32 protein-coding genes (1 of these 32 running past the window's edge) are annotated in these 44531 nt (G+C 71.5%); 21 read left to right on the forward strand and 11 right to left on the reverse strand.

What is annotated here, in order from left to right; all coding sequences use genetic code 11:
* The 5 genes in view from ACNTMW_RS15030 to ACNTMW_RS15050 are tightly spaced (at most 11 nt apart) and all read right to left on the reverse strand, a layout consistent with a single transcriptional unit that may run on beyond the window.
* Nucleotides 1–635, reverse strand: the 5' portion of a protein-coding gene (locus ACNTMW_RS15030; protein WP_426634160.1) for a branched-chain amino acid ABC transporter permease. 355 nt of this gene lie to the left of the window's left edge; 635 of the gene's 990 nt are visible here — the first part of the coding sequence; its start codon is at nt 633–635; its stop codon lies off the left edge, out of view.
* Nucleotides 632–1504 (reverse strand): branched-chain amino acid ABC transporter permease, encoded by an 873-nt coding sequence (locus ACNTMW_RS15035; RefSeq protein ID WP_426634161.1) that lies wholly within the window; start codon nt 1502–1504, stop codon nt 632–634. Before ACNTMW_RS15035 ends, ACNTMW_RS15030 begins: the two co-directional genes overlap by 4 nt.
* 5 nt (nt 1505–1509) lie before the next feature.
* Nucleotides 1510–2757, reverse strand: a complete 1248-nt coding sequence (locus ACNTMW_RS15040) for an ABC transporter substrate-binding protein (protein WP_426634162.1) — start codon at nt 2755–2757, stop codon at nt 1510–1512.
* Between the two features lie 11 nt (nt 2758–2768).
* The gene (locus ACNTMW_RS15045) at nt 2769–3461 is read right to left on the reverse strand and encodes an ABC transporter ATP-binding protein (protein WP_426634163.1); all 693 of its coding nucleotides are present in this window, start codon (nt 3459–3461) and stop codon (nt 2769–2771) included.
* Nucleotides 3445–4218: an ABC transporter ATP-binding protein gene (locus tag ACNTMW_RS15050; protein ID WP_426634164.1), complete on the reverse strand. Its 774-nt coding sequence runs from the start codon at nt 4216–4218 to the stop codon at nt 3445–3447. Before ACNTMW_RS15050 ends, ACNTMW_RS15045 begins: the two co-directional genes overlap by 17 nt.
* A gap of 407 nt (nt 4219–4625) precedes the next feature.
* Here ACNTMW_RS15050 and ACNTMW_RS15055 point away from each other — a divergent pair, with 407 nt between their 5' ends.
* The 3 genes from ACNTMW_RS15055 to ACNTMW_RS15065 all read left to right on the forward strand — a co-directional run bounded on the left by ACNTMW_RS15055 (nt 4626) and on the right by ACNTMW_RS15065 (nt 8222).
* The gene (locus ACNTMW_RS15055; protein WP_426634166.1) at nt 4626–5456 is read left to right on the forward strand and encodes an SCO4651 family lipoprotein; all 831 of its coding nucleotides are present in this window, start codon (nt 4626–4628) and stop codon (nt 5454–5456) included.
* Between the two features lie 73 nt (nt 5457–5529).
* The gene (locus tag ACNTMW_RS15060) at nt 5530–6276 is read left to right on the forward strand and encodes an MmyB family transcriptional regulator (RefSeq protein ID WP_426634167.1); all 747 of its coding nucleotides are present in this window, start codon (nt 5530–5532) and stop codon (nt 6274–6276) included.
* Nucleotides 6277–6422: 146 nt separating this feature from the next.
* Nucleotides 6423–8222: a bifunctional metallophosphatase/5'-nucleotidase gene (locus ACNTMW_RS15065; RefSeq protein ID WP_426634168.1), complete on the forward strand. Its 1800-nt coding sequence runs from the start codon at nt 6423–6425 to the stop codon at nt 8220–8222.
* 62 nt (nt 8223–8284) lie between these two features.
* On the opposite strand, the gene pgi is transcribed toward ACNTMW_RS15065, so the two are convergent.
* Both pgi and ACNTMW_RS15075 read right to left on the reverse strand, forming a co-directional pair.
* Complete coding sequence (pgi, locus tag ACNTMW_RS15070) at nt 8285–9919, reverse strand: glucose-6-phosphate isomerase (RefSeq protein WP_426634169.1); 1635 nt, start codon at nt 9917–9919, stop codon at nt 8285–8287.
* A gap of 122 nt (nt 9920–10041) precedes the next feature.
* On the reverse strand, nt 10042–10806 hold the full coding sequence (locus ACNTMW_RS15075; protein WP_426634171.1) for a crotonase/enoyl-CoA hydratase family protein: 765 nt from the start codon (nt 10804–10806) through the stop codon (nt 10042–10044).
* Nucleotides 10807–11525: 719 nt separating this feature from the next.
* Between ACNTMW_RS15075 and ACNTMW_RS15080 the strand changes: the two genes are divergently transcribed.
* Nucleotides 11526–12434 carry a hypothetical protein gene (locus tag ACNTMW_RS15080; RefSeq protein WP_426634172.1) on the forward strand — a complete coding sequence of 303 codons (909 nt, stop codon included), beginning with the start codon at nt 11526–11528 and terminating at the stop codon, nt 12432–12434.
* A 63-nt stretch (nt 12435–12497) separates the two neighbouring features.
* Here ACNTMW_RS15080 and ACNTMW_RS15085 read toward each other — a convergent pair whose 3' ends face one another.
* Nucleotides 12498–12791, reverse strand: coding sequence for a hypothetical protein (locus tag ACNTMW_RS15085; protein WP_426634173.1), 294 nt, complete (start codon nt 12789–12791; stop codon nt 12498–12500).
* A gap of 537 nt (nt 12792–13328) precedes the next feature.
* Between ACNTMW_RS15085 and ACNTMW_RS15090 the strand changes: the two genes are divergently transcribed.
* The 13 genes from ACNTMW_RS15090 to ACNTMW_RS15150 all read left to right on the forward strand — a co-directional run bounded on the left by ACNTMW_RS15090 (nt 13329) and on the right by ACNTMW_RS15150 (nt 37749).
* On the forward strand, nt 13329–14624 hold the full coding sequence (locus tag ACNTMW_RS15090) for an ABC transporter substrate-binding protein (RefSeq protein ID WP_426634174.1): 1296 nt from the start codon (nt 13329–13331) through the stop codon (nt 14622–14624).
* The gene (locus ACNTMW_RS15095) at nt 14621–15532 is read left to right on the forward strand and encodes a carbohydrate ABC transporter permease (protein ID WP_426634175.1); all 912 of its coding nucleotides are present in this window, start codon (nt 14621–14623) and stop codon (nt 15530–15532) included. The genes ACNTMW_RS15090 and ACNTMW_RS15095 overlap by 4 nt, the downstream gene beginning before the upstream one ends.
* Complete coding sequence (locus tag ACNTMW_RS15100; protein WP_426634176.1) at nt 15533–16381, forward strand: carbohydrate ABC transporter permease; 849 nt, start codon at nt 15533–15535, stop codon at nt 16379–16381.
* Between the two features lie 10 nt (nt 16382–16391).
* A complete protein-coding gene (yicI, locus tag ACNTMW_RS15105; protein ID WP_426634177.1) occupies nt 16392–18767 on the forward strand; it encodes an alpha-xylosidase in 2376 nt (791 codons plus the stop codon).
* 868 nt (nt 18768–19635) lie between these two features.
* Complete coding sequence (locus ACNTMW_RS15110) at nt 19636–23622, forward strand: Pls/PosA family non-ribosomal peptide synthetase (protein WP_426634178.1); 3987 nt, start codon at nt 19636–19638, stop codon at nt 23620–23622.
* 94 nt (nt 23623–23716) lie between these two features.
* Nucleotides 23717–24529 carry a dimethylarginine dimethylaminohydrolase family protein gene (locus ACNTMW_RS15115; RefSeq protein WP_426634179.1) on the forward strand — a complete coding sequence of 271 codons (813 nt, stop codon included), beginning with the start codon at nt 23717–23719 and terminating at the stop codon, nt 24527–24529.
* Nucleotides 24529–25281 carry a BPL-N domain-containing protein gene (locus tag ACNTMW_RS15120; RefSeq protein WP_426634202.1) on the forward strand — a complete coding sequence of 251 codons (753 nt, stop codon included), beginning with the start codon at nt 24529–24531 and terminating at the stop codon, nt 25279–25281. The genes ACNTMW_RS15115 and ACNTMW_RS15120 overlap by 1 nt, the downstream gene beginning before the upstream one ends.
* Complete coding sequence (locus ACNTMW_RS15125) at nt 25278–26756, forward strand: heparan-alpha-glucosaminide N-acetyltransferase domain-containing protein (RefSeq protein WP_426634180.1); 1479 nt, start codon at nt 25278–25280, stop codon at nt 26754–26756. The genes ACNTMW_RS15120 and ACNTMW_RS15125 overlap by 4 nt, the downstream gene beginning before the upstream one ends.
* Entirely contained in the window at nt 26756–27529 is a 774-nt protein-coding gene (locus ACNTMW_RS15130) for a BPL-N domain-containing protein (protein ID WP_426634181.1), read from the forward strand. The genes ACNTMW_RS15125 and ACNTMW_RS15130 overlap by 1 nt, the downstream gene beginning before the upstream one ends.
* 54 nt (nt 27530–27583) lie before the next feature.
* Complete coding sequence (locus ACNTMW_RS15135) at nt 27584–28915, forward strand: M23 family metallopeptidase (RefSeq protein ID WP_426634182.1); 1332 nt, start codon at nt 27584–27586, stop codon at nt 28913–28915.
* Nucleotides 28916–29123: 208 nt separating this feature from the next.
* Nucleotides 29124–32165, forward strand: coding sequence for a glycoside hydrolase family 3 protein (locus ACNTMW_RS15140; protein ID WP_426634183.1), 3042 nt, complete (start codon nt 29124–29126; stop codon nt 32163–32165).
* 92 nt (nt 32166–32257) lie between these two features.
* Complete coding sequence (locus tag ACNTMW_RS15145; protein WP_426634184.1) at nt 32258–35338, forward strand: beta-galactosidase; 3081 nt, start codon at nt 32258–32260, stop codon at nt 35336–35338.
* A gap of 11 nt (nt 35339–35349) precedes the next feature.
* Complete coding sequence (locus ACNTMW_RS15150) at nt 35350–37749, forward strand: glycoside hydrolase family 95 protein (RefSeq protein WP_426634185.1); 2400 nt, start codon at nt 35350–35352, stop codon at nt 37747–37749.
* Between the two features lie 506 nt (nt 37750–38255).
* Here the strand turns inward: ACNTMW_RS15150 and ACNTMW_RS15155 are convergent.
* Entirely contained in the window at nt 38256–39242 is a 987-nt protein-coding gene (locus ACNTMW_RS15155) for a LacI family DNA-binding transcriptional regulator (RefSeq protein WP_426634186.1), read from the reverse strand.
* A gap of 72 nt (nt 39243–39314) precedes the next feature.
* Nucleotides 39315–39737 (reverse strand): TIGR03618 family F420-dependent PPOX class oxidoreductase, encoded by a 423-nt coding sequence (locus ACNTMW_RS15160; protein ID WP_426634187.1) that lies wholly within the window; start codon nt 39735–39737, stop codon nt 39315–39317.
* Nucleotides 39738–39882: 145 nt separating this feature from the next.
* On the opposite strand from ACNTMW_RS15160, the gene ACNTMW_RS15165 reads away from it, so the two are divergent.
* Both ACNTMW_RS15165 and ACNTMW_RS15170 read left to right on the forward strand, forming a co-directional pair.
* Nucleotides 39883–40422: a hypothetical protein gene (locus ACNTMW_RS15165; RefSeq protein ID WP_426634188.1), complete on the forward strand. Its 540-nt coding sequence runs from the start codon at nt 39883–39885 to the stop codon at nt 40420–40422.
* Nucleotides 40423–40435: 13 nt separating this feature from the next.
* Nucleotides 40436–42001, forward strand: coding sequence for a flotillin family protein (locus ACNTMW_RS15170; protein ID WP_426634189.1), 1566 nt, complete (start codon nt 40436–40438; stop codon nt 41999–42001).
* 119 nt (nt 42002–42120) lie between these two features.
* Here the strand turns inward: ACNTMW_RS15170 and ACNTMW_RS15175 are convergent, their stop codons facing one another.
* Nucleotides 42121–42942 (reverse strand): NAD(P)H-binding protein, encoded by an 822-nt coding sequence (locus ACNTMW_RS15175; RefSeq protein ID WP_426634190.1) that lies wholly within the window; start codon nt 42940–42942, stop codon nt 42121–42123.
* A 377-nt stretch (nt 42943–43319) separates the two neighbouring features.
* Here ACNTMW_RS15175 and ACNTMW_RS15180 point away from each other — a divergent pair, with 377 nt between their 5' ends.
* Both ACNTMW_RS15180 and ACNTMW_RS15185 read left to right on the forward strand, forming a co-directional pair.
* Nucleotides 43320–43712 carry a ribonuclease domain-containing protein gene (locus tag ACNTMW_RS15180; protein ID WP_426634203.1) on the forward strand — a complete coding sequence of 131 codons (393 nt, stop codon included), beginning with the start codon at nt 43320–43322 and terminating at the stop codon, nt 43710–43712.
* A gap of 221 nt (nt 43713–43933) precedes the next feature.
* Entirely contained in the window at nt 43934–44320 is a 387-nt protein-coding gene (locus tag ACNTMW_RS15185) for a barstar family protein (RefSeq protein WP_426634191.1), read from the forward strand.
* Nucleotides 44321–44531 lie beyond the last annotated feature (211 nt).

Raw genomic sequence — 44531 nt, forward strand, 5'->3', positions numbered from 1 at the left:
AGCCCGGCCAGGACCGCGGAGAGCACGAAGGCGAGCAGTTTGTACCGCTCGACCGGATAGCCGAGCGCGCGGGCGCGGGCCGGGTTGTCCCGGATCGCCACGAGGACCCGCCCGAACGGCGAGCGCACGATCCGCCACGCCGCGAAAAGCCCGGCGAGGACCAGCGGCAGCGCCGCGTAGTAGAAGAAGAACGGGTCGGACAGGTCCATCCCGAACAGTTCTCTCGGGATGCCCTGGAGCCCGTTCTCCCCACCGGTCACCGACCGCCACTGGTTGGCGACGAAGTAGACCATCTGGGCGAACGCCAGGGTCACCATCGCGAAGTAGATGCCGGTCCGCTTCACCGACAGGTACCCGATCGGCGCGGCGAGCACGCCGGCCGCCGCGGCACCGGCGAGGACCGCCACCGGGAACGGCGCACCGGTGTGCAGCGCGACCAGTCCGGAGGCGTACGCGGCCGTGCCCCAGAACGCGGCGTGCCCGAACGACAGCAGGCCGGTGAAGCCGAGTAGCAGGTCGACCGCGATCGCCAGCAGCGCCCACGCGGCGATGTCCAGGGCGACCGGCGGGTAGATCAGCCACGGCAGGGCCAGCGCGACGACCAGGCCGACGACGAGGAGGAGATACCGCCTCATGCGCGCACCTCCTCGCGGCCGAACAGGCCCGCCGGGCGCAGGAGTAGGACCGCCGCCATGAGCAGGAAGACCAGGGTCTGCGACAGCGCCGGCAGGTACAGGTTGCACAGCGCCGACGCGACCCCGATGCCGAAGCCGGCCAGCACCGAGCCAAAGATCGACCCCAGGCCGCCGATCACCACGACGGCGAACACCGTGATGATCAGATCGGCGCCCATCAGCGGGTTGACCGCCCGCATCGGCGCGGCCAGCACCCCGGCCAGGCCGGCGAGGGCCACCCCGAACCCGAACACCGGCGTGACCCAGGCGCCGACGTTGACGCCCAGCGCCCGGGTCAGCTCCGGCCGCTCGGTCGCCGCCCGTACCACCATGCCGACCCGGGTACGCGTCAGCACGTACCACACCGCGGCGCACACGACCGCCGAGGCGACCAGCACGAACACCTGGTAGCCCGGGTAGTCGAACAGTCCGAGGTGGACCGGACGGTTCAGCGCCGCCGGCGGCGGGTACGGCCGCGACGCCACCCCGTACCCCCGCTTGAGCAGGTCCTGGAGCACCAGCGCGAGACCGAACGTGAGCAGGAAGTTGTACAGCGGGTCGAGGGCGGCCAGCCGGTGCACGACCAGCCGCTCCAGCACCGCGCCGAGCACCGCCAGCGCGACCGGCACGATCACCAGCGCCAGCCAGAAGCTCACGCCGGCGTCGGTCAGGAGGATGTACGCGCCGAACGCGCCGAGCATGTAGAACGCCCCGTGGGCGAAGTTGACCACGCCGAGCATGCCGAAGATGACCGACAGGCCGAGCGCCAGCAGCGCGAGGAACGCGCCGCTGACGAGACCGTTGAAACACTGCTGGACGACGTTGACCACGTCGGTCAGCCCAGCTTGCAGCCGGCGGCGGCGCTGTCGGCCACCGGCCGGAACGCCTCGGCCGCCGGGATGGTCCGCAGGATCTTCTCGTAGTCCCAGGGCTCGGAGACCTCGCTCGACGCCTTCACCTCGGCCAGGTACACGTCGTGCACGACCCGGTGGTCCTCGCCCCGGATCTTCGCGTTGCGGGCGAAGGCGTCGTCGAAGGTGTGCCCGTCGAGCTGCTTGACCACGGCGTCCGAGGCGTCGGTACCGGCCCGCTGCACCGCCTCCAGGTACTGCATGGCGGCGGAGTAGTTGGCGGCGTGGGCGAACGACGGGCGGGAGTTGGTGCGCTTGGTGAACTTGTCGGCCCACTGCCGGCTGCGCTGGTCGAGGTTCCAGTACCAGGCGTCGGTGAAGGTGGTGCCGGCGAACGCGTCCGGGCCGAGCGCGTGGATGTCGGTGATGAACATCAGACCCACCGACAGCTTGATGCCCTTGTCCCGCAGCTTGAACTCGTTGTACTGCTTGACCAGGTTCACCAGGTCGCCACCGGCCTGCATGGTGGCCAGCACGTCCGGCTTCGGGCTCAGGTTGGGCGCCTTGAGCAGGAAGGTGGAGAAGTTGTCGTTCGGGAACGGGGTGGGGTCCTTGGCGACGACCGTCCCGCCGGCCGAGGTGACCGCCGCCGTGAACGACTTCTGCATGTCCTGGCCGAACGCGTAGTCCGGGTACACCACGTACCAGTTCTTGCCGCCCTGGCTGGTGACCGTGGTACCGGTGCCGTGGGCGAGCATGTAGCTGTCGTACGCGTAGTGGTACGTGTACCTGTTGCAGGACTTGCCGGTCAGGTCGGTGGTGGCGCCGGTGATGTTGAAGTACAGCTTCTTCTTCTGGTTGGCGACCGTGGCGACCGCGAGGGCGGCCGACGAGGTCGGCACGTCGAGGATCACGTCCGCGCCCTGCCTGTCGTACAGCTCCTGCGCCTTGGAGTTGGCCACGTCCGGCTTGTTCTGATGGTCGGCCGTCACCACCTGGATGTTCTTGGTGATCGCCTTGTCGCCGTACCTGGCCTTGAAGTCCTCGACGGCCATCGTGACCGCCTCGACCGAGTTCCTGCCGGACAGGTCGGAGTACACCCCGGACTGGTCGTTGAGGACCGCCAGCACAATCTTGTCGCCGGACAGCTTGCCACCGGCGCGCGTCGGCCCACCGCCGCAGGCGGTGAGCGCGCACGTCGCGGCCAGCAGAATGGCACCCGCTCTACGCATTCCTTGACTCCTTACATACCCAGATAGGCGAGAAGTTCGTGCTCCCGGCGCCGGACCTCGGCGTTGTCGAGGCTGTCCACCACCCGCCCTTCGGCGATCAGGTAGTGCCGGTCGGCGACGGTCGTGGCGAAGTGCAGGTTCTGTTCGATGAGCAGGACGGTCACGCCGTGCGCCTTGACGGTGCGCAGGATGTCGCCGATCTGCCCGACCAGCAGCGGCGACAGGCCCTCGGTCGGCTCGTCGCACAGCAGCAGCCGGGCGCCGGTACGCAGCACCCGGGCCAGCGCCAGCATCTGCTGCTCGCCGCCGGACAGCTTGGTGCCGGGGAACGTCCGGCGCTCGGCGAGCACCGGGAACGCCTCGTAGATCCGCTTCAACGGCCACGGGTCCGGCCCGCTCACCGGCGGCAGGGTCAGGTTCTCCTCGACGGTGAGGCTCGCGTAGATGCCCCGGTCGTCGGGTACCCAGCCGATCCCGGCTCCTGCCCGGCGGTGCGGCGGCATCCCGGCCAGGTCGGCGTCCCGGTACCCGATGTGCCCGCGCTGCTGCCGGTGCAGCCCCATCACGCAGCGCAGCAGCGTGGTCTTGCCGGCGCCGTTGCGGCCGACCAGCGTCACGATCGAACCGGTGGGGACCTCCAGGTCGACCTCGCGCAGCACCTGCGCCTCGCCGTACCAGGCGGACAGCTCACGAATCCGCAGCATCGGACTCCCCCACGGTCGGTTCTCCCAGGTAGGCGGCGATGACCCGGGGATCGGAGCGGACGTCGACGTACGGCCCCTCGACGAGGATCCGGCCCTGCTGGAGCACGGTCACCCGGTCGGCGAGGCTCGCGACGACGGACATGTTGTGCTCGACCAGGACGACCGTCCGGCCCCGCGCCGCCCGCCGGACCAGGTCGACCGTGCGGTCGACGTCCTCGGCACCCATCCCCGCGGTCGGCTCGTCGAGCAGCAGGATCCGGGGGTCGAGGGCGAGCGCGACCGCCAGTTCCAGGGCGCGCTTGCGCCCGTACGCGAGGGCCCCGGCCGGCGCCTCGGCCACCTCACCCAGCCCGACGGAGTCGAGCAGTTCCTGGCCCCGGTCGCGGAAGCGGTGCAGGTGCCGGTCCGAGCGCCAGAACCGCCAGCCCAGTCCGGTGCCGGCCTGCAGTGCCAACTCGACGTGCTCGCGCGCGGACAGCGCGGGGAACAGCGTGGTGATCTGGAACGAGCGGGCAACCCCCAGCCGGGCGATCCGCTCGGGCGCGAGGCCCGTCACGTCCCGCCCGACGATCTCCACCCGCCCCGCCGACGGCGTCAGGAAGCCGCTGAGCAGGTTGAACAGCGTCGTCTTGCCGGCCCCGTTGGGGCCCACCAGCGCGTGTACGCTGCCCTCGGCGACCTCGAGGTCGACCTCGTTCACCGCGACGAACCCGCGGAACTCCCGGCGCAGCCCGCGGGTCGAGATGATCGCTCCCACCCGGATCCTCCGTCCCTGTGACGGAGAACACTAGGGGCGGTCGATACCGCCGGCCACGTGCGCGGCACCCATACCAGGGGGCCGGAGAGTGGACTGCCGCCACATGCTGCCGTAGTACGGGGCTACACCCGGGGAGACACCGGAGTGTGCGTACCGGCCTTCGCCGTCGACCGGGCCACCTCGCGCGCGGAACATGCGGCGCCGCACCGACCGACGGGTCAGCCCCGAGCCCGCGATGCCGCTGTCGCTCTGTTCGCCGAGTCGACGGGACGACCGGTCGAGGCTGTCCGTGCTGAACCGGTAACGACACCTGTCGGACCAACGTGGACGTTTACCGACATCGTTTGAGCTGGCGCCCTTGCGATACTCTCCGGCGTTGCAATCCAAGGATCTAGGGGAGTGATCTCGTGTTGGGTTCGGGAAAGATCGCGCTGGCCGCCGTCGCCCTGGGCGCTCTCGCCCTGGCCGGCTGCGGTTCTTCCGCGACATCGGACACCGCGAAGACCGAGGCGACGTCGAGCGTCCTGGCGCTGCTGCGCAGCGACGCCAAGGGCTCGCTGCAGAAGGCCGGGGAGAAGAGCGGCGACGCCAAGTCCGTCGTGATCTCGATGCAGGGCACCACCGCCGGCAAGAAATTCCAGGCCAAGGGTGCCGTCGCGCTGAGCACTCCGGTCACCGCGCAGCTCACCATGGACGACCCGGAGGACGGGCCGACCGAGGTCCGCATGCTCGGCACCGTCATCTACGTCCAAGTACCGGCCAAGGACCGGGCCGACCTGGACGGCAAGACCTGGATGAAGATGGACCTCGGCAAGGACTCCAAGAACACCGGCGAGTTCGCCCGCCAGTTCGACGACGTCGACCCGAGGAAGCAGGTCAAGACGATGATCGACAGCGGCGCCCTCAGCGTCGTGGGCGAGGAGACGGTCGCCGGGGTCAAGACCGTCCACTACGCGTCCACCGCGCCGATGTCGACGTACCTCGCGCAGCTTGACCCGGCGACCCGTCCGGAGGCGGAGAAGGCGATGTCAGCGCAGGGCATCAAGGAGGTCAAGACCGACCTGTGGGTCGACGAGCAGTACCTGATGCGGCGCAGCCACGTCGTGCTCGGCGACACCGACATGACCACCGACTACAGCGACTACGGCAAGCCGGTCACGGTCACGGAGCCGCCGGCGGCGGAGGTCTTCGACATGGCCGAGATGCTGAGCAAGCTCGGATCCGGTCTCACCGGCTGACCCCACGGCGCGAACCTCACGGCCGTGATCCCGAAGAGAACGCGGGCTACGCCCCGTCACCTAGCTCGCCGGGGTGAGCGCCGACTACTACGTACGCCTGGAGCAGGGACGGCTGCGCAACGTCTCAGGTGCGATCGTGGACGCCGTCGCGACGGCCCTGCGCCTCGACGAGGCCGAACGCACCCACCTGCACAACCTGGCCAGGCCGGCCCGCCAGGTCCGCCGGGCCGGTCGGCCGCAGCAGCGGGTACGGCCGAGCCAGCAGTGGCTGCTCGACGCCCTGTGCGGGGCGCCGGCGTACATCCTCGGGCGCGGCCTGGACATCCTCGCCTGGAACGACCTGGCCAGCGCCCTGTACGCGGTGGACCTCGGTGCGCTCGCACCGGAGCGGCGCAACATGGCACGCCTGATCTTCCTCGACGAGGGCGTCCGCAACCTGTGGGCCGACTGGGAGGGCAAGGCCCTCATCACGCTGGGCGGCCTGCGCATGCACGCCGGCCTGTACCCCGACGACCCGAGGCTGGCCGCCCTGGTCGGCGAGCTGTCCCTCAAGAGCCCGGAGTTCCGCCGGTGGTGGGCCGACCACCCGGTGTGGCGCCGGACCCACGGGGACGTGCGGTTCCACCACCCGGTCGTCGGGGACCTCACGCTGGCGTACGAGGCGATGGCGCTGCCCGACTCCCCCGATCTCAGCCTCGTCACCTACACCGCACAGCCGGGCTCGGCCGCGGAGGCCGCCGTCCACGCGCTGGCCGGCCGAAGCGCCGGTCCAACCCGGCAGGACGTGACGCGGCGCGACCACCCGATCGCTGCGCGCTGAGCGGCACCCTCGTGCGGGTGACCGCCCGGTATCCGGACGGTTGACATACCGCATCGACGCGCGGGGTACGTAGCGTGGCCGCTCATCGGCCGTTATCGTGCGGTCGGCGCCCACGAGGCGCACCCGACCGTCATGGAAGGCGCGTAATGACACCTCCCCCCGGCCCGTCGCGGCGCCGCGTCCTGGCCGCCGCCGCGGCCGCGGCGGCCGCTCCGCTGGTCGCCGCCGCTCCGGCGCAGGCGCACCGGCCGTCCGAGCCGTCCAGGCCCCAGCCCAAGACCTACGACCTGACCCTGCTGGGCACGTCGGACACCCACGGCAATGTCTACAACTGGGACTACTACACGGACGCCGAGTACGACGACAGCAAGCACAACGACGTCGGCGTGGCGAAGCTGGCGACGCTGGTCAACCAGATCCGCGCCGAGCGGCGCGGCAAGGCGACGCTCGTACTCGACGCCGGTGACACCATCCAGGGCACGCCGCTGGCCACGTACTACGCCAAGCAGGAGCCGATCACCTCGACCGGTGAGACGCACCCGATGGCCCGCGCGATGAACGTCATCAACTACGACGCGGTGACCCTGGGCAACCACGAGTTCAACTACGGCCTGCCCCTGCTCGCGATGTGGATCCGGCAGCTCGGCTTCCCGGCCCTGGCGGCGAACGCGGTCAACGCGAAGGATGGCAAGCCGGCGTTCCTGCCGTACATCATCAAGAAGGTCGACCTCGGCCCCGGCGCGCCGACGCTGCGCGTCGGCATCCTCGGCCTGACCAACCCCGGCGTGGCCATCTGGGACAAGGGCAACGTCGAGGGAAAACTTCGTTTTGTCGGCATGGTCGAGGCCGCCGCGAAGTGGGTGCCGGTCATGCGTGCGCGCGGCGCCGACATCGTCCTGGTCTCCGCACACGGCGGCGACAGCGGCACCTCCAGCTACGGGCCGGAGCTGCCGAACGAGAACCCGTGCGCGATGATCGCCGAGCAGGTGCCGGGCATCGACGCGATCCTGTTCGGGCACGCCCACAACGAGGTCGTCGAGCGGTTCGTGACCAACACCAGGACCGGCGAGCAGGTCCTGCTGTCCGAGCCGTCGAAGTGGGGGCAGCGGCTCACCCGGATGGACTTCACGCTCAGCCGGGACCGCGGCCGCTGGACGATCACCGGCAAGCGGGCCACGATGCTGAACACCAACACCGTGGTCGAGGACCCGAAGGTACTGGCGGCGGTGCGCGCCCAGCACACCAAGACCGTCAACTACGTCAACAAGGTCGTCGCCCGATCGAGCGTCGAGCTGTCCGCTGCGGAGTCGCGCTACAAGGACACCCCGATCCTCGACTTCATCAACAAGGTGCAGACCGAGGTCGTCACCGCGGCCCTGGCCGGTGGCCAGTACGCGGGCCTGCCGGTGCTGTCGATCGCCGCGCCGTTCTCCCGCACCGCCGTCTTCCCCGCCGGTGACGTGCGGATCCGGGACGTGGCCGGCCTGTACGTCTACGACAACACCCTCGAGGCCGTCGTGCTCAGCGGCGCCGAGGTGAAGGCGTACCTGGAGTACTCGGCGAAGTACTTCGTGACCCTCGCCCCCGGCGCTCCGGTCGACCCGGCGACGATCAGCGACCCGGCGGTGCCGGACTACAACTACGACGTGCTGTCCGGCGTCGACTACGACATCGACATCGCCCGACCGGTCGGCCAGCGGATCGTCCGGCTGGAGCGGGCCGAGCTGCCGATCGCCGACGGCGACCGGTTCGTCGTCGCGGTCAACAACTACCGGCGCAGCGGCGGCGGTGCCTTCCCCGGCATCGTGAAGACGCAGGTGTACAACGAGCAGAAGGAGATCCGCCAGCTGCTCATCGACTGGGCACAGGCCAAGGGCATCATTGACCCGGCCGACTTCTACCAGCCCAGCTGGAAGCTGGTCCGCGCGGGCGTCCCGGTCTTCTGACGGCGGTCGCGGGCGGGGCGTGCCGGCACGCCCCGCCCGCATTGTCAGCCCCGTCCGCGTTGTCAGCCCCGTCCGCGCTGGGCCCGGTACCGCTCGATCAGCGCCCGGGTCGACGGGTCCGGGGCCGTGCCGGTCGGCTTCTCACCGGTCAGCAGCGGCTCCAGCTGGTTGGCCATCACCTTGCCCAGCTCCACGCCCCACTGGTCGAACGGGTCGATGCCCCAGATCATGCCCTCGGTGAAGGTGATGTGCTCGTACAGCGCGACGAGCTGGCCGAGCGTCGACGGCGTGAGCTTCGGCGCGAGGATCGAGGTGGTCGGGCGGTTGCCCGGCATCACCTTGTGCGGCACGACCTCGCCCGCCACCGGATCGGCCTCGATCTCCTCGGCGGTACGGCCGAACGCCAGCGCCGCGGTCTGGGCGAAGAAGTTCGACATGAACAGGTCGTGCATCCGATCGATGTCGTGGTTGGGCTCGCTGAAGCCGATGAAGTCGGCCGGGACCAGCTTCGTTCCCTGGTGCAGGAGCTGGTAGAAGGCGTGCTGGCCGTTCGTACCCGGCTCACCCCAGAAGATCTCCCCGGTCTGGTAGGTCACCGGGGCTCCGTCGGCGCGCACCGACTTGCCGTTGCTCTCCATCGTGAGCTGTTGCAGGTACGCCGGGAACCGGTGCAGGTACTGCGAGTACGGCAGCACGGCGTGCGTCTGCGCGCCGAGGAAGTCGTTGTACCAGACGTTGAGCAGCCCCATCAGCGCCGGCACGTTCCGCTCGATCGGGGTGGTGCGGAAGTGCTCGTCGACGGCGTGGAACCCGGCCAGCATCTCGCGGAAGCGTTCCGGCCCGATCGCGAGCATGAGCGCCAGGCCGACCGCCGAGTCGTACGAGTACCGCCCGCCGACCCAGTCCCAGAATCCGAACATGTTGGCGGGGTCGATGCCGAAGTCGCGTACCCGCTGCTCGTTGGTGCTGACCGCGACGAAGTGCTTCGCCACCGCGGAGGAGTCGGCGCCGAGCTTGCCCAGCAGCCAGGCCTTCGCCTCTTTCGCGTTGGTGAGCGTCTCCAGGGTGGAGAACGTCTTGGAGGCCACGACGAACAGCGTGGTCTCCGGGTCGAGGTCACGGGTGTTCTCGTACAGGTCGGTGGGGTCGATGTTGGACACGAACCGGCAGGTGATGTCGGTGTCCCGGTACGCCTTGAGCGCCTCGTACGCCATGACCGGCCCGAGGTCGGAGCCACCGATGCCGATGTTCACGACCGTCCTGATCGGCTTGCCGGTGTGCCCGCGCCACTCCCCCGACCGCACCCGCTCGGCGAAGGCGGCCATCCGGTCGAGTACCTCGTGGACGTCGGCGACCACGTCCTGGCCGTCGACGGTGAGGTTCGTGTCGCGGGGTACCCGCAGCGCGGTGTGCAGGACGGCACGGTCCTCACTGGTGTTGATGTGCTCGCCGGAGAACATGGCCGCTATCCGGTCGGTCAGCCCGACCCGGTTGGCGAGCGCGGTCAGCAGCGCGATCGTCTCGTCGGTGACCCGGTTCTTGCTGTAGTCGACGTACAGCTCGGCCACCTGGCCGGTGAGGCGCTCGGCCCGCTGCGGATCCGCGGCGAACAGGTCGCGCAGGTGGATGTCGCGGGTCTTCTCGGCGTGCGCCTGCAGCGCCTGCCATTCGGCGGTGGTGCTGACGTCCGTGCTCATCGGTCTGCTCCCGGCCTGGAAGGATCATTTCCCGACCTCACGGTACCCGGCGCGGGACGGGCAAACCGCACCTGCTCCGGTCATCCGGCCACACGGTCAGGCAGCGCCATCAGGCCGCGCGGTCAGGCGAAGCTGCCGCCGCGCCCGCCGCCCTCGCTGAACCGCGTCGCGCCGGGCGTCGCCTCGGTCTCCAGCGCCGCCCGCCCGTGCTCGTACTCGACCGTGAGGGCGCGCGCCGGGTCGAGCCCGGACGCGTCGTACACCGACGCGCGGTCGTGGCGCAGGCAGATCTGCGGGAACGCGGCGATGGTCGCGGCGAGTTCCTCGGCGGCGGCGCGGGCCGCACCGGTGGGTACGACGCGGGTGGCGAGACCGATGGACAACGCCTCGGTGGCGTCGACCGGGCGCCCGGTGAGGATGAGGTCGAGCGCGCGGCCGAGGCCGACGATCCGGGGCAGCCGGACCGTACCGCCGTCGACCAGCGGCACGCCCCAGCGTCGGCAGAACACGCCGAACGTCGCGTCCTCCTCGACCACCCGCAGGTCGCACCACAGGGCCAGTTCCAGTCCGCCGGCGACGGCGTACCCGCTGACCGCGGCGATGACCGGTTTGCTCAGCCGCATCCGGGTCGGGCCCATCGGGCCGTCGCCGTCCGGCTCGAACCGGTTCGGCTGCCCGGCGGCGATCGCGTGCAGGTCCGCGCCGGCGCAGAAGGTGCCACCGGCGCCCCAGAGTACCGCCACCCGCGCCCGGTCGTCGGCGTCGAATTCCCGGAACGCGTCGGCGAGGGCCTGCGCGGTCGCCCGGTCGACGGCGTTGCGGACGTCCGGACGGTCCAGGATCACCGTCGTGACCGGGCCGGACCGCTCCACGCGTACCGCGCTCACCGGGCCGCCTCCTCGGCGGCCGCGGGGTTCCGACCGCCACCGGCCGGTGGGTCAGCTTCCCGCCGACCGGCACCGGACCGGGTGGCGCCGGACCGGGTGGCGCCGGCGCGAACCATGTCGATCGTCAGCATCCGCTCATCGAATCACGCCACCGCCCGGGCGGGTCCCGGCGGGCCGTTCAAGATCCGCACAGTTCGGCGTAATGCTGTCTCCCGGACATGGGAACCGGTAGTTTCTCGGGCCCACCCGCTGTTGATTTTGAAAAGCCACACCGGCCCGATGCCGATAAATCAACGTCCATCACCGACCCACCGACATTCTCACGATCTAGTAAAAAATGGACCTTACGGATGTTGATATTGCAAATAGTAATCAAGCGACTACTTTTTGAAGTCGAAAGTGTGGCATGTGGCACTTGTGGTCGCCAAGAAACACCATGTCGTATTTAAGCTCACCGGGTGCCATGCAACGCCGAGAATGACAAAGATCAGCAGCCAGCCAATGACCAGCGGCCGGACAGCGATCAGCGGTCAGACAGCGATCAGCGGCCAGACAGCGATCAGCGGCCAGACAGCGATCAGCAGCCAGACAGCGATCAGCAGCCAGGCGACGCGCTCCGCCCCCTCGCGTCCAACGTCGTCCGCCACTCCTCCAGCCTGCTCCGCGCGTCCTACGAGAGACTGCAGTCGTCGCCGGCGCTCCGGTCGTCGTACGGGCGGTTGCAGTCGTCGTACGAGCGGCTGCAGTCGTCGCACGCGCTCCGCTCGTCGTACGAGCGGCTGCAGTCGTCGTCCCACCGCCTCCGGGCGTCGTACGAACAGCTCGAGGCGTCGTACGAACCGCTCCGCCGCACCACCACCGCGCTCCGGCGCTACCGCCGGGGTCGCCATTCCAGCGGGCTGGACCTGCGCCCGCTGGTGGGCGCGGTCGCCGCCGCCGTCGTACTGTCCGGGATCGGTCTCGCGTCGTCGACCGCCGCGACGCCCAACTCGAACGACACCGCCGCCACCGCCGCGCTGGCGGCCGAGTCCGACCGCCTGACGGCCGACGAGCGCGGGAACCGCAGCCACAATCGCGACACCACCCAGCCGTCGGACCAGCAGTCGTCCGGCCACAAGTCGGCCGGACAGCAGCGGAGCGCCCAGAAGCAGAGCGACCAGAAGTCGACGCCCGCGCCGGCGCCGACGAAGAAGGCACCGGTCGCCGGACTCGACGAGATCCAGATGAACAACGCCCAGGCGATCGTCGAGGCCGGCCAGGAGATGAACCTGCCCCGGCGCGCGTACGTGGTCGCGATCGCCACCGCGCTGCAGGAGAGCCAGCTGCGCAACCTCGCCAACCCGGGTGTGCCGCAGTCGCTGAACCTGCCCAACGAGGGTACCGGGCAGGACTACGACTCGGTCGGCCTGTTCCAGCAGCGGGCGAGCATGGGCTGGGGCAGCGTCGACGAGCTGATGACCCCCAAGTCCTCGGCGAAGGCCTTCTACTCCCGGCTGGCCACCATTGCCGGCTGGGAGCAGATGCCCGTCACCGTAGCCGCCCAGACGGTCCAGGGCTCGGCGTTCCCCGATGCGTACGCCAAGCACGAGAGCCGGGCCGAGGAGATCGTCAGCGGCATTCTCCAGTAGACGCGTCGGCGCCGCTCCCCCCTGTCGGCGCCGACGTACCCTGACCGGCGGCCCGCGAATCCATCATGGACTCGCGGGCCGCCGGTCGTATCGTGCCTGCTCCCGCTGATGATGACCGGTGGTCGCGGGCGGCTCCGCCACCGGTGGCAGGACCCGGTCCAGCGGAGGGTCACCGGGCCGGCCGCGGGCCGGGCGCAGGTCCCGGTTGATGAGGTCGGTCCAGCGCGGGTACCCCGGGAACAGCACCGTGTCGCCGTCGCACAGCCGGCGCCCGCCGGTCTCGACGCAGGCCCGGTCGAGCCGCTTGCCCAGGCGCCGCGCCCGCCGCGCCCGCCGCCACCGCGCGAACCATCCCACGACTGCCTCCCTTCCGTACCATGTCGTCGAGGTCCGCGAGATGGCGGCCACCGGCCTGCGACCGCACGGCAGGCAGGCGGTGGTACCCGGCGCGTGATCCGGCGATGGACCGCTGTCGCCGTGGAGCTCAGGTTGCGCGCATCTTCCGTCACCACGATGTGAGAGGGGCGATGAACCGTGCGGACGACGAGCCGGACCGACGACGGCCACTGCGGGCGCTGTCGTGCGGTGTTTCGGCGGGCGTATCTCAGTGATCTCTGCGTGTCCCAGTGATCTCTGTGGATCCTGCACTGTGCCACCGGCACTGCCGCTACTTCCCGGCCCCACGGCTTTTACACCCCGGTCGGCGACCGCCGCTCAGCGACCGCCGACCGGGGACCAGCGACCGGCGACCTTCCACGATCATGGCAGTCCCACCCATCGGCCTCCGTCAACCCGTTGACACGTTCGCCATTGATCCTTAACGTCGTGTCGAAGCGCTTCGACCAGCGTTCTCGCGCGAGGAGACGAGCCGTGTTGAGAGTTCGCAGAGCCGCCGTGTCCCGACTTCGCACGGCCGTCGCCGCCGCGGCGGTGGTCGCCCTGTCCCCGATGTTCGTCGCGTGCGGGAGCTCCGGTTCCAGCGAGGACGGCAAGGTCCTGAAGCTGTGGCACTACGAGGGTGCCAACAGTGCGATGGGCACCGCCTGGAACAAGGCGATCGAGAAGTTCAAGACCAGCCACCCCGGCGTGAAGGTTCAGTTCGAGGAGAAGGGCTTCGAGCAGATCCGACAGAGCGCCAACATGATCCTCAACTCCGGCGAGGCGCCCGACGTCATGGAGTACAACAAGGGCAACGCCAGCGCCGGCCTGCTGTCCAAGCAGGGCCTGCTCACCGACCTCACCGCGGAGGTGGGCAAGCGGGGCTGGGACAGTAAGCTCAGCGCCGGCCTGCAGACCACGGCCCGGTACGACGCCAAGGGAGTGATGGGCGGCGGCAAGTGGTACGGCGTGCCCAACTACGGCGAGTACGTCATGGTCTATTACAACGCCGACCTGTTCGCCAAGCACAACGTGCAGGTGCCCACCACCCTGGCCGAGTTCGAGTCCGCGATGGACACCTTCGCGAAGGCCGGCGTCACGCCGCTGTCGGTCGGTGGCGCGGAGTATCCGGCGCAGCAGATCCTGTACCTGCTCGCGCTGTCGAAGGCGCAGCGTTCCTTTGTGGACGACTATCAGCTCTACAAGCACCCCGTCGACTTCCACGGTCCGGAGTTCACGTACGCGGCGAACACGTTCGCCGACTGGGTGAAGAAGGGCTACATCGGCAAGGACTCCGCCGGCATCAAGGCCGAGGACATGGGGCAGGCGTTCGAGCAGGGCCGGTACCCGATCGTCATCTCGGGTAGCTGGTGGTTCGGCCGGTTCGCCAGTGAGATCAAGAACTTCACGTGGGGCACGTTCCTGTTCCCGGGCACGAAACTGCACCCCGGTTCGAGCGGCAACCTGTGGGTGGTGCCCCGCAACGCCAAGAACAAGAGCCTGGCGTACGACTTCATCGACATCACCATGCAGCCGGAGATCCAGAACCTGCTCGGCAACTCGGGCGGCATCCCGGTCGCGGCCGACCCTGCGGCGATCACCGACCCGAAGAGCAAGGAACTGATCGAGAACTTCAACGCGGTCACGAAGAACGACGGGATCGCGTTCTACCCGGACTGGCCGGCGCCCGGCTACTACGACGTCCTGGTGGCGGGGGTGCAAAAGCTGATCAACGGCTCGGCGGGTCCGGACAAGGTGCTCGACGAGCTGGCCGGGCCGTACCGCGACAACCTCGCCAACGTCGGCAAGTGACCACCCTCCGACAGGCGACCCGAACACACCGCCGCGCCGGGTACGGGATCTTCCTGCTCCCCGGCGCGGCCCTCGGCCTCGTCGTGGTCGTCGTGCCGGTGCTGGCCACCGTCGCGACCAGCTTCACCGACTGGACCGGGGTCGGCACCCCGACCTGGGTCGGGCTGCGCAACTACACCCGGCTGCTGCGCGACGCCAACTTCTGGGCGTCGTTCGAGCACATCGTCGCGCTGGTCGTCGCGATGGCGGTGATACCGACCGTGCTGGGCCTGGTGCTCGCCGCGGTGCTCTTCGACTACGTGCTCCCCCGGTTCGGCGCGCGTGCCGCGAGCGCGCTGCGGGCCGGCTTCTACCTGCCACAGGTCCTTCCGGTGGCGGTCACCGGCATCGTCTGGGGGTGGATCCTGCACCCGGGCTACGGGGCACTGAACGCGATCCTGACGTCGGCGGGGCTGGACGCCCTGGCCCGCAACTGGCTCGGCGACCCGGCGTACGCGCTGTACAGCATCATGGCGATCATGGTCTGGGTGCAGATCGGCTACCCGGTCGTGATGTTCATGTCCGGGTTGCAGCGCATCGACCCGGAGCTGTACGAGGCGGCCGACCTCGACGGCGCCGGCTGGTGGCAGCGGTTCGTCCGGATCGCGGTGCCCCAGATCCGCCCGGAGATCTACGTCGTGCTGGTCACCACCACGATCGCCGCGCTGAAGATCTTCGGTCAGGTCTTCGTGCTCACCCGGGGCGGCCCCGGCAACGCGACGCTGGTGCCGAGCTACTTCGCGTACCAGAACTTCTTCGAACGCGCGAACGTCGGCTACGGCTCGGCGATCTCGACCGTGCTGGTGGTGCTGATCGTGGCGCTGACCTTCGTCTTCCTGCGGGTGCAGACCCGCGGCGGGGAGGCCTGAGTGGCCGGACGCAGCTCGGTGGGGCGGCGGCGCACTCCCGCGCAGTACGGCGTGCTGGTCGGCCTGAGCGCCCTCGTGCTGCTGGTCCTCGCCCCGATGGCCCTGGTGGCGATGAACGCGGTGAAGACCCCGGCCGAGTACGCCGGGCACGGGCCGCTGGCCCTGCCCGGCTCCGTGCACCTGGGTGGCATCGTCGACTTCTGGCACCGGGTCGACTTCGGCCGCAAGCTGCTCAACAGCCTCGTCGTCAGCCTGACCGTCGCGGTCGCCGCCGTGGTCGTCTCGGTACTCAACGCGTACGCCCTCGGCATCGGCCGGGTCCGTGGCCGGACCTGGTTCCTGGTCGCCTTCCTGGTGGCCAACCTGGTGCCGCAGGAGGGACTGGTCTACCCGCTGTACTACCTGTCCAAGCTGGTCAACCTGTACGACAGCCAGCTCGCCGTGATCATCATCTTCACCGCGATCCAGAGCGCGTTCGGCACCTACCTGCTGTCGGGGGTGTACGCCGGCTTCCCCGCCGAACTGCTCGACGCCGCGGCGGTCGACGGCGCCGGCCGGTGGCGGACACTGTGGCGGATCGTCGTACCGGTCAGCCGGCCCACGCTGGCCGTGCTGTTCACGTTCTTCTTCATCTGGACCTGGAACGAGTTCCTGCTGCCCCTGGTCTTCCTGGTCTCCAACGACCAGCAGACCGTCCCGGTGGCCCTCGGCGTCCTCCAGGGCCAGATGTTCATGGACGCGACCACCACCAGCGCCTCGGCGCTGCTGGGCATCCTGCCCGCGGTCGTGTTCTTCCTGCTCTTCCAGCGCACCCTCACCCGAGGGGTCACCGCGGGCGCCGTCAAGTGAGCGAGGGCGGATGAAGTTCAGCGACGGGTACTGGATGATGCGCGACGGCGTCCGGCCGCGCTACCCGGCACACGTACGCGACGTGTCGGTCGGCCCCGACTCGCTGACCGTGTACGCGCCGACCCGCCGCATCGCCCACCGCGGGGACACCCTCAACACCCCGCTCATCGAGGTCACCTGCACCTCGCCGATGCCCGGCGTGATCGGGGTGCGGATCAGCCGCTGGCGGGGCGGCCCCGCGCCGGGGCCGGAGTTCCGGCTCACCGCCGACCCCACCTGCGCGCCCCTGGTGACCCGCGACGACGACGCCGTCACGTTCACCTCGGGGACGTTGAGCGCACGGTTCCGCCTCGGCGAGGAGTGGTCGATGGACTTCCTCGCCGAGGGTGCTCGCCTCACCGGCAGCGGCGCCAGGGCGATGGCCGCGATCGAGGTCGACGGCGGCGGCCACCACATCCGCGAGCAGCTCGACCTCGGCGTAGCCCAGCACGTGTACGGCCTCGGCGAGCGGTTCGGCCCGCTGGTCAAGAACGGCCAGACCGTCGACATCTGGAACGCCGACGGTGGCACCAGCAGCGAGCAGGCGTACAAGAACGTGCCGTTCTACCTCACCGACGCCGGCTACGGGGTCTTCGTCAACCACCCCGGCGCGGTGTCGTTCGAGGTGGCCTCCGAGCACGTCTCCCGGGTGCAGTTCAGCGTGCCCGGCCAGGAGCTTTCGTACTTCGTCATCCACGGGCCGACCCCGCGGGAGATCCTGCACCGGTACACGGCGCTGACCGGCCGGCCCGCGCTGCCGCCGGCCTGGTCGTTCGGGCTGTGGCTGTCGACGTCGTTCACCACCTCGTACGACGAGCAGACGGTGTCCGGCTTCGTCGACGGGATGGCCGAGCGCGGCATCCCGCTGTCGGTGTTCCACTTCGACTGCTTCTGGATGCGCGAGTTCCACTGGTGCGACTTCGAGTGGGACCCGGAGACCTTCGGAGACCCGGCCGGGATGCTCGCCCGGCTGAAGGCGAAGGGGCTGCGTATCTGCGTCTGGCTCAACCCGTACATCGCGCAGCGGTCGGCGCTGTTCGACGAGGGGATGGCGGCCGGGTACCTGCTCCGCCGGCCGGACGGCGGCGTCTGGCAGACCGACGACTGGCAGGCCGGCATGGCGCTGGTCGACTTCACCGACCCGGCGGCCCGCGAGTGGTACGCCGGGAAGCTGCGCGCCCTGCTCGACGTCGGGGTGGACTGCTTCAAGTCCGACTTCGGCGAGCGCATCCCGACCGACGTGGTGTACGCCGACGGCTCCGACCCGCACCGGATGCACAACTACTACAGCTACCTGTACAACGAAACCGTCTTCGAGGTGCTGCGCGAGCGGTACGGCGACGGCGGCGCGGTGCTGTTCGCCCGGTCGGCGACGGCCGGGTCGCAGCGGTTCCCGGTGCACTGGGGCGGCGACAGCGAGTCGACGTTCGCGTCGATGGCCGAGAGCCTGCGCGGTGGGCTGTCGCTGGCGATGTCCGGCTTCGGGTTCTGGAGCCACGACATCGGCGGCTTCGAGGGCACACCGGACCCGGCGGTGTTCACACGGTGGCTGCCGTTCGGGCTGCTGTCGTCGCACAGCCGGCTGCACGGCAACCAGTCCTACCGGGTGCCGTGGCTGTTCGGCGACGACGCCGTCGCCATCCTGCGCGAGTACACCCGGCTGAAGGCGCGGCTGATGCCGTACCTGTACGCGGCGGCGCTGGCCGCGCACCGCGACGGGACGCCGGTGATGCGCCCCATGGCGTTCGACTTCGTCGACGACCCCGCCTGCGCGTACCTGGACCGGCAGTACATGCTCGGCGACGACCTGCTGGTCGCGCCGGTGTTCTCGGCCGACGGCGACACCTCGTTCTACGTACCGGCGGGCGACTGGACCGACCTGCGCACCGGCGAGGTGTTCACCGGCCCGGCCTGGTTCCGGCGTCGGTACGGCTTCGGCGACCTGCCGCTGCTGGCCCGGCCCGGCGCGGTCATCCCGTTCGGCGTGCGCGACGACGGCCCGGAGTACCCGTACGCCGACGGCGTGACCCTGCGCGTGTACCGGCCGCGCGACGGCCAGCGCACCACGGTGACCGTGCCGGACCCGACCGGCGCGGTGGCCGCGACGTTCACGGTGGTACGCGACGGGTCGACGGTCGTGGCCGAACGGACCGCCGTCGGACCGGCCGCCCCGCCGGCAGCCTGGCGTGTCCTGCTGGTCGGCGAGCACGGCGAGGCCACGGTGACCGGTGGCCGGGTGGTCCCCGGCGGTGACGGCGTACTGGTCGAGATGGACGCGCCGGCGCAGCGGTGCGCCGTCCGTCTCGGGTCCGCGCCGGGCGCAGCGGTGAGGCCGTCACAGAAGTAGCGGTGCGGCCGTAACAGAACCGGCGGAACGAACCACGCGGCGGACTCCCGGCAGGGACAGGCGCGTGCACCGGGGGGATCCGTCCACAAACGTCCGTCGGTGAGTGCCCCGCCGGCAGACGCACCATGTGCACGCGTGCGCCGATAGATGGCTCGGCCGTCCCGCACCGGGTCTACAAAGGATCAGGGCAACCTCCGCCGGTGGGACCCGGAGGGACGACGATCGTGGCGGCGGACGGAGCCGAGCGTCGGTCGATGACCGCCCGAAAGGCCGACAAGCTCTCAGGTTTAACGCACATCCATGTGGCTATAGCGCTTCCGGCACACGCGGCCCGATCCCGAACGGGCCGCGCTCTTCGCTGTTGTGCCGCGGTCTCGCACTACTCAGGCACCCGGTCAACCGCCACGACGGGACAGGCGTACGGCGGCTGCCACGAGCGGCGGGCGAGCACGCTCGCTGCCCGGCCGCCGGTCGGCGCCCGCACCGGTGGCGACGTGACGCGCGGTGATGGCTGAGCCGGGCGAGTACGGCACGGGGACGTGGATGACGAGTGAACGGAATGGACCAACGACACATGTCTTTCAGGGAACTGGTACGTGTGCGAAGACGGAGCCGGCTCGCGGGTCACGCGCAGACCACCACGGAGCCCGCATCACCACCGCGTGACGATCCCCGTCCGGACGGTCCCCACGACGACGGTCACGGCGCGAATCACCCCCTTACCCGCCAATCTGCCCTTTACGTCAGGAGTAGGGCCAGATACGAACGGCTCGATACCGAACCGTCCGGTACCGAACCCCCGAATACCGGACCATCCGGTGCTGAACCCCCGGGTACCGGACCAGCCGGCACCCGGCGCCTGCATCACGTGTTCGAAGCCGCGTGCGACCGCAACGCCGACGGCGTGGCGCTGGAGTGCGGCGACGAGCGGTTGACCTACCGCGACCTGGACGTGCGCGCCAACCGCCTGGCCCATCTCCTGCGCGACCTCGGCATCTCCCGCGGCGCCCGGGTGGCGATCCTGCTGCAACGCTCGGTCGAGACCTACGTCGCGCTGCTGGCCGTGGGGAAAGCGGGCGCGGCGTTCGTGCCGATCGACCCCGAGTCCCCACCGGACCGGGTCGCCTACATCGCCGAGGACGCCGACGTCGCACTGCTGCTGACATCGTCGGACCTCGCCGACCGGGCGGACGGTCTGGGCCGTCGGGTGCTGGCGGTCGACGGGTGCGCCGCCGCGCTGGCCGCACGCCCTTCCGACCGGCCGGCACCCGACCACGGCGGCGCCGGGGACGGCGACCCCACGGCGTACGTGATCTACACCTCGGGGTCCAGCGGCCGGCCCAAGGGCGTCGAGGTGGCGCAGTCGAGCATCTGCAACTTCCTCGACGTGGTGCCCGGCGTGTACGACGTCCGCCCGGACGACCGGGTGTACCAGGGGATGACGATCGCGTTCGACTTCTCGATCGAGGAGATCTGGCCGACCTGGTCGGTCGGCGCGACGCTGGTGTCCGGTCCGACCGACTCGCGCCGCCTCGGCGCGGAACTGGCGGACTTCCTCGACGCGGGCGGCATCACGGTGTTCTACTGCGTGCCCACGCTGCTGGCCACGATTCCGCGGGACCTGCCCCGCATCCGCAACCTGCTGGTCGGCGGGGAGGCCTGCCCGGGACAACTGGTCGAGCGGTGGAGCCGGCCCGGCCGGCGGATCCTCAACACGTACGGGCCGACGGAGGCCACCGTCACGGCGACCTGGTGCGAGCTGCGGCCGGGGCGCCCGGTCACGATCGGCCGGCCCCTGCCGACGTACTCGGTCGTGCTCCTCGACGAGCAGCGGCAGCCCGTCGGCGACGGCGAGGTCGGCGAGATCTGCATCGGTGGGCCGGGGGTGGCACGCGGTTACGTCGGCCGCCCCGACCTGACCGCGGACCGGTTCGTCGAACACCCGTTGGCTCCGCCGGGTAGCCGGCTGTACCGCACCGGGGACCTGGGCCGGTACACCGACGACGGCGAGATCGAGTACCTCGGGCGGGCGGACGCCGAGGTCAAGATCCGAGGACACCGGGTCGACCTCGGCGAGATCGAGAGCGTCTTCCTCGAAGACCCCGAGGTCGCCGAGGCCGTCGCGGCGCTGATGCCGACCTCGGACGCCCCCGACGCCCCCCGCGAGCTGGCCGCCTACGTGGTCCGCCCGGCCCACGGCGCGGACACCCGCCCCGAGACCGGTACCGACCTGGACACCGACGACGGCCTAGCCGCCGACGACGACCTGGTCCGGCGGTTGTTCCAGTCCGTGCAGACCCGGCTGCCCGGCTACATGGTGCCGTCCTTCCTCGACATCGTCACCGCCCTGCCGACGATGCCGAGCGGGAAGGTCGACCGCAGGCGCCTGCCCGCGCCGGTCCACCGCCGGCCCTCGGCCGCCGGTGGCCCCGTCGTCGCCGCGCACGGCGAACTGGAGGAGCAGGTACGCGCGGCGTGGGCGGAGGCGTTCGGCATGGAGCCCGCGTCGCTGTCGGTCGAAGCGAACTTCTTCACCGACCTGGGTGGGCATTCCCTGCTCGCGGCGACGGTGGTCTCGCTGCTGCGGGTACGCGGCATCGGCGCCAACCCGGCGCTGCGCGACCTCTACGACCACCCGACGGTCCGCGGCATGGCCACGCACCTCGGCACGGCGGCCCGGCACAGCGGCCCGGCCGCACCGCCCCGACCCGCGCCGCTGCGCCACTCCCGCGGGCGGATCGCGGCCGCCGGGTTCGGCCAGGCGGTGGCGATCTACCTGTTGCTGCTGGCCGTCACGCTGCCGGTCTCCTATGTGTACACCTGGAACAACGGTTACGTGTCGGTCGCCGTGCTGGTCCAACTCATGATCGCGATTCTGGTCAGCTACCTCGGCGTACGGTGGCTGCTGCCGGTGCTGCTCGCCCGGCCGCTGGCCGCGGGTATCCGCCCCGGCCGGTACCGGCTGTGGGGGCTGACGTACGTCCGGTTGTGGGCACTGAACATGCTGCTGGCGGTCGGGCCGCTACCGGTCTTGAGCGGCTCCCCGCTGATGGCGGCCTACCTGCGGCTGCTCGGCGCCCGGACCGGCCGCCGCACCACCATCGCGACCAGCTCGATCAGCCTGCCCACCCTGGTCGAGATCGGAACGGACGCCGCGATCGGGTACGGCGTGTCACTGCGGCCGTGGCGCGTCGAGGACGGCTGGGTGACCGTCGCCCCGATCACGGTGGGGCCGGGCGCCTTCGTCGGGGCGAACGCGGTGCTCGAACCCGGCGCGACGGTCGGTGCCGGCGCCGGCCTCGGCGAGCAGTCCGTGCTCGGCGAAGGTGAGACCGTCCCACCCGGAGCACGCTGGTCCGGTTCGCCGCCGACCCCAGCCGACGCGCTCGCGCCCACCGTGGAGGCCATGCTCGGGTCCGGCGAACCGGTCCGCGGGTGGCGCCTGCGCCACCTCGCCGCGGCCGCGGCCGGCCTGGTCGGTCTGGAGTTCGCCGCCATCGCGATGATCCTGCCCAGCGTGGCGCTCGTCTGGTGGGCGCTGCTCACCTGGGGCGTGCTCGCCGGTCTGGTCGCGACGCTGCCCGCCGGCCCGGTGTACGTGCTCACCGTCTGCGCGGTGGTGGCCGCCGGCAAGCGGATCGTGCTGCCGCACGTACCGGTGGGCGTCCATCCGGTGCGTTCCGGGCTGGGCGTGCGCAAGTGGATCGCGGACAAGCTGCTCGAGTTCAGCCTGATGTTCACCAACTCGCTGTACGCGACCCTCTACACCGTTGTGTGGCTGCGGATGCTCGGCGCCCGGGTAGGACGCGGCGCCGAGGTGTCCACCGCCGCGCACATCGATCCGGACCTGCTCACCCTGGGCCCGGAGAGCTTCGTGGCGGACATGGCCAGCATCGGTGCCGCCACGTTCGCGGGCGGCCGGATGGCGTTCCTGCCCACCACGGTGGGCAGCCGGGCGTTCGTCGGCAACGCCGCCTTCGTGCCGGCCGGTACCGAGCTGGGCGACGAGTCCCTGGTCGGCGTGAGCACCGTGCCACCCAGCGGCGGGGTGCCCGAGGGCACGTCCTGGCTGGGCTCCCCCGCGATGCACCTGCCGTTGCGCCAGAGCAGCGGCGACTTCTCCGAGGACCTGACCTTCCGGCCGCCCCGGAGGGTGGTCGCCCACCGGCTGGCCGTCGAGTTCTTCCGGGCCACCCTGCCCGCCTCGCTCCTGGGCGCCAGCTTCTACCTCTACCTGCTCGCCCTGTCCGAACTCGCGTACGGACGGGACCTGCCCATCCCGGCGCTGGTCTCGCCGCTGGTCGTGATCGCGTCCGGCGTCGTGGTGATCGCCTGCTGCGCGGCGATCAAGCACAACGTCGTCGGCACCTACACGCCACGGGTCGAGCCACTGTGGAGCCCGTACGTGCGCCGCACCGAGTTCGTCACCGGCATCTACGAGGCCGCCGCGGTCCCGGCCGGGGTCGGCCTGCTCGTCGGTACCCCGTTCCTGCCGCCGGTGCTGCGCTGGTTCGGCGTCCGCATCGGCCGGCGCACCTGGATCGGTACCACCTACCTCACCGAGTTCGACCTGGTCGAGATCGGCGACGACGCGTCGGTGGGCCCCGACGTGTCGCTGCAGACCCACCTGTTCGAAGACCGGGTGATGAAGATGTCGAAGGTCACCATCGGCACCGGCGCCGCCATCGGGACCCGCGCGATCGTGCTGTACGACGCGGTCGTCGGCGACGACGTCTCACTCGGCTCGCTCTCGCTGCTGATGAAGGGCGAGCACCTCACGCCGGGCAGCCGATGGCGCGGGATCCCCGCCCAGGGCGTGAGCACCTACGACGCCGCCGAGGAGCTGGCTGCCTGATGCCCGTCCACCCCCGTGTCGGCCGCGGTGCGCGCCGACGAAGTCCGATGCCGTCCGGTCCAGGGATTCCACACACCGATGGAGGGAACTTACGGTGAACAGCGAACTGCTGGTGTCCGACGCCGCCCACTTCCGGGTCGACTACGAGATCAACCCGTACATGCACACCGAGGTGCAGCCGGACCCGGTGGCGGCGGTCGCCGAGCACGAGGCGATCGTGGCGGCACACCTCGCGGCGGGCCGTCGCGTCGAGTACCTGCCCTCCGCGCCGGAGTGCCCGGACATGGTCTTCACCGCCAACGCCGCCGTGGTCCGCGGTGACCGGGCCGTACTGGGCAGCCCGCCGCCCGAGCGGAAGGCGGAGTTGCCGTACGTCCAGGACTGGCTGATCGACCGCGGTTTCGACATCGTCGAAGCGCCCTACCCCTTCAGCGGGCAGGGCGACGCCCTGGCGTTCGGCGACCTGCTGCTGGCCGGGTACGGCCAGCGCACCGACCGGCGGATGCACGCGGTACTGGCCCGCGAACTCGGCTACGAGGTGGTGCCGCTGCGTACGGTGAGCCCGCGCTGGTACGACCTCGACCTGGCCGTCGCGGTCATCGCCAACCCGCACACCCTCGCCTACTGCCCGCAGGCCCTCGACGCGCCCAGCCGGCGGCGCCTGCGCGGGCTCGGGCTGGACCTGATCGAGGTCTCCGCCGACGAGGCCGCACGGTTCGCGCTCAACCTGGTCAGCGACGGCACCACGGTGACCATGACGCAGGGTGCGCCGCGACTGGCCGCCGAGCTGCGCGACCGTGGCCTGCGGGTGGTCGAACTCGACACGACCGAACTGGCCAAGGGCGGCGGCGGGGTCCGCTGCACCGCCCTGACCCTCGACAACCCGCTCCCCGGGAGGCCGTCGTGATGTTCCGGAAGTCGGTCGGGATGTTCACCGCCCGCCGGGCACTCGCCGCGTGCGGCCTGCCCGTCCCGTCGAACGACCGGCGGCGGAGGGAGTCGCCGGTGGCGCTGGTGTACCGGGGACCGGCGTCGCTGCCCGGTTGCCCGGAGGCGGTGGCGGCGCTGCTGAAATCCAGCCGCTGGGGCTTCGACATCCGCTACGTCGGCCCGGACGAGGACGTACCGCTGTCCGAGCGGTCCCTGGCCGGCGCCGCGCTGTACGTCCAGCCGGGCGGCGGCACGCTCGCGCACGGCTTCCGCCACCTGCGCCAGCACCGCGCCGCGATCCGGGACTTCGTCGCCTCCGGCGGGCGGTACCTGGGTTTCTGCCTGGGCGGCTACCTGGCCGGCGCCACCCCCGGCTTCGGCCTGCTGCCCGGGGACACCGACCAGTACATCACCTCGGCCGGCGCCACCGTGCGCTCGGACGGCAACAGCCTGGTCGACGTCTGGTCGCGGGGCCGGCGGCTGACGCTGTTCTTCCAGGACGGCCCGTACTTCTGGGTCCGTTCCGGCGCGGACGTGACCGTCACGGCCACCTACCCCAACGGGACGATCGCCGCCCTGGTCGCCGGGTTCGGGACGGGTCGGGTCGGCGTCGTCGGGCCGCATCCCGAGGCCACCGACGACTGGTACCTCGACGCCGGGCTGGCCGTCCCGGACGGCGCCGGCACCGACCTCGGTCTCGACCTGGTGGACGCGGTGATGAAGCAATGACACCGACGACGCACTCGCCACCGGCGGGCGCGGCCCCGGTCAAGCGGCGACTGGTGGGGGTGGACGCCGTCCGGGGCGTGGCACTGCTGGGAATGATGGCGGTGCACTCGCTGTACGACACCACCGCGAACGGGCGTCCGTCGTGGTCGTTCTGGCTCTTCGGCGGGCGGGCCGCGGCGACGTTCGCGGTGCTGGCCGGGGTCGGTGTCGCGTTCATGACCGGACGCCGGCGGGTCCGGTTCGCCGACGGCAGGGGTACGGTGGCCGCCCTGGTCACCCGGGCGCTGGCTATCGGCGCGATCGGGTTGGCGCTGGGCGCCACCGACGCGTCGATAGCGGCGGTGATCCTGCCGTACTACGCGGTGATGTTCGTCCTGGTGATCCCGCTGGTGTTCCTGCCGACCCGGACGCTCGCGGTGACCGGGGCGCTCCTCGCCACCGGGGTTCCCGCACTCACCCACACGCTGCTGCCGCACCTGCCGGTCCCGGACGAGCTCAATCCGGGGGTCGCCGACCTCGCCCACCCGGCCGGGCTGCTCAGCGAACTGGCGATCACGGGCGAGTACCCGGCGCTGCCGTGGATGACCTACCTGTGCGCCGGCCTGATCGTCGGGCGGCTCACCCTGACCCGGCTGCGGGTGGCGATCGGGCTGCTCGGCACCGGGGTCGTGCTCGCCGTCGGGGCCACGGTCGCGTCGTCGATCCTGCTGCACCGGTTCGGCGGCCTGGCGCACATCTGGGCCGCGCAGCCGCGCAGCGTGCTGACCGTGCCGGAGACCACCGAACTGCTCACCCTCGGCGGCGACGGCACCACCCCGACCTCCACCTGGTGGTGGCTCGCGACCAACGCCCCGCACACCAGTACCCCGCTCGACCTCGTGGGTACGACCGGCACGGCCCTGGCGCTGCTCGGGTTCATGCTGCTCGCCAGCCACGTCCCGGTACCGGCGCTGCGTCGGCTGGTCACCGCCGTGCAGGCGCCGCTGGCGGCGGCCGGCAGCATGACCCTGACCTTCTACTGCGTGCACATCGTCTTCATCAACTCCGAGTACGACTACTACGAAGCCACCACCGGCTTCCTCGTACAGGTCGTCGCGGTGCTGCTGCTCGGGCTCGGCTGGCGCGCCACCATGGGCCGCGGTCCGCTGGAGGCGTTCGTCACCGCTCTGGCCCGCCGGGCCCGCCGTTGGGCGACCTCGCCGCAGCCGCGACCGTCGCGCCGGCCCCTGCCCGCCGCGCGACAGCCCACCGCGGGAGAGACCACCGTGGCGTACGCGTCCCTGTGGGACCTGCTGAGCCCCGGGGACGGCGCTCGGGGCGGCGACCCGGCGACCGGCGCACCCGTCGCCCGGCCCGGCCGGGCGCGGGGGATCAGGGTGTACCGCACGATGCGGAAGGGTCCGCGCGGGCGCCATGCCAGACTCCGGCACGCCCGCCCGGAGCGCTCGGTCAACGGCAACCGGAGGCGGGAGTGATGGATCGCAGACGTGTACTGATCGGTGTGGGGGCCGCCGGTGTCCTGGCCGGACTGGGGTGGCTCGGGGTGTCCGCCGTCAACTCCAGGGACCGGCCGCTGGCCCTGGTGTACCGGGGTCCGGCCTCGTGCAACGGCTGCGCGGAGGCGGTCGCCGCCCTGCTGCACAGCTCGCCGACCGGGTTCCGTACCGAGTTCTGCGGCCCACACGAGGAGCGGGACATCTCGCCGGGCACGCTGGCCGAGGCCAGGATCTATGCCCAGCCCGGCGGCGGCAGCGTGGAGTCGGGCTGGCGCCGGATGCGCCGGTACGCCGACGACATCCGCGACTTCGTCCGGGGCGGCGGACACTACCTGGGGTTCTGCCTGGGTGCGTACCTGGCCGGCGCCACCCCCGGCTTCGCGCTGCTGCCCGGCGACGTCGACCAGTACATCAGCTCCCCCGGCGCCAGCGTGCACGACGAGGACGACACCGTCGTCGGCGTGCGGTGGCGCGGGCGTGCGCGGCAGATGTACTTCCAGGACGGACCGACGTTCCGGCTCCGGCCCGGCGCGCCGGCGACCGTGCTGGCCACCTACGACAACGGCACGCCCGCGGCCGTCGTCGCCACCTACGGCAGCGGGCGGGTCGGCGTCGTGGGCCCGCACCCCGAGGCCGACCGGTCCTGGTACACCAGCGCCGGTCTGCCGAGCCCCGGCAGTATCCGCTTCGACCTCGGCTACGACCTGATCGATAGCACCGTCCACGGGCAACCGCCGCCGCGGGCGAGCTGAGCGGAGCGACCACCGGCATTCGTATCCGTCCATCACGTACCCAGGAGATGATCCATGGTTCATGTTCGAAGCTGGTTCGGCGCCGCCGCGCTGCTGCTGACGTCCGGCGTGTTCACCGCCGCCCAGGGCACCGCCCACGCCGCGCCGTCCACCGACCTCACCGCCGCGGTGACCCGGAAGTTGCTCGACCGGTCCGCCGCGGACCGGCCGGCCACGCGCGTCACGGTCACCCGACACGCGGGGCAGGAGTGGGCCTCCGGCACCGCTGTCGTCGTCGCGCCGCATCAGGACGAGGCATACCCCAAGGGTTGGGTCTTCGTGGCGCACGCCCAGCCCGCGGGGGACTGGCAGGTCGCCTTCGACGGCGAGGCGGGCTTCGCCGACCTGGCCGGGGCCGCGCCCGCGGCGGTCGTGTCCGGCCGTGAGAAGCAGGTCTTCAGCACTCCGAGCGCGCCGGAGGGGAGGACGTCGACCGCCCGGTACGCGCGGACGTCGACCGCTCAGCACGCCGGTACGTCGACCGCGCGGTACGTCATTGCTCCGGCGGTTCAGGACGCCGGTACCCCGAAGGCGCAGTACACCGGCCAGGACTACCGCACGGGTATGCGGCTGCCGTACGGCCTGGGCCAGGCCTGGCAGCTGAGGGGCGGGCCGCACGGCTGGAACGGCGACGACGAGCCCTGGAGCTCGATCGACCTCGCCGGTGGCGACCAGCGGGTGCTGGCCGCACGCGGCGGTACCGCGTACACCATGTGCAAGGGCTGGATCCGGATCATCCACGACCGGGGCTACGCCACCGACTACTACCACCTGTGGAACAGCATCGACGTCGACGGCGCGCACGTCGACGAAGGTGCCTATCTCGGCGACACCGGTACCGACGTGACCTGCGGCGGCGTGGCCCACGGGCGGCACGTGCACTTCGCCCTGCGGCAGAACGACGCGTACGTGCCGATCGAGGGCCACAACCTCGGCACATGGGTAATCATGAACGGGGACGGCATCTACCGCGGGTACGCCCTGCACGGCTCGACCCGGGTCAACGCGGTGGTCCCGCCGGACGTGCTCCCGGGTACGAACGGCGGTGCGCCGCTCGCCACGGACGCGACGCTGTACAACTACGGCGCGCTCGCTCTCAACCAGGGGGTCATCGACACCAACGGGGCCGGACCGGTCCAGAAACGCTCCGGCCCGGGCACCACCTACCCCGTGGCCGGGTCGGCCGCCGACGGCACCACGGTGACCATCTCCTGCTCGGCCACCGGGACCTCGACGACCGGCCGTTGGGGGACCAACTCGCTGTGGAACCGCCTCTCCGACGGCACCTGGGTCCCCGACGCGTTCACCTGGACCGGCATCGACGAGCCGGTCGCCGGCGCCTGCTGATCCGCCAGCCCAGCTCCACGATCGACGCGGCGCCCGCTCACGCGGGCGCCGCGTCGATCAGCGCCCGCTCACGCGGGCGCCGTGTCCGTACGCGGCTGGACAGGTACCGGTGCGCGGTCTAGGGTGCCGATTAATCGAAATGCTTCTACGTCCGGGGACAGCGCGGCCCCGTCGTCGAAGCGTTTCGACACACCCAGAGGGAGGCGCCGTGTTCGACCGACGCGCGGTCATCCGAGTCAGCGAGCCCCACCGGAGCGGCATCCGCACACGCATCCACCGCCGCGTCGCGGTCGGGATCGTCGCGCTGCTCGCCGCCACGTTCGCGCCCGCCACCGCGATGGCGGCGCCCGGCTACCCGTACCCGTTCCGCAACCCGCACCTGCCGCTCACCGCGCGGGTCGACGACCTGGTGTCGCGGCTGACCCTCGACGAGAAGGTCTCGCTGCTGCACCAGTACCAGCCGGCGATCCCCCGACTCGGCATCGGTGTGTTCAAGTCCGGCACCGAGGCGCTGCACGGCGTGGCGTGGTCCAACGACTACCACGACAACGGCAACGTGGTCACCGCCACCGCGACCGTGTTCCCGCAGGCGGTCGGGTTGGCCAGCACCTGGGACCCGGCGCTGCTGCGCCGGGTGGGCGCCGCCGTCGGTGACGAGGCCCGCGGCCTGAACGCGCAGAACCCGACCGTCTGGGGACTCAACCTCTGGGCGCCGGTGGTGAACCTGCTGCGCGACCCGCGCTGGGGGCGCAACGAGGAGGGGTACAGCGAGGACCCGTACCTGACCGGCGCGATATCGACCGCCTACGGCAAGGGGCTGGAGGGTGACGACCCGCGTTACCTGAAGACCGCGCCGACCCTCAAGCACTACCTCGCGTACAACAACGAGGTCCGCCGCGACACCACGTCCTCGACGGTCCCGCAGCGGGTGCTCAACGAGTACGACCGGGCCGCGTTCAAGCCGGCCATCACCGCGGGCGCGGCCACCGGCGTGATGCCGTCGTACAACCTGGTCAACGGCCGGCCCAACACGGTCAGCCCGGACCTGAACGCGATCCGCGCGTGGAGCGACAAGCCGCTGTTCAATCCCAGCGACGCGTACGCCCCGGCCAACCTGACCGGCTCCGAGCACTACTTCGCCACCCAGGCCGAGGCGAACGCCGCGGCGATCAAGGCCGGACTCAACAGCTTCACGCAGGACAACACCGACCCCACCGCCACGGTCGCCGCGATCAGGACAGCGCTGGCGCAGGGGTGGCTGTCCACGAAGGACATCGACACCGCGGTCGGGCAGAACCTGAGCATCCGGTTCCGGCTGGGCGAGTTCGACCCCGACGGCGGCCCGTACGCGAAGATCACGCCCGCCGTCGTGAACAGCCCCGAGCACCGGAAACTGGCCCGGCAGACCGCCGCCGAGGCGATGGTGCTGCTGAAGAACTCCGGCAGGACCCTTCCCCTGGACGCCTCGAAGACCCGGAAGGTGGCCGTCGTCGGGCCACTGTCGGACACGCTCTACACCGACTGGTACAGCGGCGCCCTGCCGTACCAGGTGACCCCACGGCAGGGGATCGCCGAGCGGCTCGGCGCCGGCGCGACGGTCACCACCAGCGAGGGGATCGACCGGATCACCCTGCGCGACGCCGCCACCGGCGGGTACGTCACCGCCGGCAGCGGACCGGCCGGCGCGACGCTCGCCGAGACGGCCACCGCCCCGGAGCCGGCCACCCAGTTCGACGTGTTCGACTGGGGCCAGGGCACGGTGACCCTGCGCAGCGTGGCCAACGGCAAGTACGTGGGGTACAACTGGTCGGCCTTCGTCAACGACCAGGCCCAGCCCAACGGCTGGTTCGTGCAGCAGCAGTTCACGCTGGAGCGGCGCAGCGACGGCAACTACGCGATCCGGTACGCCGGCTACGAGGCCGCGTACGACTGGTCGCAGGCGTACCGGACGCCCTACCTCACCCGCCAGCCCGACGGCACGCTGAACCTCGGCGCCGCCACGGCCGACACCGCGACCGCGTTCACCCGGGACGTCGTCAGCAACGGCACCGACAGCGCGGTCGCCGCCGCGACCGGCGCCGACGCGGCGGTCGTCGTGGTCGGCAGCATGCCGTTCATCAACGGCCGCGAGGACCACGACCGCACCACGATGGCCCTGGCCGAGGGGCAGGAGGAGCTGGTACGCGCGGTCCGGGCGGCGAACCCGAACACGATCGTGGTGCTGGAGAACAGCTACCCGACCACGGTCACCTGGGAGCAGGAGCACGTCCCGGCGATGCTGTGGACCACGCACGCCGGCCAGGAGACCGGGCACGCCCTCGCCGACGTGCTGTTCGGCGACCACAACCCGGCCGGGCGACTCACCCAGACCTGGTACCGCTCCGACGCCGACCTGCCCGACATCCTCGACTACGACATCATCGCTGGCGACCGGACCTACCAGTACTTCCGGGGCAGCCCGCTCTACCCGATGGGGTACGGCCTGTCCTACAGCAGCTTCCGGTACGACCGCCTGCGGGTGGACTCGCCGGTCGTGGACTCCCGCGGCACGGTCCGGGTCCGGGTCGACGTCACCAACACCGGTACCCGGGCCGGCGACGAGGTCGTCCAGCTCTACACCCACGCCCAGCGCTCCCGGGTGAAGCAGCCGCTCACGCAACTGCGCGGATTCGGCCGGGTACACCTGGCGCCGGGGCAGCGCAAGACGGTCACGATCGAGGTCAAGGCCAGCGACCTGGCGTTCTGGGACGTGACCCGGTCGCGCTTCGTGGTCGAGTCCGGCGGGTACGACCTCATGGTCGGTTCCAGCAGCGCCGACATCCGGGCGACCGGCCAGGTCCGGGTACACGGCGAGGTGATCCCGCCCCGCGACCTCACCGCGCCCACCCGCGCGGAGAACTTCGACGACTACCACGGCGTCACACTGGTCGATGAGTCAAAGGCGCGGGGTACGGCGGTCGCGTCGACCGGTACCGGCAACTCGCTGAAATTCGCCGACGCCGACCTGCGCGCGGGCACGTCGAGGGCCACCGCCCGCGCCGCCAACGCGGGTACCGGTGAGGTGAGCGTCCAGGTCCGGCTCGACGACCCGGTCAGCGGACACCTGCTCGGCACGGTACGGGTGCCGGCGACCGGTGACGTCTACGCATACACCGACGTCACCGCCGTGCTGAGCCGGGCCACCGGCCGCCACGACGTGTACCTCGTCTTCGACCGCCCGGTCCGGCTCGCGACGTTCTCCCTCGGGTGAGCGGCTATGACCGCCGTGATCGTCACAACTTCCCGGAAGTTGTGGCCTCAGCCCCTTCCCATGACCACAAGTTCCCGGAAGTTGTGACGATCATGACTTCGACGACCATGAAGGTACGCCGAATCGTGGCGGCCCTGGCCGCAGCCCCCTTGGTCGCAGCCGCCCTGGCCGCGACCCCGGCAGGACCGGCCGTCGCGGAGCGGCCGGCCACCGGCACCGGCACCGGCACCGGCACCGGCACCGGCACCGGCACCGTCCGCCACACGATCGGGTACGACCACTACTCGCTGCTCATCGACGGCAAGCGACTGGTGGTGCAGGCCGGCGAGTTCCACTACTGGCGGCTGCCCAGCCCCGACCTGTGGCGCGACGCGCTGGAGAAGTACAAGGCCGCCGGGATGAACACCGTGTCGGTCTACTTCGACTGGGCCTACCACTCCCCCGCCCCGGGCGTGTACGACTTCACCGGCGTACGCGACGTCGACCGGTTCCTGCGCACCGCACGCGAGGTCGGCCTGTACGTGATCGCCCGGCCGGGGCCGTACATCAACGCCGAGACCACCGGCGGTGGCTTCCCGGCGTGGCTGAAGACCGTTCCGGGCCGGGCCCGGTCCAGCGACCCCGGCTACACCGCGGCCTACACCGACTGGTTGCACCGCATCGACGCGATCCTGGCCCGCCACCAGGTGACCACCGGCGGCCCGGTGATCGCGTACAACGCCGAGAACGAGTACGCGGTCAACACCGACGCCGCGTACATGGCCGACATCCAGCGCACCGCGCGCGCGGACGGCATCACGGTACCGGTCACCACGAACAACTGCTGCGACGCGGCGGACTGGACGTCGACGTGGGCGTCGGGTGAGGGCGCGGTGCAGCTCCCGGGGGTCGACGACTACCCGCAGTCGTTCGACTGCGCCAACGCCGAGAGCACGTGGGGGCCGTGGGGCGAGGGCGTCACCGAACGGCTGCGCGACGACGCCCCGGTGTTCGCCGCCGAGTACCAGGCCGGGGCGATCGACCTGAACAACGCCGGGTACGAGCGGTGCCGGGAGCTGACCGGGCCGGAGTACATGAAGTACTTCTACAAGTCGAACATCGTCCGCAGCGGCGCCACCATGTTCGGCTACTACATGACGTTCGGCGGCACCTCGTGGGGCTGGCTGCCGCAGCCCAACGACGTGTACACCTCCTACGACTACGGCGCGGCGATCACCGAGAACCGCCAGCTCACCACCAAGTACGACGAGCTCAGGCGGCAGGGGTACCTGGTCACCACGGTCGCGCCGCTCGCCAAGACCGACCCGGCCGCCGGGTGCGCCTCCGACAATCCGGCGGTGGAGACGTACGCCCGGGCCAACCCCGACACCGGTACCCGCTTCCTGCTCGTCCGGCACGCCGACCGCGCCTCGTCGGCCGACGTGTCCGCCTCCCTCGACTGCGCCGGTCAGCGGCTCCCGGTGCGGCTCACCGGGCGGGACGCGAAGATCTTCCTCGCCGGGTACGACCTCGGTGGCCAGCGGCTGGTCTGGTCCACGTCGGAACTGCTGACCCACACGGTCGCCGACGGCCGGGACGTGGCGGTGGTCTACGGTACCGACGGCGTCGCCGGCGCCACCGTGCTGCGGTACGCCTCGGCACCGACCGTCCGGGTGCTCGACGGCGCGGTGACACACACCTACGACCCGGCAACCGGCGACCTGCGGCTGGACTACACCCACGCCGGCCTGGCCCGCGTCCTGGTCAGCGGCGGCGGCCGGCGCCCGCTGCTGCTCCTGCTCGGCACCGACGCCACCGCCGCGTCGTTCTGGCGGGTCGACACCGCCACCGGTCCGCTCCTGGTCCGCGGCACCTCCCTGGTCCGGTCGGCCACCTCGGCCGGGGGTGTCGTCAGCCTCCGCGCCGACACCGCCGCTGCCGGCCAGGTCGAGCTGTTCACCGGTGCGCGGCATCTGCTGGTCAACGGCTCGCCGGTGGCGTTGAAGACCACCCCGAGCGGATCGGTCGTCGGCGCGCTGCCCGGACCGGAGCCGGTGACCCTGCCCGCGCTGACCGGCTGGCGGACACAGGCCGGGGCGCCGGAGGCCGACCCCGGCTTCGACGACGCCGGCTGGACGGTCGCCGACAAGACGACCACGGCCAGCCCGATCCCGCCGAAGACGCTGCCGGTGCTGTACGCCGACGAGTACGGCTACCACTACGGCAACGTCTGGTACCGCGGCCGGTTCACCGCCACCGGTACCGAGACGGCGGTGAAGCTCAACGCCGTCACCGGCCGGCGGGGCGTCTACCTGGTGTGGCTCAACGGCCGGTACCTCGGCTCGGCGTCCGGCGGCACCGAGGCCGACGCGGACGCCCCGGTCAACCCGGACCCCGGGCCGGGTACCTTCGCCGTCCCGGCCGGGCTGCTCGCGCCGGGCCGACCCGCGACGCTGTCGGTGCTGGTCGAGAACATGGGCCACAACGACGACTGGACCGCCGACGACACCCGGTTCAAGCAGCCGCGCGGGCTGGTCGGCGCGGCGATCATCGGCGCCGACGCGGGCTCCGGCGCGGCAATCATCGGCGCCGACGCACGCTCCGGCGCGGCGGTGGCCGGCGGCGGCGGTGGGGCCATCTCCTGGCGGATCCAGGGTGCCCGCGGCGGCGAGACGCTCGTCGACCCGGTACGCGGACCGTTGAACACCGGCGGCCTGTACGGCGAGCGCGCCGGCTGGCACCTGCCCGGATACCCGGACCGGGCGTGGCCGGTCGTCGCCGGCCCGGCCGACGCCGCCACCGCGCCGGTCCCGGCCGGGGTCTCCTGGCGGCGCACCACCTTCCGGCTCGACCTGCCCGCCGGCCAGGACACCGCGGTCGCGCTGCGGCTGACCGGCAGCGCCCCCGCCGGTGGCAGCGGCCCGGCCCGCTACCGGGTGCTGATCTTCCTCAATGGCTGGAACGTCGGGCAGTACCTCGATGGTGAGGCTCCGCAGCACGACTTCGCGCTTCCGGCGGGGATCCTGCGCCAGCACGGCGGGAACACGCTCGCGCTCGCCGTGATCGCCACCGACGGCGTACCGGACGGCATCGGCGCCGTCGGCCTGGTCAGCACGGGTACCCAGCGCGGCGGCGTACCGGTAGGCGATGTCCCGGCACCCGGATACGACCACCACCGGTACGCCGGCTCCTGAGGGAGGTTGTCATGCGCAGACGCACGCTGATGGGCGGCGCGCTCGCCGCGGCCGGGGTCACCGGCCTGCCAGCCGCGGCGGTGGCGGCGACGGACCGTCCCGACGAGTCGCTGGTCCTCTGGTACGACGAGCCCGCCACCGACTGGGAGTCGCGCGCCCTGCCGGTCGGCAACGGCGCGCTCGGCGCGATGGTCTTCGGCGAGGTCGGCACCGAACGCATCCAGTTCACCGAGAAGACACTGTGGACCGGTGGTCCCGGCGAGGGCCCGGGCTACACCGGCGGCAACTGGACCGCGCCCCGGCCGGGCGCGCTCGCCGAGGCCCGCCGGCTCATCCTCGACCAGGGCGCGCAGCCGCCCGAGACGATCGCCGCGCTGCTCGGCCAGCCCAAGACCGGGTACGGCAGCTACCAGCCGTTCGGCGACCTGTACCTGGACTCGGACGTGCCCTCCGACGTGACCGGTTACCGCCGCGAACTGGACCTGGGCCGCGCGGTGGCCCGGGTGACCTACCGGCACGGCGGCGTCACGTACACCCGCGAGGTGTTCGCCAGCCACCCGGACGGCGTGGTCGTGGTCCGACTCGGCGCGGACCGGCCCGGTCAGATCACGGCCACGGTACGGTTGGCCTGCCCGCATCCGGACACCGCGACGGCGGTGGCGGACGGCCGGTTCACCCTCGCCGGGAAACTGTCCAACGGGATGCGCATGGAGGCGCAGGTCGCCGTGCGCGCCGAGGGCGGCAGCCGGGTCTCCGCTCCGGACCGGGTCACCGTGACGGGCGCCGACGCGGTGACGGTCCTGCTCGCCGCCGGTACCGACTACGCCCACCGGTACCCGGACTACCGGGGCCCCGCCCCTGGCCCGCGGGTGCGTACGACGCTCGACGCGGCCGCGCGCCGGCCGTACCCCCGGCTGCTGGACCGGCACATCGCCGACCACCGGGGACTGTTCGACCGGGTACGCCTCGACCTCGGCCAGCGGCCGTCCGCCGTGCCGACCGACGAGCTGCTCGCGTCGTACACCGGCGGGTCGAGCCCGTCCGACCGGGCCCTGGAGGCGCTGTTCTTCGCCTACGGCCGGTACCTTCTCATCGCCTCGTCGCGGCCCGGGACGCTGCCGGCGAACCTGCAGGGGGTGTGGAACTCCGACACGTCGGCGGCGTGGAGCGGCGACTACCACACCAACATCAACCTCCAGATGAACTACTGGCCGGCCGAGGTCACCAACCTGGCCGAGACCACCGGGCCGCTGGTCGACTTCGTCGACGGCCTGCGCCCGCGCGGCCGGGAGAGCGCCCGGATCATCTACGGCGCCCGTGGCTGGGTGGTAAGCAACGAGACCAACGCCTTCGACTTCACCGGTGTACACGACTGGCCGACGGCGTTCTGGTTCCCGGAAGCCGGGGCGTGGCTGACCCGCCACCTGTGGGAGCACTACCTGTTCACCGGCGACCGGGAATTCCTGCGCCGGACCGGGTACCCGATCATGCGGGAGGCCGCCGAGTTCTGGCTGGACTACCTGGTGACCGACCCCCACGACGGCACGCTCGTCGCGGTACCCAGCTACTCCCCCGAACACGGCCCGTTCACCGCCGGGGCCGCGATGTCGCAGCAGATCGTCTGGGACCTGTTCCGCAACGTGCTCGCGGCGGCGTCCGTCCTCGGCGACGACCCGTCGTTCGCCGTCCGGGTCAGGGACACCCTGGCCCGGCTCGACCCCGGCCTGCGGGTGGGCTCCTGGGGACAGTTGCAGGAGTGGAAGGCCGACCTCGACGACCCGGCCGACACCCACCGGCACGTGTCTCATTTGTACGGGCTCTACCCGGGCGCGCAGATATCACCGCTGACCACACCGGAGTACGCCCGGGCCGCCCGGGTGTCGCTGCTGGCCCGGGAGGGCGACGGTACCGGCTGGGCACCGGGCTGGAGCCGGGCCTGGAAGGCCGCCTTCTGGGCGCGGCTGCTCGACGGCGACCGCGCGTTCGCCGCGCTGCGCGACCAGTTGCGTTTCCAGACCCTGGCCAACCTGTGGGACACCCACCCGCCGTTCCAGATCGACGGGAACTTCGGCGCGACCGCGGTCGTGGCCGAGATGCTGGTGCAGAGCCACGCCGGGGTGGTCCACGTACTGCCCGCGCTGCCGTCGGCGTGGGGTTCCGGCAGCGTGGACGGCCTACGGGCGCGCGGCGCGTTCACGGTCGGCGCCACCTGGCGGTCCGGACGGGCGACCGAGATCCGGCTCGGTTCGGACAACGGCGGCCCGGTACGGCTGACGAGCACGCTGCTGACCGGGCGGTTCACGGTGGTCGACAACCGGGACGGGCGCCGCGTCGACGCGTATCGGGAGGGCGCCGACGTGGTACGCCTGGACACCCGGGCGGGGCACGGATACCGACTCGTTTCCTCGTAGACCCACTCCATGATCACCGAGAGTGTGCGCTGCCCTGACCCCGCCGACTCTCAGTGATCATGGGCCGGTCCGGCCACCGCCGGGGTACGGTCCGGCCACCGCCGGGGTGCGGAATGTACGGGGCCGGGTAGCGGCTGGTGATCGGCCCATTGCGGAGGTGCGGGAAGTGGCCCGGCGGCGGCGCTCAGGATGGAGGCGCCGCTGGCCCAGCAGAGGGATGCAGCCGGGGGCGCGGGTAGCCGATGACGGGTTCGCTCGTAGATCTTGGAAAGTTGGGCACCACTATTGGTGCCCAACTTTCCAAGATTGTCCCCGAATTGCGTTCCGGCCGTCACCCGGAGACCGGCAACCACCCCACAAAACGGTCGTACAGGTCGCCGGCCCGGGATGGTCCGCAGATCTGCGATGGCCTCGACCAGGGCGGCGCCGAACACCAGGGCCGGCGACACCGGGGCGCCGGCGTACCCGGACGGGGCACCTTCGTTGCCGAACGATAACCGCCGAGGCTACGTCCGCTGGGCGGTACTCCCCCGGACGGTCAGGCGCGGCGGCAGGAGCGTGGCCTCCGGTACGTCCCGTCCGTCGAGCTTGGCCATCACCAGCTCCACCGCCCGGCGCCCGACCTCGTCTGCCGGGATGCTCACCGACGTCAACGGCGGCCGTACCCGCTCGGCCACGTCGTCGGGGCAGATCGCGACGACCGAGACGTCCTCGGGTACCCGCCGGTCCAGCGCCCGGAACGCGTCCAGCAGCGGGGTGACCGTCGGCTCGTTGTGCACCACGACCCCGGTCAGGTCCGGGTACTCGCTCAGCAGCTCCTTCACGGTCGCCAGGACGGCGTCGGGGGTCGGTTCGCACGGGCGGATCGTGCCCTCCAGGCCGCGTCGGCGCAGCGCCTCGTCGAAGCCGGCGGCGGTCCGCCGGGCGAACCCGGTCTCCCGCTGGTAGATCACCGGCGGTGAGCCGACGAGGGCGACGCAGCGGTGGCCGGCGTCGGCGAGGTGGTCGACGCAGGCCGCGCCGGCCGCCGTAAAGTCCAGGTCGATGCAGGTCAGTCCGGTTGCGACGGCGGGGAAGCCGATCAGGACCGACGGCCGGTCCAGCGAGCGCAGCAGCGGGATGCGTTTATCGTGCAGCTCGACGTCCATCACGATCAGCGCGTCCGCGAGGGCGCTCGCGGCGACCCGTTGCAGGCCCCGGTCCCCCTCGTCCTGGGTCAGCAGCAGCACGTCGTGGTCGTACGCGCGGGCGGCGGTGACCACCGAGATCGCGAACTGCATCAGCACCGGTACGTACAGCCCGGTGTGCAGCGGTACGACCAGCGCGATGACGTTCGACCGGTTGCTGGCCAGGGCCCGCGCGCCGGCGTGCGGGTGGTACCCGAGCGCCCGGATCGTCTCCAGCACCCGCTCCCGCGTCGCCTCCGAGATCGGTCGCTTGCCGCTGAGGACGTACGACACCGTGCTGGGAGAGACCCCGGCGTGCCGAGCCACGTCACCGATTGTCACCACATGCTGCTCCGTCACGACGCGTCGGGTCGGCCCCGCTCCACCCGCTCCCCCGCGTCACACGCTGCCGAGGACGCGGGTGATCCGGACTTCGATGACCACGCGCTCCGGGTTGGGGCGGGGCGTGCGGTACCGCTCAGCGTAACGGCGTTCGGCGTCCGCGACAGCGGCCGGCTCGTCACGTACCACGGCGCGACCCTCCAGGGTGGCCCATCGGCGACCGTCCACCTGGCACAGTGCGACCGGGGCGCCGGCCGGACCGGCGGCGGCCACGTGGGCGGCCTTCCGCGAGCCCCGCGACGTGATCACCCGGGCGGTGCCGGTGTCGGCGTCGAGCGTGCCCCCCACCGGTACGACGTGCGGGGTGCCGTCGGCGCGCAGTGTGGTCAGGGTGCACAGGTGCCGCTCCCGCCAGAACTGGCGCAGTCGCTCGTCGGCCAGGGCGAGGCCGTGGTCGGTGCGGTGGTGTCGTTGGTCCACCGCCGTATCCTCCCGCACACCCGTCGCCTCGGTGGCGGCGGTGCATCCGGTCCAGCGCCGGACCGGTGTGGCGCGGTGGTTCTAACCTCGGGTTCCGAGTTGGACCGCAGAACCGCGGTCGAACCCGGCGCGGGAGGCGCACGGAATGAGCGCGGTCACGGTCACGTTCCTCGGTGTCGGCGGGCTGAGCCTGCTCCTGCTGATGCTGTCCCTGATCGGCGGTCATCTCCACCTCGGACACGTCCACGTCGACCACCCGGGCGCCGGGCCCGGCGACGGGTTCACCCTCTCCCTGCCGGTACTCACCGGATTCATCGGCGCCTTCGGGTTCGGTGGGGCCGCCGCCGCCGAACTCGCCCCGGGCCACTCCGTCTGGGCCGCGATCGGGGGCGGCCTGGTTGCCGCCGTGCCGACCGCCTGGCTCGCCGGACGGCTGCTGCGGACCGCCGCCGACATGCCCACCGACGCGACACTGACCAGCGCTGATCTCATCGGTGCCATCGGCGTGGTCATCAGCGAGGTGCCGGCCGGCGGGTACGGCGAGGTCCGACTCACGGTCGCCGGGCAGCCCCTCAAGCTCCACGCGCGGTCGGCGACGCCGCTCGCGCTCGGTACCCGGGTCTTCGTGATCGAGGTACCCAGCCCGACCAGCGTTCTGGTCGAGCCCACACCACACGTCCTTTGAAAGAAGGCGAGCAATGACCCCCCTCCTGGCCGCGATCATCGGCGCCGTCCTGCTGGTCCTGCTGATCGCCGTGTTCATCCTGTCGCGTATCAAGGTGGCAGGCCCCAACGAGGCGTTCATCGTGACCGGCCGCAAGGGCCGCGCGATCAAGGCGGCGGACGGATCGATGGTCACCGACCTGTCGGGCCAGAAGGTCGTCATGGGCGCGGCCGTGTTCGTGCTGCCGGTCGTGCAACGCCTGTACAAGCTCAGCCTGTCCAGCCGCGAGATCCCGGTCTCGGTGACCGCGGCGGTCAGCAAGCAGGGTATCCGGTGTGACGCCGACGCGGTCGCCATCGTGAAGGTCGGGGGCACCGCGGAGATGATCCGCCCCGCCGCACAGCGGTTCCTGCACCAGCAGGACCGCATCGAGGCGTTCACCGGGCAGGTGCTCTCCGGCGCGCTGCGCGCGGTGGTCGGCCGGCTCACCGTCGAGGAGATCATCCGCGATCGGGCGGCGTTCGCGGCGCACGTCGCGGAGGAGGCCGAGCGTGCCCTGACCCACCAGGGTCTGGTACTCGACGCGTTCCAACTCGAGGACATCCGTACCGCCGGGTCGTATCTGCAGGATCTCGGCCGGCCGGAAGCCGCGCGGGTGCTCAAGGCGGCGGCCATCGCCGAGGCACAGGCCCGCCAACAGGCCGAACAGGAGCGGATGCGCGCCGAGGAGGCGATCGCCGACGCCGAGCGCAACCTCGCGTTGAAGAAGGCCACCGTACAGGCCGAGATCGACGCGGCCAAGGCACGGTCGGCGGCGGCCGGTCCACTCGCGCAGGCAGAGCGCGACCAGGCGATCCTCGCCGAGCAGCAGAAGGTGGCCGAACGCAACGCCGAACTCAAGCAGCGCCAACTCGACACCGAGGTACGCAAACCCGCCGACGCCGCCCGGTACCGGGTGGAGCAGGAGGCCGAGGCGGCCCGCAACGCGGCCGTGCTGCGCGCCGACGCCGAACGGCAGGCGACCATCGCGGCCGCGCAGGCGCAGGCCGAGCAGGCCCGACTGGTCGGCGAGGGCGAGCGGTCGCGGCGCGCCGCGCTCGCCGAAGCGGCCGCGATCGAGGGTGCCAAGCAGGGCGAGGCCGAGATGAAGCGGCGTACCGCCAACGCCGAGGCGACCGAGCGCGAAGGTGCCGCCGAGGCGGCGGCGATCCTCGCCCGCGGCCAGGCCGAGGCGGAGTCGATGCGGGCCAAGGCCGAGTCGTTCGCCCGGTACGGCGAGGCCGCCGTACTGGATCTGCTGGTACGGGTACTGCCGCAGGTCGTGGAGGCGGCGAGTCGCCCGTTGAGCGAGATCGACAAGCTGACCGTCATCTCGACCGAAGGCGCGACCGCGCTGACGAAGTCGGTCGCCTCCAACGTCGCGCAGGGACTGCAACTGGGCACCGACCTCACCGGTATCGACCTGCCCACGCTGCTCGGCCGCCTCGCCGGCGGCACCACCGACAGCGTCACCACCGACGGCGGCACCACCGACGGTCGCCGCGACGACGGCCGGCCGGCCGACGCGGCGAAACCTATCCAGGGACCCGCTCGCGGTTGACCGCGTGCACGTGCGCTGAGAGTGTCCGAGGTGCTCGGACGCTCTCAGCGGGGTACCGCGTGGCGGCCCTCAGCGCGGTACCGCACGGCGGCCGTCAGCGCGGTACCGCGTGGCGGCCGTCAGCGGAAGTCGGCGGCGTGGTGTTCGGCCCAGCGGGCGTACGGGTGGGCCGGCCGCCCGGTGACCTGCTCGACGGCCGGCAGGACCGGCGCGGTGGTGCCCACGGCGGACGCCATCAGCGCCAGGACCGCGTCGGCGATCGCCGGCGGCGCGCCGTACCCGGCCATCGCGCTCCTGGCCTCCTGCGGGGTCTGCTCCTCGAAGCGCAGGTGCGTACCGAGCGCGGCGCCGAGCAGGCGTACCCGGTCCACGGTGGTCAGCGACTCGGGACCGCTCAGCTCGTACGCCTTGCCCTCATGACCGTCGTCGAGCAACGCCCGGACGGCGACCGCCGCGATGTCGCGCTCATCGATCGGCGCGGTGGCCGCGTCACCGTACGGCGCGCGGACCACGCCCTCGGCCCGGACCGTGGGTGCCCAGGCCAGGTCGTTGGTATTGAACGCACCGGGGCGCAGGAACGTCCAGGAGATCCCGGAGCCGTCGACCGCCCGCTCGGCGACGGCGTGCGCCTGGCCGATCGGACCGGCCGGGTCGGCGGTCACCGCAAGCGACGACAGCAGGACGACGCGGTGCAGCCGCGCCGCCCGCGCCGCGGCGAGGAACGCGTCGAGCCGGCCGTGCACCGGGAACAGGTAGGCCCGGTCCACGCCGCGCAGCGCGGCGGGCAGGGTGCCGGGCTCCCGCAGGTCCGCCCGCAGCAGTTCGACCGCGGCTGGCAGGCCGGCCCGGGCCGGATCGCGGCTGATCGCGCGTACCTTCTCGCCCACGTCGAGTAGTTGGTTCACCACCTGGCGGCCGACGTTGCCGGTCGCCCCGGTCACCAGAATCACCGTTCCGCTCCCGTCCCCCGTCGGCGCCGTTCGCCGTGCCGTCGCGGTCCGCCACCGAGCCTACGCGCCGCGGGTGTACGCCGCCGCCCGCGACAACCGGCGACGGACCGCACCACCGTCACCCGCGACAACCGGCGACGGACCGCACCACCGTCACCCGCGATGAACGGCGATCGACGGTCGGCGACGGTGCCGTGCACCGTGGGTGAATACTCTCGGCCGGACTTCCGCCATGCCATATCGATATCCGAGAATCGGTGTACCCGCTCCATGATCGGGTTCTTCCCCTACCGCCACCGGCACGGAGGTCCACCTTGACCGTTCACACCACCCATCCGACCCCGTCGCGGCCCCGACGGCTGGTATCGATGGTCGCCCTGCTGGCCGCACTGATGGCCGCCGTCCTGGTCGGACCGGCCGTCGTCGCGCCGTCGCAGACCACTCCCGCGTACGCGACCGCGTACAGCTCGTGCACCGTCTCCGGCTGTTCCGCCGCTCGTACCGCTCGCAGCGGCTGGTCCAGCCGGGGCTGGCCGACCTCGCGTGGCTGGTACTCCTGGAGCGGCGGGCAGTGCAACTTCGCCGGCGGGCAGTACAAGAACCTCGAGGGCCAGCTACCGTCGGGCGCGACGTACTACGAGTACGACGTCTACCCGCGCGCCTGCGGCGCGGCCCGCGACGCGCACCGCATCATTGTCAACCTGTCGACCGGCGCCACCTGGTACTCCCCGAACCACTACTCGGACTTCTACCGGCTCTAGACACCACGACGACAGCGACGTCCCCGGGGCCGGGCGGGCATGGTCCCGCTCCGGACCCGAGGACGTCACATCACGCGGAACCGGGAACTCCGCGCGGGCCACGGGAACGCCACGCGGGGTACCTGAACGCCATGCGCGCCACGCGAATGCTGTAGGGGCTACGCGAACGCTGCGGACTGCCCGGCACCCACAGAAATAGGGAAACGTCGAACGGGAGCGCAATGACCGGACCCGCCGAACGCCACCTGCGGGTGGTGACCGGCACGCCACCCACCCCGGCCACCCATGTCGACGGCGAGGCGTGCCACAGCCGTGCCGGGCTGTTCGCCGAGTGGGCCGCCCGGCTGAGCTTCCCGGAGTACTTCGGGCACAACTGGGACGCGCTGTCCGACTGCCTCGCCGACCTGCTCGACGCCCGACCACTCACCCTCGTCGTCGATGACGCCGCGCGACTGCTCGCCGACGAGCCACCCGGGCAGCTCGCGATCCTGCTGGGCATCCTGGACGACCGGGCCGCCGGCGGGCGACTCGAGGTCGTCCTGCACTGCCGCCCGGATCAGGAGGAGTCACTGCGCCGGCGGCTCACCACCGCCACACCGCGAGCCTGAGCACCCATGATCCGTGCGCGCCCAGCGCGCCCAGCGCGCCTATGATCCGTGCAATGTCGCAATCTTTGCGGCATCGGAACGGGCGGCCGCGTCCACGGTGATGGTGTAAGAGACGATCACCGAGAAGATCCGGGTTGATGTTATGCGGCGATCTCCGCTGTTGGGGAGTTGTCGTCGGGTTCGGCTTCGCCGTCGATGACGGTCAGCCGGG

This window comes from Planosporangium spinosum, from assembly GCF_049999945.1.
Taxonomy (GTDB): Bacteria; Actinomycetota; Actinomycetes; order Mycobacteriales; family Micromonosporaceae; genus Planosporangium; species Planosporangium spinosum.

Excerpts from the sequence above, each read along its gene's own strand:
- ACNTMW_RS15040 (WP_426634162.1), bottom strand. The coding sequence starts at position 2,757 with ATGCGTAGAGCGGGTGCCATTCTGCTGGCCGCGACGTGCGCGCTCACC.
- ACNTMW_RS15045 (WP_426634163.1), bottom strand. The coding sequence starts at position 3,461 with ATGCTGCGGATTCGTGAGCTGTCCGCCTGGTACGGCGAGGCGCAGGTG.
- ACNTMW_RS15065 (WP_426634168.1), top strand. The coding sequence starts at position 6,423 with ATGACACCTCCCCCCGGCCCGTCGCGGCGCCGCGTCCTGGCCGCCGCC.
- pgi (WP_426634169.1), bottom strand. The coding sequence starts at position 9,919 with ATGAGCACGGACGTCAGCACCACCGCCGAATGGCAGGCGCTGCAGGCG.
- yicI (WP_426634177.1), top strand. The coding sequence starts at position 16,392 with ATGAAGTTCAGCGACGGGTACTGGATGATGCGCGACGGCGTCCGGCCG.
- ACNTMW_RS15120 (WP_426634202.1), top strand. The coding sequence starts at position 24,529 with ATGTTCCGGAAGTCGGTCGGGATGTTCACCGCCCGCCGGGCACTCGCC.
- ACNTMW_RS15125 (WP_426634180.1), top strand. The coding sequence starts at position 25,278 with ATGACACCGACGACGCACTCGCCACCGGCGGGCGCGGCCCCGGTCAAG.
- ACNTMW_RS15130 (WP_426634181.1), top strand. The coding sequence starts at position 26,756 with ATGGATCGCAGACGTGTACTGATCGGTGTGGGGGCCGCCGGTGTCCTG.
- ACNTMW_RS15135 (WP_426634182.1), top strand. The coding sequence starts at position 27,584 with ATGGTTCATGTTCGAAGCTGGTTCGGCGCCGCCGCGCTGCTGCTGACG.
- ACNTMW_RS15145 (WP_426634184.1), top strand. The coding sequence starts at position 32,258 with ATGACTTCGACGACCATGAAGGTACGCCGAATCGTGGCGGCCCTGGCC.
- ACNTMW_RS15150 (WP_426634185.1), top strand. The coding sequence starts at position 35,350 with ATGCGCAGACGCACGCTGATGGGCGGCGCGCTCGCCGCGGCCGGGGTC.
- ACNTMW_RS15165 (WP_426634188.1), top strand. The coding sequence starts at position 39,883 with ATGAGCGCGGTCACGGTCACGTTCCTCGGTGTCGGCGGGCTGAGCCTG.
- ACNTMW_RS15170 (WP_426634189.1), top strand. The coding sequence starts at position 40,436 with ATGACCCCCCTCCTGGCCGCGATCATCGGCGCCGTCCTGCTGGTCCTG.
- ACNTMW_RS15180 (WP_426634203.1), top strand. The coding sequence starts at position 43,320 with ATGGTCGCCCTGCTGGCCGCACTGATGGCCGCCGTCCTGGTCGGACCG.
- ACNTMW_RS15185 (WP_426634191.1), top strand. The coding sequence starts at position 43,934 with ATGACCGGACCCGCCGAACGCCACCTGCGGGTGGTGACCGGCACGCCA.